At 66.8% G+C, this 40,691-nt stretch carries 41 protein-coding genes, 1 tRNA gene and 1 pseudogene (1 of these 43 only partly in view); 19 read left to right on the forward strand and 24 right to left on the reverse strand.

Translation table 11 applies throughout. The features are described from left to right. The 3 genes from WS89_RS31260 to WS89_RS33475 form a co-directional block, all read left to right on the forward strand. Positions 1–388, forward strand: the 3' portion of a protein-coding gene (locus tag WS89_RS31260) for a glycoside hydrolase family protein (protein WP_059795935.1). It extends 32 nt beyond the left edge of the window; 388 of the gene's 420 nt are visible here — the last part of the coding sequence; its start codon lies beyond the left edge, outside the window; its stop codon occupies positions 386–388. Positions 389–512: 124 nt separating this feature from the next. Further along, complete coding sequence (locus tag WS89_RS34110; RefSeq protein ID WP_156440638.1) at positions 513–833, forward strand: hypothetical protein; 321 nt, start codon at positions 513–515, stop codon at positions 831–833. A gap of 47 nt (positions 834–880) precedes the next feature. Further along, positions 881–1,324: a DUF2514 family protein gene (locus WS89_RS33475; RefSeq protein ID WP_373558405.1), complete on the forward strand. Its 444-nt coding sequence runs from the start codon at positions 881–883 to the stop codon at positions 1,322–1,324. On the opposite strand, the gene WS89_RS34380 is transcribed toward WS89_RS33475, so the two are convergent. The 4 genes from WS89_RS34380 to WS89_RS31285 form a co-directional block, all read right to left on the reverse strand. Then, the gene (locus WS89_RS34380) at positions 1,296–1,463 is read right to left on the reverse strand and encodes a hypothetical protein (RefSeq protein WP_179949900.1); all 168 of its coding nucleotides are present in this window, start codon (positions 1,461–1,463) and stop codon (positions 1,296–1,298) included. The genes WS89_RS33475 and WS89_RS34380 overlap by 29 nt on opposite strands. 12 nt (positions 1,464–1,475) lie before the next feature. Next, complete coding sequence (locus tag WS89_RS31275) at positions 1,476–2,672, reverse strand: tyrosine-type recombinase/integrase (protein ID WP_059795941.1); 1,197 nt, start codon at positions 2,670–2,672, stop codon at positions 1,476–1,478. Between the two features lie 169 nt (positions 2,673–2,841). Next, positions 2,842–2,916: transfer RNA gene (locus tag WS89_RS31280), tRNA-Arg, on the reverse strand. A 147-nt stretch (positions 2,917–3,063) separates the two neighbouring features. After that, a complete protein-coding gene (locus WS89_RS31285) occupies positions 3,064–3,246 on the reverse strand; it encodes a rubredoxin (RefSeq protein ID WP_034190709.1) in 183 nt (60 codons plus the stop codon). 198 nt (positions 3,247–3,444) lie between these two features. On the opposite strand from WS89_RS31285, the gene WS89_RS31290 reads away from it, so the two are divergent. The 5 genes from WS89_RS31290 (at position 3,445) to WS89_RS31310 (ending at position 11,374) form a co-directional block, all read left to right on the forward strand. Continuing rightward, positions 3,445–3,849, forward strand: coding sequence for a DUF4399 domain-containing protein (locus tag WS89_RS31290; protein ID WP_059499160.1), 405 nt, complete (start codon positions 3,445–3,447; stop codon positions 3,847–3,849). A 275-nt stretch (positions 3,850–4,124) separates the two neighbouring features. Then, positions 4,125–6,074, forward strand: coding sequence for an ATP-binding cassette domain-containing protein (locus tag WS89_RS31295; protein ID WP_059795943.1), 1,950 nt, complete (start codon positions 4,125–4,127; stop codon positions 6,072–6,074). Between the two features lie 220 nt (positions 6,075–6,294). Beyond that, positions 6,295–8,277 (forward strand): DNA topoisomerase IV subunit B, encoded by a 1,983-nt coding sequence (gene parE / locus WS89_RS31300; RefSeq protein WP_059499161.1) that lies wholly within the window; start codon positions 6,295–6,297, stop codon positions 8,275–8,277. Positions 8,278–8,346: 69 nt separating this feature from the next. Next, a complete protein-coding gene (parC, locus tag WS89_RS31305) occupies positions 8,347–10,668 on the forward strand; it encodes a DNA topoisomerase IV subunit A (RefSeq protein ID WP_059795945.1) in 2,322 nt (773 codons plus the stop codon). Between the two features lie 247 nt (positions 10,669–10,915). Then, positions 10,916–11,374, forward strand: a complete 459-nt coding sequence (locus WS89_RS31310) for a CopD family protein (RefSeq protein WP_059499163.1) — start codon at positions 10,916–10,918, stop codon at positions 11,372–11,374. 51 nt (positions 11,375–11,425) lie between these two features. Here the strand turns inward: WS89_RS31310 and WS89_RS31315 are convergent, their stop codons facing one another. Further along, the gene (locus WS89_RS31315; protein ID WP_059795947.1) at positions 11,426–12,310 is read right to left on the reverse strand and encodes a LysR family transcriptional regulator; all 885 of its coding nucleotides are present in this window, start codon (positions 12,308–12,310) and stop codon (positions 11,426–11,428) included. Positions 12,311–12,422: 112 nt separating this feature from the next. On the opposite strand from WS89_RS31315, the gene WS89_RS31320 reads away from it, so the two are divergent. After that, the gene (locus WS89_RS31320; RefSeq protein ID WP_059796000.1) at positions 12,423–12,869 is read left to right on the forward strand and encodes a multidrug/biocide efflux PACE transporter; all 447 of its coding nucleotides are present in this window, start codon (positions 12,423–12,425) and stop codon (positions 12,867–12,869) included. A gap of 46 nt (positions 12,870–12,915) precedes the next feature. Here WS89_RS31320 and WS89_RS31325 read toward each other — a convergent pair whose 3' ends face one another. From WS89_RS31325 to WS89_RS31355, 7 genes are all read right to left on the reverse strand, one after another. Beyond that, on the reverse strand, positions 12,916–14,124 hold the full coding sequence (locus WS89_RS31325) for a chromate transporter (protein WP_059499165.1): 1,209 nt from the start codon (positions 14,122–14,124) through the stop codon (positions 12,916–12,918). Positions 14,125–14,327: 203 nt separating this feature from the next. Beyond that, positions 14,328–16,667, reverse strand: a complete 2,340-nt coding sequence (locus WS89_RS31330) for a bifunctional diguanylate cyclase/phosphodiesterase (protein ID WP_059795949.1) — start codon at positions 16,665–16,667, stop codon at positions 14,328–14,330. Between the two features lie 216 nt (positions 16,668–16,883). Beyond that, entirely contained in the window at positions 16,884–17,768 is an 885-nt protein-coding gene (locus WS89_RS31335) for a PhzF family phenazine biosynthesis protein (RefSeq protein WP_059795951.1), read from the reverse strand. A 13-nt stretch (positions 17,769–17,781) separates the two neighbouring features. Further along, entirely contained in the window at positions 17,782–18,240 is a 459-nt protein-coding gene (locus WS89_RS31340) for a RidA family protein (protein WP_006478174.1), read from the reverse strand. A 43-nt stretch (positions 18,241–18,283) separates the two neighbouring features. After that, the gene (locus WS89_RS31345; protein WP_059795953.1) at positions 18,284–19,465 is read right to left on the reverse strand and encodes an aminotransferase-like domain-containing protein; all 1,182 of its coding nucleotides are present in this window, start codon (positions 19,463–19,465) and stop codon (positions 18,284–18,286) included. A 165-nt stretch (positions 19,466–19,630) separates the two neighbouring features. After that, complete coding sequence (locus tag WS89_RS31350; protein WP_059795954.1) at positions 19,631–20,539, reverse strand: DMT family transporter; 909 nt, start codon at positions 20,537–20,539, stop codon at positions 19,631–19,633. A 47-nt stretch (positions 20,540–20,586) separates the two neighbouring features. Continuing rightward, entirely contained in the window at positions 20,587–21,279 is a 693-nt protein-coding gene (locus tag WS89_RS31355; RefSeq protein ID WP_059795956.1) for a VOC family protein, read from the reverse strand. A 229-nt stretch (positions 21,280–21,508) separates the two neighbouring features. Here WS89_RS31355 and WS89_RS31360 point away from each other — a divergent pair, with 229 nt between their 5' ends. The 4 genes from WS89_RS31360 to WS89_RS31375 all read left to right on the forward strand — a co-directional run bounded on the left by WS89_RS31360 (position 21,509) and on the right by WS89_RS31375 (position 26,122). Next, positions 21,509–22,969 carry an aminotransferase-like domain-containing protein gene (locus WS89_RS31360; RefSeq protein WP_059795958.1) on the forward strand — a complete coding sequence of 487 codons (1,461 nt, stop codon included), beginning with the start codon at positions 21,509–21,511 and terminating at the stop codon, positions 22,967–22,969. A 158-nt stretch (positions 22,970–23,127) separates the two neighbouring features. Beyond that, entirely contained in the window at positions 23,128–25,026 is a 1,899-nt protein-coding gene (htpG, locus tag WS89_RS31365; RefSeq protein WP_059795959.1) for a molecular chaperone HtpG, read from the forward strand. 8 nt (positions 25,027–25,034) lie between these two features. After that, on the forward strand, positions 25,035–25,646 hold the full coding sequence (locus WS89_RS31370; RefSeq protein ID WP_059796002.1) for a chorismate--pyruvate lyase family protein: 612 nt from the start codon (positions 25,035–25,037) through the stop codon (positions 25,644–25,646). Then, positions 25,646–26,122, forward strand: coding sequence for a DNA-deoxyinosine glycosylase (locus tag WS89_RS31375; protein WP_059499173.1), 477 nt, complete (start codon positions 25,646–25,648; stop codon positions 26,120–26,122). The genes WS89_RS31370 and WS89_RS31375 overlap by 1 nt, the downstream gene beginning before the upstream one ends. A gap of 64 nt (positions 26,123–26,186) precedes the next feature. Here the strand turns inward: WS89_RS31375 and WS89_RS31380 are convergent, their stop codons facing one another. The 3 genes from WS89_RS31380 to WS89_RS31390 form a co-directional block, all read right to left on the reverse strand. Beyond that, positions 26,187–26,510 (reverse strand): helix-turn-helix domain-containing protein, encoded by a 324-nt coding sequence (locus WS89_RS31380; protein ID WP_059795961.1) that lies wholly within the window; start codon positions 26,508–26,510, stop codon positions 26,187–26,189. Then, complete coding sequence (locus WS89_RS31385) at positions 26,507–26,815, reverse strand: type II toxin-antitoxin system RelE/ParE family toxin (protein ID WP_441294216.1); 309 nt, start codon at positions 26,813–26,815, stop codon at positions 26,507–26,509. The genes WS89_RS31380 and WS89_RS31385 overlap by 4 nt, the downstream gene beginning before the upstream one ends. Before the next feature lie 341 nt (positions 26,816–27,156). Further along, entirely contained in the window at positions 27,157–27,411 is a 255-nt protein-coding gene (locus tag WS89_RS31390) for a hypothetical protein (RefSeq protein WP_034208041.1), read from the reverse strand. Between the two features lie 132 nt (positions 27,412–27,543). Here WS89_RS31390 and WS89_RS31395 point away from each other — a divergent pair, with 132 nt between their 5' ends. The 3 genes from WS89_RS31395 (at position 27,544) to mctP (ending at position 30,450) form a co-directional block, all read left to right on the forward strand. Then, positions 27,544–28,461, forward strand: coding sequence for a hypothetical protein (locus WS89_RS31395; RefSeq protein WP_059499176.1), 918 nt, complete (start codon positions 27,544–27,546; stop codon positions 28,459–28,461). A 199-nt stretch (positions 28,462–28,660) separates the two neighbouring features. Continuing rightward, positions 28,661–28,903, forward strand: coding sequence for a DUF3311 domain-containing protein (locus WS89_RS31400; protein ID WP_006754439.1), 243 nt, complete (start codon positions 28,661–28,663; stop codon positions 28,901–28,903). Beyond that, positions 28,900–30,450 carry a monocarboxylate uptake permease MctP gene (mctP, locus tag WS89_RS31405; RefSeq protein WP_059499177.1) on the forward strand — a complete coding sequence of 517 codons (1,551 nt, stop codon included), beginning with the start codon at positions 28,900–28,902 and terminating at the stop codon, positions 30,448–30,450. The genes WS89_RS31400 and mctP overlap by 4 nt, the downstream gene beginning before the upstream one ends. 92 nt (positions 30,451–30,542) lie before the next feature. Here the strand turns inward: mctP and WS89_RS31410 are convergent, their stop codons facing one another. From WS89_RS31410 to WS89_RS31430, 5 genes are all read right to left on the reverse strand, one after another. Continuing rightward, the gene (locus WS89_RS31410; RefSeq protein WP_059499178.1) at positions 30,543–30,998 is read right to left on the reverse strand and encodes a VOC family protein; all 456 of its coding nucleotides are present in this window, start codon (positions 30,996–30,998) and stop codon (positions 30,543–30,545) included. 241 nt (positions 30,999–31,239) lie between these two features. Beyond that, entirely contained in the window at positions 31,240–32,193 is a 954-nt protein-coding gene (tal, locus tag WS89_RS31415; protein ID WP_059499273.1) for a transaldolase, read from the reverse strand. 168 nt (positions 32,194–32,361) lie between these two features. Beyond that, positions 32,362–33,573, reverse strand: coding sequence for a benzoate/H(+) symporter BenE family transporter (locus WS89_RS31420; RefSeq protein WP_059795966.1), 1,212 nt, complete (start codon positions 33,571–33,573; stop codon positions 32,362–32,364). A gap of 55 nt (positions 33,574–33,628) precedes the next feature. Next, on the reverse strand, positions 33,629–34,804 hold the full coding sequence (locus WS89_RS31425) for a vWA domain-containing protein (RefSeq protein ID WP_059781264.1): 1,176 nt from the start codon (positions 34,802–34,804) through the stop codon (positions 33,629–33,631). 27 nt (positions 34,805–34,831) lie between these two features. Beyond that, positions 34,832–35,674 carry an AAA family ATPase gene (locus WS89_RS31430; protein WP_034208036.1) on the reverse strand — a complete coding sequence of 281 codons (843 nt, stop codon included), beginning with the start codon at positions 35,672–35,674 and terminating at the stop codon, positions 34,832–34,834. A gap of 244 nt (positions 35,675–35,918) precedes the next feature. Between WS89_RS31430 and WS89_RS31435 the strand changes: the two genes are divergently transcribed. Then, the gene (locus WS89_RS31435; protein WP_006478192.1) at positions 35,919–36,278 is read left to right on the forward strand and encodes a c-type cytochrome; all 360 of its coding nucleotides are present in this window, start codon (positions 35,919–35,921) and stop codon (positions 36,276–36,278) included. 40 nt (positions 36,279–36,318) lie between these two features. Next, positions 36,319–36,678 carry a c-type cytochrome gene (locus WS89_RS31440; RefSeq protein ID WP_006490657.1) on the forward strand — a complete coding sequence of 120 codons (360 nt, stop codon included), beginning with the start codon at positions 36,319–36,321 and terminating at the stop codon, positions 36,676–36,678. A gap of 101 nt (positions 36,679–36,779) precedes the next feature. On the opposite strand, the gene WS89_RS31445 is transcribed toward WS89_RS31440, so the two are convergent. From WS89_RS31445 to rsxB, 3 genes are all read right to left on the reverse strand, one after another. Further along, the gene (locus tag WS89_RS31445; protein ID WP_373557157.1) at positions 36,780–37,247 is read right to left on the reverse strand and encodes a DUF1841 family protein; all 468 of its coding nucleotides are present in this window, start codon (positions 37,245–37,247) and stop codon (positions 36,780–36,782) included. A gap of 453 nt (positions 37,248–37,700) precedes the next feature. Further along, positions 37,701–38,345 carry an endonuclease III gene (nth, locus tag WS89_RS31450; RefSeq protein ID WP_059795968.1) on the reverse strand — a complete coding sequence of 215 codons (645 nt, stop codon included), beginning with the start codon at positions 38,343–38,345 and terminating at the stop codon, positions 37,701–37,703. Next, positions 38,342–39,235 carry an electron transport complex subunit RsxB gene (gene rsxB / locus WS89_RS31455; protein WP_373558404.1) on the reverse strand — a complete coding sequence of 298 codons (894 nt, stop codon included), beginning with the start codon at positions 39,233–39,235 and terminating at the stop codon, positions 38,342–38,344. Before rsxB ends, nth begins: the two co-directional genes overlap by 4 nt. A 252-nt stretch (positions 39,236–39,487) precedes the next feature. Between rsxB and WS89_RS31460 the strand changes: the two genes are divergently transcribed. Next, positions 39,488–40,120: a TetR family transcriptional regulator gene (locus WS89_RS31460; protein WP_034208032.1), complete on the forward strand. Its 633-nt coding sequence runs from the start codon at positions 39,488–39,490 to the stop codon at positions 40,118–40,120. Between the two features lie 104 nt (positions 40,121–40,224). Here WS89_RS31460 and WS89_RS31465 read toward each other — a convergent pair. Next, positions 40,225–40,691: pseudogene (locus WS89_RS31465) on the reverse strand (polyhydroxyalkanoate depolymerase); the annotation flags it as partial.

A 40,691-nucleotide genomic window follows, 5' to 3' on the forward strand; every position in this document is an offset into this window, starting at 1 on the left:
CGAGCTCACGCGCGACGAAGGCCGTCGTCTGAAGCCTTACGTCGATACCGTCGGTAAGACAACGATCGGCGTCGGCCGCAATCTGACAGACGTCGGAATCAGCGATTCCGAGTGCGACGCGATGCTGTCGAATGACATCGACCGCACGGTCGCGTGGCTCGATCGCAATTTGACCTGGTGGCGCCAGCTCGACGCGGTGCGCCAGCGCGTCGTGATCAACATGGCATTCAACATGCTCGGTGGGCTGTTGACGTTCACTAACACGCTCGCGGCGATGAAGCGCGGCGATTACGCTGCGGCGGCCGACGGCATGCTCGCGTCAAAGTGGGCGGCGCAGGTCGGCGCACGCGCAACGCGGCTTGCAGCCATGATGCGGAGTGGAGCCTGACTATTTCCTGAGCAGCATCGCAAAGACGTACGACACCATGATCGATGTCCATAAAGCGATTCCGAATACCGCCTGCCTGGTGAGCGGATCACTGGACACAAGTTGCCCCTGAAGGATGTACAGGATGAACCCGACCACCACCGTATCGAAAAGGCTTTGTCGCGTGATCTTCCATATGATCGCGCTGGTCTTCATTGCAGTACCAATTGCTGCATTGGTAGAAGCTCTGGTTTTTGAGGCTGCCCATTTGAAAAGCCCAATGATCACGGCAACGATCAGTGCGGCAGTGACACTGGTAGCCAACTGTTTGATGTCGATCATGTTCCCTCGCTGGATGAGTTGGGACATACCACCCGAGAAGGGAAGCGGTGAGGAACAGGGTGGCGGCGCATCGGGAAGTTACCACACCACCCAACATGACCAGGAAAACGGGGAGGAATCGTGACCTTACTCGACCCGCGCCTCTGGCTGGCATTCGTCGTCGCACTCGCGATCACGGCCGGCGCCTGCTACTTCAAAGGTCACGCCGACGGCGTGCGCACGACGACCATCGCCGCGCAGAAGGCTCAAATCGCAGCCGTCACCGCAGCCCGCGCCGAAGAACAACGCCGCACCGCAGCACAATCGGAGATCGCCAACAATGCGAACCAACAACGTACCGCAGCTCTCGCGGATGCTTTTACTGCTCGTGCTGCCGCTGGCAGCTTGCAGCAGCGCGTCGACGAGCTCGTCGCAGCCGCCCGCCATCCCGCCGCTTCCGGCGGAAGCCCGACAGCCGGCGACGCCCTCGATCTGCTTGCCGACGTGCTCGGCAGCGCTGACCGGCGCGCGGGCGAACTGGCAGAGTACGCTGACCGGGCCCGCATCGCCGGCCAGCAGTGCGAGCGCGACTACGACGCGCTGATCGTTACCCGAGCTTCCGCTCAAATTCAATGATCGCTCGAAGCTCGTCGGACGTGAACCGTCCCTCGAGATAGATCTTGCTGAGATACCAAGCCGGGCAGTCGCGGGCGTTGCTCCAATCGATGTGCCCGTCGGTCTGGCGAAGAATCGTTCGTGCGGTCTGCTCGTCCATTTTCCTTCCCCGTCAATTGGCTGTTTGGGTGAGATAGTCAGCCCAGTGCTGCATCATCTTCCGGCGCTCGGGCAAGTATTCCGCGTGCACGTAGGCCGCGGTGACCTGATTACGCTCAGCGTGGGCGAGTTGGCGGTCAACGACGTCTCGGCTGTAACCGAGCTCGCGGAGCACTGTCGCCGCCAAGCCGCGGAATCCATGGCCGGTCATCCGCGATTTGTAGCCCATGCGGTAGAGCGCATAGAGCATCGTATTGTTCGAGATGTGGCTTCGGCCCTGGACGCTGTAGAAGACGTACCGCTGGTTGCCATTGAGCTCGCGCAGGGCAGCCAGCACCTCGAGCGCTTGCCGCGATAGCGGCACGATGTGCGGATCGCGCATCTTCATACGCTCAGGAGGGATGCGCCATTCGGCCGCACGCTCGTCAAACTCGTCCCATTCCGCGTTGATCATCTCGGTTGTTCGCGTGAAGGTCAGCGCCATGAACTGAAGTGCGAGTTGCGTGACCCGATCGCCGGAATAGGCGGCAATGTCGCGCATGAGCTGTGGGATTTCGACGGGCTTCACGCGCGCCATGTGCTTGACGCCCGGGCCCTTCTTCAGAACGGTTTCGGCATCAATATCGGCTGCAGGGTTGCGTGAGCATCGCCCGGTCATGATGCCGTACTGGAAGACCGCCCGTGATCGCTGCAGTACCCGCTTAGCTGTTTCCCGAACGCCTCGCGCCTCGATAGCTCGCACAATCTCGAGCATGTCAGGTGCCTCAATGTCGCGCAGCGACTTGGAGCCGATCCGCGGGAACGCGTCGACTTCGAGAGAGTTGATCACCTTGTCTGCGTAGACTTCCGTCCAGCCGTCCTTTTGCGACTCGAACCACTCCCGCGCGACAGCCTCGAAGGACGACGATGCCTCGATAGCCCGGGCCCGCTTGATCTCGCGCTTCTGTTCGGTCGGGTCGGTTCCGGCAGCCAATAGCTTCCGTGCAGCGAGACAGGCTTGTCGTGCCTCGGCCAACGACACTTCGGGGTAGACGCCGAACGACGCGAGCTTTTCTTTCCCATCGAACCGATACTTCATGCGCCAGTACTTAGAGCCGTTCGGCATGACCTGGAGATAGAGCCCCTTGCCGTCTGCAAGACGGTAAGGCTGCTCGGCAGGCTTCGCACGGCGCACCTTCAAGTCAGTGAGAGGATCGGTTTGCTTCGGCATTTTGCGTTGGGGTATCGACGCCGAGCACTTCGGGGTATATCCCCACTGATACCCCCAAGGTGCTTGGCTTGTACTGGGCAGTCGTGGGCAATGATGGCAGCAAAAAGCCCCGCAGAGCAAGGCTTTGCGGGGCTTTTTAGGAAATCTTGGGAGGCTCTGGGAACCTAGCTGGTCCCCCCGACAGGAATCGAACCTGTATCTAGCGCTTAGGAGGCGCTTGTTCTATCCATTGAACTACGGGGAGAGCCAAGTCCGGGCATTCGCGCAAAAGATGGCGAACCGGACGGCGGTGTGGACAGCGCGCAGAGTATAGCAAACGCGCGGCGCGTCGGCGGGGCGGAATGCACACCGACGCGCGTATCGCGTAATCAACCGCGATCGGAACGGAAAATCAGAAATCGACGACGACGAAATCTTCCTTGCCCACGTCGCACAGCGGGCAGCGCCAGTCGGCGGGAATGTCGGCGAAACGGGTGCCGGCCGCGATACCTTCATCGGGCAAGCCTTCCGCTTCGTTGTAGACCCACCCGCAAATCAGGCAGACCCAGCTCTGGTATTCGGTTACTTCGCTCATGTTGCGCTCGGGACAATGAAAATTCGGCGATGCCGTCCGCAGCCTCGCCGGCGGACGAAAGGCGCAATGGTACCGGAATTTCGCCGAACACCTGCGCAACGTCGTTTTAAACGTACGCATCGCGAACAACCGACGCCGACGCGTCGGCCGGGCACGCGGTGTATGCTTCGTGGGCCTGTCAATCAGAAGGAGGTAACGATGCTCAACAGAAAGTGGATCGCGGGTGCAGTCTGTGTCGCGGCGCTGGCCGTGTCGACGCTCGCGCGCGCCGAAGCGCGTGTGTTCTTCGTCGAGCCGCAGGACGGCGCGACAGTGTCGAGCCCCGTGCACGTGAAGTTCGGTCTCGAAGGCATGGCGCTCAAGCCGGCCGGCGACATGACGCCGGATACCGGTCACCATCACCTGTTGATCGACGGCAAGCCGGTGCCGAAGGGCGACGTGATCCCGGCGACCGACCATTCGCTGCATTTCGGCAAGGCCCAGACCGAAACCGACGTGAAGCTGCCGCCCGGCCAGCACACGTTGACGCTGCAGCTCGGCGACGGCGCGCACCGTTCGTACGGCCCCGAAATGAGCTCGACGATCACGGTCAACGTGAAATAACGGAATAACGGCGCATCCCGCGCAGGCGCCCGATGCGCCGCGCGCGGGATCTGCCGATCGGCCGGCCGCGCGGGCATCCGGCCGGCATTCGGTCGTTTTCGCGGGACGCAAACCGCGGCCGGCATCCGCAGCGGAATCCGGCCGCAACCCGCTCACGGCGGCGCGCCGGCGCGCTTCGAGCGCGACCCGTGGCCGTCGTCCGTCCGGCCGAGCCGATACCGGCCTCCGCGACCGGTACAATGGGCGCTTCCGATTTCTCTCATCGCCGTCCCCCCATGTCGCTCTATTCCATTACCGGCGCGCAGCTCGCGTTCGGTCACGTCGCGTTGCTCGATCACGCGGATTTCTCGCTGGAGGCCGGCGAGCGCGTCGGCCTGATCGGCCGCAACGGCGCGGGCAAGTCGTCGCTGCTGAAGATCGTCGCCGGTCTCGCGAAGGCCGACGACGGGCTGGTCACGCGCCAGCAGGAGCTCGTGACCGTCTACGTGCCGCAAGAGCCCGAATTCGAGCCGGGTGCGACGGTGTTCGACGCGGTCGCGTCGGGGCTGGCGCACACGCGCGAACTGCTCGAAGAATACGATTCGATCGCGCACCGCCTCGCGGAGATACCGGAAGGCGCCGAGCACGATGCGCTGCTCGCGCGGATGAACGCACTGCAGTCGGCGCTGGACGCGCACGACGCATGGAACTGGCGCACGCGCGTATCGATGACGCTCGCGCAGATCGGCCTGCAGGACGGCGACGCCCGCGTCGACGCGCTGTCGGGCGGGATGCAGAAGCGCGTCGCGCTGGCGCGCGCGCTGGTGCTGCAGCCCGACGTGCTGCTGCTCGACGAACCGACCAACCACCTCGATTTCGACGGTATCCGCTGGCTCGAAGAGCTGCTCGTCGCGCAGCGCGCGGGGCTGCTGTTCATCACCCACGATCGCGCGTTTCTCGACCGCGTCGCGACGCGCATCGTCGAGCTCGATCGCGGCCGGCTGCTGTCGTATCCGGGCAATTTCTCCGCGTACCAGACGCGCAAGGCACAGCAGCTCGAAGTCGAGCGCGTGGAGAACGAGAAATTCGACAAGCTGCTCGCGCAGGAAGAAGTGTGGATCCGCAAGGGCGTCGAAGCGCGCCGCACGCGCAGCGTCGGCCGCATCGCGCGGCTCGTGCAGATGCGCAACGAGCGCGCCGAGCGCCGTAATGCGCAGGGCAACGTGAAGCTCGACGTGGCGCAGGGCGAGAAGTCGGGCAAGATCGTCGCGGAGCTGACCGACGTGACGAAGCGTTACGGCGGCCGCACGGTGGTCGACCGTTTCTCGACGACGGTCATGCGCGGCGACAAGATCGGCTTCGTCGGCCCGAACGGCGCCGGCAAGACGACGTTGCTGAAGCTGATCCTCGGCGACCTGAAGCCGGACGAAGGCACGGTGCGCACCGGCACGAACCTGCAGGTCGCGTATTTCGACCAGATGCGCGCGCAGCTCGACCAGGAGAAGAGCCTCGCGGATACGATCAGCCCCGGCAGCGAATGGGTCGAGATCGGCGGCGTGCGCAAGCACGTGATGAGCTATCTCGGCGATTTCCTGTTCGCGCCGGAACGCGCGCGTTCGCCGGTGAAGTCGCTGTCGGGCGGCGAGCGCAACCGGCTGCTGCTCGCGCGCCTGTTCGCGCGCCCGGCCAACGTGCTGGTGCTCGACGAACCGACCAACGACCTCGACATCCCGACGCTCGAACTGCTCGAAGAGCTGCTGGCCGACTACGACGGCACGGTGCTGCTCGTCAGCCACGATCGCGCGTTCCTCGACAACGTCGTGACGTCGGTGATCGCGGCCGAGGGCGACGGCAAGTGGCGCGAATACGTCGGCGGCTTCACCGACTGGCAGATTCAGAGCGCACGTTCGGAGCAGCTCGCGCAGCAGGAGGCGGCGAAGCGCGCGGTCAAGGAAGCGGCACCCGCGAAGGACGAGCCGGCGAAGAGCGCGGCGGGCCGCAACGCGCAGCGTACGGTGAAGCTGTCGTTCAACGAGCAGCGCGAACTCGATTCGCTGCCGGAGAAGATCGCCGCGCTCGAAGCGGAGCAGAAGACGATCAATGCGCAGCTCGAGGACGGCTCGATTTTCGCGAAGGATCCGCAGGAGGGCACGCGCCTGACCGAGCGGTTCGCGGCGATCGACGACGAACTGCTCGCCGCGCTCGAACGGTGGGAAACGCTCGAGGCGAAGCGCAAGCCGGCGTGACGCGTGCGGCGCGCGTCGATCCCGCGATTGGCGCGCCACGCGGAACCAGTAAAATACCGCGCGTTCAGGAGCGCGCCGCGCACGCCGCGCGCCCGCTTTCGGAGCAGTCCAAGCACACCGTTGTTTCGATTCGCTTTTTTACGGAACTCAACGTTTTGTCCACGACGTTATCCACACGAGGTGTGGACAACGTCCCGATGAATGACGAAATTCAGCGCCTATGTCAACGAAGAAACCCAGCGCGGCCTATAGCGAAGCATCGATCAAGGTGCTCAAGGGTCTCGAGCCGGTCAAGCAGCGGCCCGGCATGTACACCCGTACCGAAAATCCGCTGCACATCATCCAGGAAGTCATCGACAACGCGTCCGACGAGGCACTCGGCGGCTACGGCAAGCAGATCACGGTCACGCTGCACACCGACCAGTCGGTGTCGGTCGAAGACGACGGCCGCGGCATCCCGTTCGGCATGCACCCGGAAGAAGGCGTGCCGGTGGTCGAGATCGTGTTCACGCGCCTGCATGCGGGCGGCAAGTTCGACAAGGCCGCCGGCGGCGCGTATACGTTCTCGGGCGGCCTGCACGGGGTGGGCGTGTCGGTGACGAACGCACTCGCGACGCGTCTCGACGTGACGGTCTGGCGCGACGGCAAGATCGCCGAGCTCGGCTTCGCCGACGGCGACGTCGTGAAGCCGCTCGCGACGCAAGCCGCGGGCCGCAGCGAGAAGAAATCCGGCACGCGCGTGCAGGTGTGGCCGAATCCGAAGTATTTCGATTCGCCGAACCTGCCGCTCGGCGAGCTGCAGCGCCTGCTGCGCTCGAAGGCCGTGCTGCTGCCGGGCGTCGAGGTCGTGCTCGTCAACGAAAAGACCGGCGAGCGCCAGACGTGGAAGTATGAAGACGGCCTGCGCGGCTACCTGCTCGACGAAATGAACGGCAGCGAGCTCTTGATCCCGCTGTTCGAAGGCGAGCGTTTCGCCGATTCGCGTTCGACCGACGAAACCTTCGCCGAGGGCGAAGGCGCGTCGTGGGTCGTCGCATGGAGCGAGGAAGGCTCGCTCGTGCGCGAGTCGTACGTGAACCTGATCCCGACGCCGGCAGGCGGCACGCACGAGTCGGGCCTGCGCGACGGTCTCTATCAGGCGGTGAAGAGCTTCGTCGAGCTGCACAACCTGCAGCCGAAGGGCGTGAAGCTGCTCGCGGAAGACGTGTTCGCGCGCGTGTCGTTCGTGCTGTCCGCGAAGGTGCTCGATCCGCAGTTCCAGGGGCAGATCAAGGAGCGGCTGAACAGCCGCGACGCGGTGAAGCTCGTGTCGTCGTTCTCGCGTCCGGCGCTCGAACTGTGGCTGAACCAGCACGTCGAGCACGGCAAGAAGCTCGCGGAGCTCGTGATCAAGCAGGCGCAGGCGCGCACGCGCGCGGGCCAGAAGGTCGAGAAGCGCAAGAGCTCGGGCGTCGCGGTGCTGCCGGGCAAGCTGACCGATTGCGAGACGGAAGATATCGCGCGCAACGAGCTGTTCCTCGTCGAAGGCGATTCGGCGGGCGGCTCTGCGAAGATGGGGCGCGACAAGGAATACCAGGCGATCCTGCCGCTGCGCGGCAAGGTGCTGAACACGTGGGAAACCGAGCGCGACCGCCTGTTCGCGAACAACGAGGTGCACGACATCTCGGTCGCGATCGGCGTCGATCCGCACAGCCCGGACGACTCCGTCGACCTGTCGAACCTGCGCTACGGCAAGATCTGCATCCTGTCGGACGCGGACGTCGACGGCTCGCACATCCAGGTGCTGCTGCTCACGCTGTTCTTCAAGCATTTCCCGCAATTGATCGAGCGCGGCCATGTCTATGTGGCGCGCCCGCCGCTGTTCCGCGTCGACGCGCCCGCGCGCGGCAAGAAGCCCGCGCAGAAGCTCTATGCGCTCGACGACGGCGAGCTCGAAGCGATCCTCGACAAGCTGCGCAAGGACGGCGTGCGCGACACGCAGTGGAGCATCAGCCGCTTCAAGGGTCTCGGCGAAATGAGCGCGGAGCAGCTGTGGGACACGACGATGAACCCCGATACGCGCCGCCTGATGCCCGTGAAGCTCGGCGAGCTCGACTACGAGGCGACCGTCGCGCGGATGACGATGCTGATGGGCAAGGGCGAGGCAGCCGCGCGGCGCGGCTGGCTCGAGGAAAAGGGCAACGACGTCGAAGCGGACATTTAAGCGGACCTGCCGCGCGGCCGGGCATGACGCCCGGCCCGGCCTCACGCCACTTACGAATACGGAATTCAGATGGACGACAATACTTCCGATCTCTTTGCCAGCCCCGACGCGCCGGAGAGCGACGCGCTGACGCTCGGCAACTACGCGGAGCAGGCGTATCTCAGCTACGCGGTCAGCGTCGTGAAGAGTCGCGCGCTGCCCGACGTGTGCGACGGCCAGAAGCCGGTGCAGCGCCGGATTCTCTACGCCATGAACGAAATGGGCCTTGGACCCGACGCGAAGCCGGTGAAGTCGGCGCGCGTGGTCGGCGACGTGCTCGGTAAATACCATCCGCACGGCGACCAGTCGGCGTACGACGCGCTCGTGCGTCTCGCGCAGGATTTCTCGCTGCGCTATCCGCTGATCGACGGGCAGGGCAACTTCGGCTCGCGCGACGGCGACGGCGCGGCGGCGATGCGTTACACGGAAGCGCGCCTCACGCCGATCGCGAAGCTGCTGCTCGACGAGATCGACCAGGGCACGGTCGACTTCATGCCGAACTACGACGGTTCGTTCGAGGAGCCGAAGACGCTGCCGAGCCGCATGCCGTTCGTGCTGCTGAACGGCGCGTCGGGCATCGCGGTCGGCCTCGCCACCGAAATCCCGTCGCACAACCTGCGCGAAGTGGCGGCCGCGGCGGTCGCGCTGATCCGCAATCCGAAGCTCACGCACGCGGAGCTGATGAACCTGATTCCCGGCCCGGACTTCCCCGGCGGCGGCCAGATCATCTCGAGCGACACCGAAATCTCGGCGGCGTACGAAACGGGCCGCGGCAGCCTGAAGGTGCGGGCGAAGTGGAAGATCGAGGATCTCGCGCGCGGCCAGTGGCAGCTCGTCGTGACCGAGCTGCCGCCGAACACGTCGGGCCAGAAGGTGCTCGAGGAAATCGAGGAGCTGACCAACCCGAAACTCAAGCTCGGCAAGAAGACGCTGACGCCCGAGCAGCTCAACACGAAGAAGGCGATGCTCGACCTGCTCGACGCGGTGCGCGACGAGTCGGGCAAGGAAGCGGCGGTGCGGCTCGTGTTCGAGCCGAAGTCGCGCACGATCGACCAGACGGAATTCGTGAACACGCTGCTCGCGTACACGAGCCTCGAATCGAACGCGACGCTGAACCTCGTGATGATCGGCGCCGATGGCCGGCCGGGCCAGAAGGGCCTGCTGACGATCCTCGACGAATGGGTGAAGTTCCGCCAGCTGACGATGACGCGTCGTTGCCGCCATCGTCTCGCGAAGGTCGACGACCGCATCCACATCCTCGAAGGGCGGATGATCGTCTTCCTGAACATCGACGAGGTGATCCGCATCATCCGCGAGTCGGACGAGCCGAAGGTCGCGTTGATGAGCGCGTTCGGGCTCAGCGAGCGGCAGGCCGAGGACATCCTCGAAATCCGCCTGCGCCAGCTCGCGCGGCTCGAGAAGATCAAGATCGAGAAGGAACTCGAAGCGCTGCGCGACGAGAAGGCGAAGCTCGAGGAACTGCTCGCGAACGAAAGCGCGATGAAGCGGCTGATGATCAAGGAGATCGAGGCCGATGCGAAGCAGTACGGCGACGATCGCCGCACGCTGATCCAGCAGGAAAAGCGCGCGACGTTCGAGGCGAAAGTGGTCGACGAGCCGGTGACGGTGGTCGTATCGCAGAAGGGCTGGGTGCGTGCGCTGAAGGGCCACGGGCTCGACCCGGCCGGCTTCACGTTCAAGGCGGGCGATCACCTGTACGCGGCCTTCCAGTGCCGCACGCCGGATCGCATGATCGCGTGGGGCAGCAGCGGCCGCGTGTATTCGGTCGACGTGTCGGTGTTGCCGGGCGGGCGCGGCGACGGCGTGCCGGTCACGTCGCTGATCGAGCTCGAGTCGGGCTCGCACCTGATGCATTACTACGCGGCGCCGGCCGACCAGCAACTGCTGCTCGCGTCGAGCAACGGTTTCGGCTTCCTCGCGAAGGTCGGCGACATGGTGAGCCGCGTGAAGGCCGGCAAGTCGTTCATGACCATCGATGCGGGCGCGGTGCCGCTCGCGCCGATGCCGGTGCTGCCGAACGCGACGCAGGTCGCGTGCCTGTCGAGCGGCGGGCGCCTGCTCGTGTTCGGGATGGACGAGATGAAGACGCTGTCCGGCGGTGGGCGTGGCGTGATCCTGATGGCGCTCGACGACAAGGAAACGCTCGTGCAGGCGCTGGCGATCGATCCGGCGGGCGTCGTGCTGATCGGCACCGGCCGCGGCGGCAAGGCGCAGGACGACACGCTGTCGTACGCCGGGCTCGCGCCGCACATCGGCAAGCGCGCACGCAAGGGCCGCGCGCCGGAGACGAAGCTCAAGATCGTCAACGAGCTGCGTCCGCTGCTCGGCTGACGCCGCGCGCGATCGCCCGGTTCAGCCGCGATCGAAGGCCGCACGTCCGCTTCGGCGGGCGTGCGGCCTTTTCTTTTCGGCGCGGGGATGCGGGTAAGCAAGCGTGGCGTTGTCACGCGGAACTTGCAAAATAATGTGAAATCGCGCCGAGGGCCTGAACCGCGACGCGGCTGGCGGGTCGAACGTCGCTTGATGCCGCGTGCGACGCGGCTGTTCGTTGCACCTCACTCATCACAGGATCGTCTCCATGTCCCACGCCGTTGCCGTCGCGCTGTTTCTTCACCTGCTGGCCGTCGCCGTGTGGGTGGGCGGGATGGTCTTCGCCAACTTCTGCCTGCGCCCGGCGCTGTCCGACCTGTCGCCGCAGCTTCGGTTGCCGCTGATCGAAGGCGTGTTCGGCCGCTTCTTCAACTGGGTGTCGGGGGCCGTGATCGTGATCCTGCTGTCCGGCGGGTTCCTGTTGACGAGCTTCGGCGGGGCGCACGCGACGTGGTCGCTGCATGCGATGGCCGGGCTCGGCGTCGTGATGATGCTGATCTTCGGGCACATCCGCTTCGCGCTGTTCCCGCGCATTCGCCGTGCGGTGCAGGCGCAGAACTGGCCGGACGGCGCGCGTGCGGTGAATGCGGTGCGCCTGCTCGTCGTCGTGAACCTCGTGCTCGGCGTCGTCACGATCGGCGCGGCCGTGCTGTCGCGCGGTTTCTGAGCGGCCGGCGCCCGCCGCGGCCGCAGGCCGCTGGCCTGGCTGCATGCGCCGCTACGCGGCCAGCATCGCGTCGAGCAGCCATGAGCCGGCCGGCCCGAGCGGCCGGTTGCGCGACCAGACCGCGTCCACCCGCACGCGGCGCGGCCAGCCGCGCGAGCGTAGCTCGCACAGGCGGTCGCGCGCGAAGTGCTCGACCATCCAGCGCGGCAGTTCCGCCCAACCGAACCCCAGTACGGCCATCTCCAGCAGCATCAGGTAGCTCGGCGCCAGCCAGTGCTGCGTGCCGACGACGATCCGGTCGTCGGTGCCGCGGCCTTCCGTTTTCACGTACGTATTGAGGCGCAGTTCGCGCACGTCGCGCAGCGCCGCGTGCGGCACTTCGGCGTCGCCGTATTCGGCGAGCGCGTGCTTGCGGCCCACGAACAGCCCGATCTCCGATTCCTCCGCAACCGTCGCCGCGCCGATATCGGCCGGGTAGGCGGCGCGCGCGGCCATCAGCCCGAGTTGCGCGCGGCCTTGCTGGATCAGGTCGAGCACGTCGTCGTGCTCGGCGATCTGGCATTCGAGCTCGAGCGCCGGAAAGCGCCGTTCGAGCGCCATCAACGTTTCTTCGTAGCGCTTCGACTGATACGTATCGGACACGACGAGCGTGAGCCGCGCTTCCTCGCCGTGCGCGAGCCGCGCGGCCGTGCGGTCGATCGCCGCGCTGGCTTCGAGCGCGCGCTGCACCTGCGGCAGCAGTGCGCGCCCGGCGTCGGTGAGCGTCGGCGTGCGCGTCGAGCGATCGAACAACTGCACGCCGAGATCGATTTCGAGGTTCGCGATCGCCTCCGACACGGTCGACTGACGCTTGCCGAGCTTGCGTGCGGCGGCCGTAAACGAGCCGAGCAGCGCCGCCTCGGCGAATGCGAGCAGGGCTTCCGGGGGGTGGTGCATGCAGTGCTCCTGGCGGCTTTATATCGGTGAAACCGATGATATCAAACTGGATTCATCCGGTTTCGCCGATCAAAATGGCCGCCATGAATCAGGTCATGCCTTGGAGGACATCATGAAACAGACGAATAAAACGGTGACGGAACGCCTGCTGCACGCGCTGACGTTCGAACTGGTGGCGATCGCCCTGTGCGCGCCGATCGGCGCGTGGCTGCTCGACATGCCTGTGTCGCACGTCGGTGTGCTGACGGTGATGGTGTCGCTGATCGCGATGGCGTGGAACATGACCTTCAACGCGCTGTTCGACCGCTTCGAGCGGCGAGCCGGGTTGTCGCGCACGCTCGGGATGCGGATCGTGCACGCGGTGACGTTCGAGCTCGGCCTCGTCGCGATGGTGGTGCCGGTTGCCGCGTGGTGGCTGAACGTGAGCCTCGTCGAGGCGCTGCTGCTCGACCTCGGCATCGTGCTGTTCTTCCTGCCTTACACGTTCTGCTTCAACCTCGCATACGACGCGCTGCGCGTGCGCTGGATGGCACGCCGGGTCGCGACGCAGGCCGGTTGACGGAGCCGGGCACGCAGGGCGTTGGCGGGTTGGAGGCGGCCGCCCGTCAGTGCGCGGCGGCCCACAGCCACACGCTGCACGCGACGGCGACCGCGCCGTACACGGCATAGACGGGCACCTTGAAGCGCGTGAAGCACAGCGTCGCGAAGGCGCCCGTCAGCCAGTAGACCGGGTCGGCGGGCTCGCGATGCAGGATCTTCACGACGGCGACCACGAGAAAGCCCGTCGTCGCCGCGCGCAGCAGGCGCATCCCGTGCTCGAAGCGCGAATGGCGCTTGAGCCGGAACAGGTGGTTGTGCGCGAACACGACGAGGCATCCCGACGGGATGAACAGCGCGGCGGTGGCGAGCAGCGCGCCGACCCAGCCGTCGGTCAGGTAGCCGAGAAACGGCACCACGTTCAGCAACGGCCCCGGCGCGACCGGCGACAGCGCGAATGCCAGCGTGAAGTCGTGATCGGAGATGCCTGTTGCCGGCGAGACGAACAGCGTCTTGAGCACCGGCAGCGCAGAGAAGCCGCCGCCGAACAGCGTCATGCCGGCGCCCGCGAGGCGCGGCCACAGCAGCTCCGCCTGGTAATTGCCGGGCAGCGGCACCGCGAACAGCAGGACGAGCACGCCGAGCAGCACGAGCAGGCCGCGGTCGCGCTTGGACAGCGTGAAATCGACCGCGTCGCGTTGCGACGGCCCCGTCAGCCAGCCCGCTGCAAACGCGGCGAACAGAATCCCGACGAAAGCGGCCGGACTATGCGCGAAAGCGAGCAGAATCGTCGATAGCGCGGCGATCGACTGTTCGAGCCGCGTGCGCGCGAGCGAGCGCAACTGCTTGACCCACGTTACGCCGATCAACGCCGCGAGCACCATTCCGAAGTGATTGATCAGCATCGGCGCCGCGAGCGAGCGCACGAGCGGCGTCCGATAGAAGATCGCGAACAGCGTCATCAGGATCGAGAACGGCAGCACGCTCGCAATACCGGCGACCCATGCGCCGGCACGGCCGTGCAGCGTTTGGCCGACCTGCACGGCGACGTTGCAGCCGACGGGGCCAGGGACGAGCCACGCGAGCGCGACGAGATCGCCGAAGACGTGCGGCTCGATCCGCTGCAGCCGCTCGACGTAATGGCGTTCGAGTTGCGCCATCATCGAAAGTCCGCCCCACGAGACGGCCGAAATGCTGGCGACGACCTTGAACAAGGCCCAGAGGGATGCCGGTGCCTCTTCGACACGAGCGGGCGCTTCGACTTCGACGGTTGTCATGATTGTGTAGTTGGCGCAGGGCCGGATCTCTCGCGTATGGCCATGCCGGTGGCCGACCGACACGTAGGCCCTCCCAATTGTCCGCCGCGCATCATGACACTGCCATGCGCGAAAACGCTAGTTAATGAACTCGACGATCGGATCGGAAAACGCAACAATTGCGACGGCGCGCCACGCGCGCCATGGCGGCAGCGGCGCGGCGCTCAGGCGCCCGTGCTGCCGGTCGCGCGATGCGCGACGACGTTCGGATGATCGCCACGCACGCCGAAGCGTGCGATCAGCGCGGGAATCGCATCGGCCGGCACCGGGCGCGAGAACAGGAAGCCCTGCGCCTCGATTTCGCCGAGCGTGGCCAGCCACGTGATCTGCTCCTCGGTCTCCGTGCCCTCGACGACGACGGTCAGCCCGAGCGAGCGCGCGAGATGTACGATCGACGACACCATCACGCACACGCTGCGATCGGTCGGAATCGCCTGCACGAACGAGCGGTCGACCTTCAGCGTGTCGACGGAGAAGCGGTGCAGGTACGACAGCGACGAATAGCCGGTGCCGAAATCGTCGAGCGCGATCCGGATGCCGAGCTTCTTCAGCGCGACGATCTTCTCGGATACGAGTTCCGGATATTCCATCATCGCGGTTTCGGTGATCTCGATCTCGAGCCGGTTCGCGTCGATGCCGGTGTCCTGCAGCGCCTGCGAGATCGTCTCGATCAGGTCGCCGCGCCAGAACTGCACCGGCGAGATGTTGACCGCGAGCGTCAGCGTGTCGTGACCCTCGTCGCGCCAGCGCGCGATCTGCTCGCACGCGGTGCGGATCACGAAATCGCCGATCGGCACGATCAGGCCGGTCGATTCGGCGATCGAGATGAACTCGTTCGCGGAGATGACGCCGTGTTCCGGATGATCCCAGCGCGCGAGCGCTTCGAAGCCGGTGATATAGCGGTGCGTGAGATCGATCTTCGGCTGGTACGCGAGGAACAATTGCCCTTCGGCGAGCGCGACGCGTAATTGCTGTTCCCAGCGCATCAGGTGGTCGGCGCGGTGCGACAGATGCGGCGCATAGAACTGGTAGCAGTTCTTGCCGGCGTCCTTCGCGCTGTACATCGCGAGGTCGGCCTTTTTCAGCAGGTCGATCTCGCTCTCGTTCGCGACGGTGTGCAGCGCGATGCCGATGCTCGCATGCAGCACGAACGAACTGCCGCGTACGTCGAACGGCTCGCTGAACATCCGGATGATCGCTTCTGCGAGCCGCACCGCACGCCGCTCGACGTCGTCGCCCTTCATCACGACGACGAACTCGTCGCCGCCGATGCGTGCGAGCGAGCCTTCGTCGCCGACCGCGTCGGCCAGGCGCGACGCGGTCATCTGCAGCACGATGTCGCCGGCGTTGTGGCCGAGCGTGTCGTTGACGGTCTTGAAGTTGTCGAGATCGATGAACAGCAGGCCGAGCCGCGACAGGCTCGCGGGCATCGACACGTCGTTGCGCAGCCCGCGCAGCGTCGCATAGCGGTTCGCGAGGCCGGTGAGCAGATCGTATTCGGCGAGCTGCGTCATTTCGCGCTCGCGGCCGAGCAGCTTGCCGATCAGGCCCGTCGCGACGCCGAAGAACGCGAGCATCGCGAGCGTGATGAAGCTCGTCATCAGCAGGTAGACGTTGCGCGTGTGGTAGTAGTCCGCGAACTCTTCCGTCTGCGACAGCCCGACCATTACCGCGAGCGGGTAGCCGTCGAGGTGGCGGTACGACACGATGCGCGTCACGCCGTCGATCGGATCGATGATCGTGCCCGTCACGCGCTCCGCGATCGGGTAGACGCCCGAGGCCGAAAACGCGCCCGGCGCGTTGCTCACCGAACCCGTGCGCCGTGCGAGCACCGCGCCCGTGTCGGATACGACCGCGATCACGCCTTCCTTGCCGATCGCCGCGTTGTTGTAGAAATCGTTCGTGAAGTAGCTCGGGTCTTCCGACACCACGACGATGCCCGCGAAGCTGCCGTCCGGGTTGTTCAGGCGCCGCGTCATCTGCAGCGTCCAGTGGCTCGACACGCGGCCGAGCACGGGCTTGCTGATGAAGAGGCGGTCGTCGTTGTGCGCGAGATGGACCTTGAAGTGCTCGCGATCGGACAGGTTGATCGGTTGCGGATGGAGTTCGGCGGTGTTCGCGAACAGGATGCCCTTCGCGTTGACGAGCGACACCTGGATCAGCGTGTCGCTCGGCACGACGCCTTTTTCGACGGCGCTCGCGAGATTGAAGCGCGCCGGCGATTTCTCGAATTCGAACTTGACGAAGCGGGTGATCTGGTCGACCTGGTGGATCGCCTTGACCGTATGCTGCTCGAGCGCGGACGACAGGATCGCCGCGGAGGCCGCCGCTTCCTTGTAGGCGCTGTCCTTTTCGACGGACAGACGCGCGATGATCACGGCCCACAGTAGCGCGAGCGCCAGCATCCCGAGCAGCGGGATGGCAAACAACGCACGCCGGCGCGATTTGCGCGGCGCGCGCAGCGGCCGGTTCGGCGGCGTGTGGTTGGACCGGGCGGAGCTCATCGAAGAGGGCGGCGTCCTGCTCGCGTGCGCCATCCGTCTGGATGGCCGGCTATGGTTCGGATTGTCCCGACGTCTGTTCGTTCGCGGGACGCGCAACCATGGACAGACCTCCGAAACAACGGATTAGGCCCGATATTACTGGCTGGAACGTTTTTGCGATAGTTGGGCAAAGCGTAGGGCGCCGGACGAGCCGGCGCCATCGCACATCGCGAAATGTCAGGCGGGCGACCGGAACGTGCCGTCGACGACCGTGACGACGTGGCCGCCGATCCAGGTCGTGCCGTCTTCGTCGTAGCTGACGAAGATGCGTCCGTCGCGACCGATCGCCGTGCCCTGGCGGGCCGTGTACGACTGGCCGGGGCGGCGTTCCTGCCGCGTCAGCAGCCCGGCCAGCGCGGCGTTCGCGCTGCCGGTGACGGGATCCTCGCCGGGGGTGCCGAACTGGCCGCCCGTCATCAGGCAGCGGATCTCGAACGTCGCGGGGCCGCCTTCCGCGTGCGGCGCGTAGGCCGCCACGCCGTGTACGCCGTAGCGGTGCGTAAGCGCCGCGAGCGCGGCCGGATCGGGCGACAGGCCGATGCACGCGTCGGCCGACTTCAGCCGCACGACCAGCCACGGCGCGCCGTTGTCCACCGCGCACGGCTCGGCGTCCAGGTCGAGCGCGTCGCTTTGCAGCGCGGCGGCCAGTGCCGGGTAGTCCGAACGGTCGAGCGGCGTGACGCGCGCCGGCGGCGCGGCGAATGCCCAGCCGCCGGCCTGCTCGCGCAGCGCGACCCGGCCGACCCCGCATTGCTGGATCAGCCGGCCCGGCGTGCGCGGCCGCGCACCGCTTTCCAGGAACGCATGCGCGGTGCCGAGCGTCGGGTGGCCGGCGAACGGCAGTTCGCCGCCCGTCGTGAAGATCCGCACGCGATAGTCGGCTTGCGGATCGGTCGGCGTGCAGAGGAACGTCGTTTCCGACAGGTTCGTCCAGCGGGCGATCTCGAGCATCGCGTCGTCGCCGAGCGCATCGGCGTCGAACACCACGGCAAGCGGATTGCCCTTGAACGGCACCGACGTGAACACGTCGACCTGCTTGAAGCGAACGAGACGGCCAGGCATCGCGGTGCGTCCGTTACGCGACTTCGGCGATCAGTTCGATCTCGACGCACGCGCCGAGCGGGATCTGCGCGACGCCGAACGCCGAGCGCGCATGCTTGCCCGCATCGCCGAACACTTCGGCGATCAGCTCCGATGCGCCATTCGTCACGACGTGCTGTTCGGTGAAGTCGAGCGTCGAGTTGACGAGGCTCATCAGCTTGACGATGCGCGTGACCTTGTTCAGGTCGCCGGTGTGCGCGTGCAGCGTCGCGAGCAGATCGATCGCGATCGAGCGGGCGGCCGCCTTGCCGTCTTCCGTTTGCAGATCCGCACCGAGCTTGCCGGCCCAGACCTTGCCGTCCTTCTTCGCGATATGGCCCGACAGGTAGACGGTGTTGCCGCTTTGCGCGCTCATCACGTAGGCGGCGGCCGGTGCGCCGGCGGTCGGGAGCTCGATGCCGAGCGACTTCAGTTTGTCGTAGACGTTAGCCATGCGTTCGATTCCTCGTAGAGAGTCGTGACAGGGGAAAAGGGGATCAGAGGCGCTCGCGCAGCAGCTTGCCGAGGCGTGCGACGCCTTCCTCGATCTTCTCGGGCGGCACCGTCACGAACGACAGACGCAGCGTGTTCTGCTGCGCGTTCTCCGCGAAGAACGGCGCGCCCGGCACGAAGGCGACGTGGTTGTCGACGGCCGCGGCGAGCAGCTTCATGCTGTCGATCTGCGCGGGCAGGTTCACCCAGATGAACATCCCGCCTTCCGGACGGTTCCACGTGACGCCTTCCGGCATGTGGCGCGCGAGCGCGCCGAGCATCGCGTCGCACTGCGAGCTGTACAGCTCGCGGATCGTCGGGATGTGCTCGTCGAGGAAGCCGTCCTTGATCACTTCGTGCGCGATGCGCTGCGTGAGCGTCGGCGTGTGCAGGTCGGTGGCCTGCTTGGCCTGCACGAGCTTGAAGTGGAGTTCTTCGGGCGCAATGATGTAGCCGATCCGCAGGCCCGGCGCGAGCACCTTCGAGAACGTGCCGAGGTGCACGACGTGATCGGGCGCCATCGACAGCATCGTCGGCAGCGGCTCGCCCCGGTAGTTCAGCGCGCCGTACGGATCGTCCTCCAGCACCGGGAACGGGCTCGACTGCGCGAACGCGGCGAGCGCGCGGCGGCGCTCGACGGGCAGGCGGCGGCCGGTCGGGTTCTGGAAGTTCGGCTGCGCGTACAGCAGGCGCGCGCCTTGCGTGAGTTCGGGCGTGAGGCCTTCCGGCAGCAGGCCCTGCTCGTCGGTGGGCACCTGCACGTAGCGCGGCTCGTACAGCGAGAACGACTGCAGCGCGCCGAGGTAGGTCGGCGTTTCGACGAGGATCGGGCTGCCCGGGTCGACCAGCGCCTTGCCGAGCAGGTCGAGCGCCTGCTGCGAGCCGGTCGTGATCAGCACCTGCGACACGCGCACGCTGTAGCGTTCGGCGATCCACTCGCGCAGCGGCAGGTAGCCTTCGGTCGCGCTGTACTGGAGCGCGGCGGCCGGCGCGTCGCGCAGCACGCGATCGGCGGCGGCGCGCATGCGTTCCGCCGGGAACGTCGCGGGGGCGGGCAGGCCGCCGGCGAACGAGATGACCTCGGGGCGCTCCGTGACCTTCAGGATCTCGCGGATCGCAGAGCTCGTCAGCTTGCGGGCGCGTTCGGAAAGCTGCCAGTGCGGCGGATGCAGGTCGCTCGGATTCATAGTCTCCTCGTTCGGGTATCGTGGTCAGTCAAGAAAGGTCGCTCGGGCGGATCGTTTCGACGCTGCCGGGTGGGCGAACGCGAGCGCGATCGAGCCTTCGCGGCTGGGTGGGCACGGCCAGTCTGGCAAACCGATTAGGCAAAGCAGCCATTATGGCGTACCTGTTCAGCCGGCGCGAGCGGGATGCGGCGCCGTGGCGACCGCCGAGCGGCGCCCGAGCACCACGGTCGCGATCACGGCGGCGGCGAACAGCCACGTCGACGACGTGACCGTTTCGCCGAACAGCAGTGCGGAAAACGCGATCGTGAAGAAAATCTGCAGCAGTTGCACCTGGCCCACGCGCGCGGTGCCGCCCATCGCGAGCCCCGCGTACCACGCGAAAAAGCCGATGAACTGCGAAAAAAGGGTCACGTAGCCGAACGCGAGCCACGTGCGCAGCGCGAGCGGGCCCGGATGCGCAGCGTGCTGCATCCACGCGAGCCAGCCGACCGGCAGCACGAGGAACGGCGCCGATACGACGAGCGCCCAGCAGATCACCTGCCAGCCGCCGATCTGGCGCGCGAGCCGCGCGCCTTCCGCATAGCCGAGCGCGCCGATGCCGACCGCGACGAGCATCAGCGCGTCGCCGGCCTGCACGGCGCCGCCGCCGTCGCGCAGCGCGAATGCGATCACGAGCGCGCTGCCGGCCACCGCGCTGGCCCAGAACGCCTTCGACGGCCGTTCGTGCGACAGCCATGCCGCGTACAGCGCGACGAACAACGGCTGCAACCCGTTGACCACCGCGCCGTGCGATGCCGGCACCGATTTCATCGCCCAGGCCGAGAACACCGGATACGCGATGATCACGCCGGCCGACGTGATCGCGAGGCTTTTCAGTTGCGCGCGCGTCGGCAGCGGCTCGCGGCGCCACCACAGCAGCAGGCCGGCCGGCACGGCGGCGGCGAGCGCGCGGCCGAGCCCGTTGAGCAGCGGGTTGAGTTCGGATACGACGATCCGCGTCATCGGCAGCGTCAGGCTGAAAATCATCACGCCGATGAGGCCGAGCAGCATGCCCCGGGTTTCGCGCGAATTCATGTCGAGGGTGTCTCCGTCTTGCAGGGTGGTTACGATCGGGCGGGCGTTCAGCGCAGCGTGCGCGGGCCCTGCGGCGTGTCGAATTCGGCGACGAGCGCCGGCGGACCGTCGGTCGATTCGACGTCGATCAGGTGAGCGGCGCCGAGCCAGTCGAGCTGTTCGCGGATCGCATCCGCGCGCGGGTGGGCGCCCTTGAGTGCCTTCAGCGCGATGCCGTCGCCGGGCAGCGATTCGGACGGGTGGCGCGGGCTGTCCCACTGGATCAGCGACGGCACGAGGCCGTCGCCTGCGCCTTGCCAGGCGGGGAAGCTGCCGTCGTCGGGCACCGTGAGGCCCCAGCTCAGGTCGCCGCGTCGCATCGCGACGACGGGCGCGATACGGGCCGGATACTGGCGCTGCCACAGCGCAAGCTGGCGCGGGCGGTCGACGCGCGCGACCCAGTGCGCGAGAAACGGGCCCTGCGCGAGCCGCACGTGGAGCACCGGATCGTCGAGGCCGAACAGCCGCGCGCGCGGCGGCTTTGCGTCGTCGTCCGGCGCGGGCGCGTCGGGATCGATCGCGATCACTTCGAGGTAAAGCCCGCCCCACGCGCCGAACAATGCATTGTGGGTCCGCATCAGCGGGTGGCGGCCGCCGCCGGCCGGTTCGATGCCGAGTGCGTCGGCGACATGGCGCACGCCTTCGTCGAGGGTGCGCGCGGCAATCACGAGGTGGTCGAGTGTCAGGGAGCGAGCTGGCATGAGCGTCGGGCGGGAAGCGTAAGTGTCATGGTAAGCGGGCGAGGCGCCGGGCGGGGGCCGGACCGGCCGGCGCCCGGCCGCGATGCGGGCCGGCAGGCGCGGCGCCACGTGCGGCGGGGCCGAACCGGCGGCCGCACGATCGCCATTCCGGTCAACTGTAATCGTCGCTACCGGCACAGTAACGGTACAATCGGCGCGATAGCCTTCGGTACAGTTGGAGCCGCCGCCCATGTCCACCGTCCCACTCGCCCAGATTCCCGCGCCGCACGACACGGCCACGCTCACGCTCGTCGACCAGTTGGTCCAGTGGGCGCGGCGGCGTATCGACGAACGCGTGTTCCGTCCCGGCATGCGCATGCCGTCGATCCGCAAGCTCGCGCTCGACAAGAGCGTGTCGCGCTTCACCGTCGTCGAGGCCTACGAGCGCCTCGTCGCGCAGGGCTACCTCGACTCGCGGCGCGGCTCCGGCTTCTACGTGCGCGAGCGCACGGGCACCGGCCCGCAGCCGGCCGACGGCGCCGCGCGCGTAGCCGAGGCCGCGCCCGTGCACAACACGATCGACGTCGTCTGGCTGCTGCGCAACATGCTGCACACCGTCAGCCCGGAGAAGGGCCCGGGCCTCGGCTACCTGCCGGGCCGCTGGCTCGACGGCGAGCTGATCACCGGCGCGCTGCGCGCGCTCGGGCGCCAGTCGGGCGCACAGATGCTCGGCTTCGGCACCGCGCAGGGCTTCCTGCCGCTGCGCCAGCAACTGCAGACGCGCCTCGCCGAAGTCGAGATCGGCGCGAAGCCCGAACAGATCGTGCTGGTTTCCGGTATCACGCAGGCAATCGACCTGATCTCGCGGATCTACATGCGGCCGGGCGATGCGGTGATCGTCGGCGATCCCGCTTGGTTCCAGATGTTCGGCCGTTTCGCGGCGCAGGGCGCGCAACTCGTCGGGATGCCGTATACGCCCGACGGCCCCGACCTCGATGCGCTCGAAACCCTGGTGCAGATGTGGAGGCCGAAGATGCTCGTGATCAATTCGGTGCTGCAGAACCCGACCGGCACGTCGCTGTCGGCCGCGCAGGCGTTCCGGATCCTGAAGCTCGCGGAGGCCTACGATTTCCTCGTCGTCGAGGACGACGTGTACGGCGACCTGTGCCCGCCGAGCTATCCGGCCACGCGCCTCGCGAGCCTCGACCAGTTGAAGCGGGTGATCTACCTCGGCAGCTACTCGAAGACGCTCGCGGCGAACTTGCGGGTCGGGTACGTGGCCTGCGCGCCGGAGATCGCGAAGGCGGTCACCGACCAGAAGATGCTGGTCGGGATGACGACGCCCGAGCTCAACGAGCGCGTGCTGTACAAGATCCTGACCGAAGGGCATTACCGGCGCCATGTCGAGCGGCTGCGCGCGCGGCTCGACGGCGTGCGCGACAAGACCGCCCGGATGCTCGAGCGCACGGGGCTCGGGCTCTTCACGATGCCGGCGGCCGGGATGTTCCTGTGGGCCGACACGGGCGTCGATTCGGACGCGCTCGCGGCGGTCGCGCACGAGGCCGGCTTCCTGCTGACGCCGGGCAGCCTGTTTTCGCCGCAGCAGTCGCCGTCCACGTGGATGCGCTTCAACGTCGCGAACTGCGGCGATCCGGCGCTGCCGGGGCTGCTGGCGCGCTATATCGATTCGGCGGTGCGGCGCGCGTCGTGACGCGGCGCCGCGGGCCGGCTCTTGAAATGCCGCGCACCGTCCCCAGATACGCGCGCAAACCGCCGGCGCCCGGCGGTCGTCCTTCGTGGGGCCGCCGGCATCGCGCGCCGGGCGCCGGCGTCACCCCTTTTCAGTTCAAGTAAGAGGAAACAGTATCCATGGCACACGAAACGATGAGCTTTCAGGCAGAGGTCAAGCAACTCCTCCACCTGATGATCCATTCGCTCTACAGCAACAAGGAAATCTTCCTGCGCGAACTGGTGTCGAATGCGTCCGACGCAGCCGACAAGCTGCGTTTCGAAGGGCTCGCGGACAACGCGCTGTACGAGAACGATCCGAACCTGCGCATCCGCATCGGCTACGACAAGGCCGCGCGCACGATCACGATCGACGACAACGGCATCGGCATGAGCCGCGACGAGGCGATCGCGAACCTCGGCACGATCGCGCGTTCGGGCACCAAGGAGTTCTTCACGAAGCTGTCCGGCGACCAGCAGAAGGACGCGGCGCTGATCGGCCAGTTCGGCGTGGGCTTCTACTCGGGCTTCATCGTCGCCGACAAGATCACCGTCGAAACGCGCCGCGCGGGCCTGCCGGCGAATGAAGCCGTGCGCTGGGAAAGCGCCGGCGAGGGCGATTTCACGATCGACGCGATCGACCGCGCGCAGCGCGGCACGACGATCACGCTGCACCTGCGCGAAGGCGAGGACGACCTGCTGTCGTCGCATCGCCTGAAATCGATCATCCAGAAGTACTCCGACCACATCGCGCTGCCGATCCTGATGCGCAAGGAAGAGTGGGATCAGGAGAAGGGCGAGATGGTCCTGAAGGACGAGGACGAGACCGTCAACCAGGCGAGCGCGCTGTGGACGCGTTCGAAGGGCGAAATCACCGACGAGCAGTACACGCAGTTCTACCAGCACATCGCGCACGATCACCAGGATCCGCTCACGTGGACGCACAACCGCGTCGAGGGCCGCAGCGAATACATGCAACTGCTGTTCGTGCCGGCGCGCGCGCCGTTCGACCTGTGGAATCGCGACTACCGCGGCGGGCTGAAGCTGTACGTGAAGCGCGTGTTCATCATGGACGACGCCGAGCAGCTGCTGCCGCAGTATCTGCGTTTCGTGAAGGGCGTCGTCGATTCGGCCGACCTGCCGCTGAACGTCTCGCGTGAAATCCTGCAGGAAAGCCGCGACGTGAAGGCGATCCGCGAAGGCGTGACCAAGCGCGCGCTGTCGATGCTCGAAGAGCTCGCGAACGCGGAAGACGACGCCGGCAAGGAGAAGTACAAGACGTTCTGGAGCGCGTTCGGCCAGGTGCTGAAGGAAGGCGTCGGCGAGGATCATGCGAACCGCGAGCGCATCGCGAAGCTGCTGCGCTTCGCGTCGACGCACGGCGACACCGACGCGCAGGACGTGTCGCTCGCCGACTACGTGTCGCGCATGAAGCCGGAGCAGAGCAAGATCTACTACGTGACCGCCGACACGTGGCAGGCCGCGAAGAACAGCCCGCATCTGGAAGTGTTCCGCAAGAAGGGCGTCGAGGTGCTGCTGCTGACCGACCGCGTCGACGAATGGATGCTGTCGTTCCTGCACGAATTCGACGGCAAGCCGCTCGCGAGCGTGGCCCGCGGCGATCTCGACCTCGGCGAGCTGAACGACGAGGAGAAGAAGGCGCAGGAGCAGGCGGGCGAGGCGATCAAGCCGGTCGTCGAGAAGATGAAGGAAGCGCTCGGCGACAAGGTGAAGGAAGTGCGCGTCACGTTCCGCCTGACCGATTCGCCGTCGTGCCTCGTCGCGGACGACAACGACATGAGCGGCTACCTGCAGCGGATGCTGAAGGCCGCCGGCCAGAATGCGCCGGCGATGCAGCCGATCCTCGAGATCAATCCCGAGCACGCGCTCGTGAAGCAGCTGAAGGCCGACAGCGCCGATTTCGGCGACTGGTGCCATCTGCTGTTCGATCAGGCGCTGTTGGCCGAAGGCGGCATGCTCGACGATCCGGCGAGCTTCGTGAAGCGGACCAACGCGCTGCTGCTGTCGCGCGCCGCGTGAACGTGCGCATGCGATTCGACGGCGCCCGGGCCGGCTGGCGCGAGACGCCGCGTCCTGGCTGCACGCTCGACCAGCGCGACTGGCTGACGCGCGGCGGATCGCTGACCGCGCACCTCGCGCGGCTCGGCCGCGTGAACGTGCGCGTGACGCGCGAGGCCGTCGACTCGCCATGGTTCGACGAGCCGGACGCGCTCGCCAGTTCGCCGCGCGCGCCGATGTGGGTGCGCGAGGTGATTTTGTCGGTCGACGGCACGCCGTACGTCGCCGCGCACAGCATTGCGCCGCTCGCCGCCAGCAAGGGCGTGTGGCAGGCGATGCGGCGGCTGCGCACGCGGCCGCTTGCGGAGCTGCTGTACAGCGATCCGCAGGTCGAGCGCTCGGCGCTCGTGAGCCGGCGCGTGATCGCCGGTCATCCGTTGTATGCGCTCGCGAGCCATGCATTGCAGGGCGCGCGCGCGCCGCATGCGTTTGCCGCGCGGCGCTCGGTGTTCCAGCGTCACGGCAAGCCGTTGATGGTCACCGAGTGCATGCTGCCGGCGCTGTGGCGCCATCTCGATGCGTACGGCGACGGGCCGCAATCGGGCGGGCCGCGATCGGCCGGGCCGCACGGAGGCGCGTGATGTTGCAGGGCTTTCCGCCGGTCGTCGCGGCGAATACGCACACGATGATTCTCGGCAGCTTTCCGGGCGAGGCGTCGCTCGACGCCGCGCAGTACTACGCGCATCCGCGCAACCAGTTCTGGCGGCTGCTCGGCGCGGTGCTCGGCGAGCCGATGCTGCACGAATTGCCGTACGACGCGCGGCTCGAGCGCGTGCTGTCGCACGGCATCGGCATCTGGGATGTGCTGGATGCGTGCCATCGCCAGGGCAGTCTCGATTCCGCGATCAGGAATGCGAAGCCGAACGACTTCGATTCGCTGCGCGCGCATGCGCCGTTGCTCAAGCGCGTGTGCTTCAACGGCAAGACGGCCGGGCGATTCGCCGACGTGATCGGCCAGGCCGGGTACGAGACGCTCGTGCTGCCTTCGTCGAGCCCGGCGAATGCAATGCTGTCGTTCGAGCAGAAGCTCGAGCACTGGCGTCGAATCGTGCTTTGATCGACCGGGCGCTGCCGGCGGCACGTGCGGCCAGCGCATCGGTGCGATCGAAACGACGCCGCCGTCAGGCGGCGAAAACGACTTCGATGTGTCCTGCGGCTTCCGACCGCCGGTCTGGCCCGACGACAATCTGCACGTCGCGTCCGAGCTTGGCGAGACATTCGAGCATCTTCGTCTCGCTCACGCCGCGAAACTGACCGCGCAACATGTTCGACAGCTTCGGCTGAGGGATGCCGAGCAATCGTGCCGCGTGCTGCTGCGTCCATTTGCGCGCCTTGATGATTTCCGCGATTTTCGCCGCGAGCTGGGCCTTCACCCGCATTTCGTCGGCATTGCGCATGCCCGGATCAGCGTAGACGTTCCCGCTGCCCTGTTCGATTTCGATCATCGCCTTTCTCCTGTTGCGTGTGCTTCGGCCGCTTTCAGACGTTCGCGGACGAGGTCGCTGTCCGGCCTGGGTGTCGCGACGCCGCTCGACGATTTCTTCTGGAAACAGTGCAGCACGTAGACGCTGCTGCCCAGCTTCACCGTGTAGACCGCGCGGTACGTGCCGTTGTCTTCCGATTCCACGGTCTCCAGCACGCCTGCCGATCCGAATCCCCTCAAGGGTTTGGCCCGATCGTGCTTGCGTCCCGTCTGCGCCAGATACAGCGCATACCCGAACGTGTCCTGCACGGCTTCGGGCATCGCCATCAAATCCTTGCGCGCCGAGCCAGTACAGCGGATCAATTTATCCCTATTTGGGTATAGATGGAAGGGCCGCCGAGGCATTCGGCGTGGCCGTTCAAATGCGGTGCCAGGAGCGGGGCAGACATGCGGCGGCCACCGAGGGGGCAGGGCCGGTTGTCGAGTGCCGCCGACGGGAAACGCGATGTGAACTTCCGGCCAGGAGGCCGCTGCTTCACAGTGTTGCGTCGCGTGGAGAGTCGAGACAATTCAGCCGTTTGACAGAGTGCTGTCGCGACGTATCGATGACGAAAGGAGGGCGTTGCTGACGAACCGCGATCACATGGGCTGGCGTGTCGCGTCGAAGCTCAATCGTCGTTGCCCCATCGCCAGCGGGGCTTCTCGCCCTTGATCCAGCACACGGCCGTCAGCAGCGCGACCAGCACCACGATGCACGCGCCGTACGCCACCGGCGATCGTTGCGGCGGCACCAGCCACGCGCTCGCGACGATCCCGATCGCGAACAGTAGCAGCACGACCCAGCCCTGCCACGCTACCGGTAATCCCCATCCCCAGCCGTAGCGCTTCGCCGGGAACCAGATCTTCTTGTCGTTCGAAGTCATACGCGCTCCTGTGGATCCACGAACGCAGCGTAGCGCCGACGGGGTCCGGCGTCACGCGTCGCGGCCTCCGTCTTCCGCCAATGCTATCCTCTCGTCCGCTCATCCAGCGTCACCCAGCGAGATTCAACCATCATGACCCGACTGATCAAGCGCGCGTCCGCCGAGGCACGCGCGTTCAAGCAACGCAAGCCGTCCGCCTACAACGGCTCCGAAAAGCTCCAGCCGCCGCGCGTGAAGCGCCGCCCGGACATCGACGAACACGACGACGTGCCGGTGCTCGAAGCGCCGCGCAAGCCGCGCTTCGCGCCCGTTACGTTCTCCGAAGAAGGCGGCGTGCGCTTCCTGCACTTCGGTACCGAGTGGGTGCAGGGCGCGATGCGGATTTCGAAGCCGCTGCATATCGAGCTCGAATACGCGCAGCAGATGATGGCGTGGCTGCTGTTCCTCGAAACGCCCGAGCGGATCGTCCAGCTCGGGCTCGGCACCGGCGCGCTGACCAAGTTCGCGCATCGTTTCCTGCCGCACGCGAAGGTCGAGGCCGTCGAGCTGAACCCGGCCGTGATCGTCGCCGCGCGCACGATGTTCGCGCTGCCGCCCGACGACGCGCGCCTCGTCGTGCACGAAGCCGACGCCTGGGACTTCGTCAACGATCCGGCCAACCGCGGCACGACCGGCGCGATTCAGATCGACCTGTACGACGCGACCGCGCGCGGCCCCGTGCTCGACAGCGTCGCGTTCTACCGCGCGGTGCGCGGCTGCCTCGCCGACGCCGGCATCGCGACGATCAACCTGTTCGGCGATCATCCGAGCTTCGTGCGCAACATGAAACACCTGAACGCGGCGTTCGATCACCGCGTGATCGCGCTGCCCGAGGTGCACGACGGCAACCGGATCGCGATTGCGTTCTCGGGCCCCGCGTTGGAGGTGTCGTTCGCTCAGCTCGACGCCCGCGCGAAGCTGATCGAGGACACGCTGAAGCTGCCCGCGCGCAAGTGGGTGAAAGCTTTGAAAGAAACGACGGGCGCACGCGACGCCGCGTTCGCGATCTGACGCCGGATGCATCGGCGGCAGGCCGGTGCAACCGCGCGACAAGGGGCGGATCACCTCGGGTTCGCCCCTGCTTGACCGCGTGCTCGCGGCTCCTATACTGGCGCGAAGCCAGGGGAGCCGCAGTCTACCCGTTTTGCCGCTCCTCTCGGTGCCGTACCCGCTCAACAAGATCGATAACCGGGATAGAAGAGGAGACGTCATGGCTCACGATGCCGACGCCAACCGGGCCGCCAAGCGCTGGCTCTGGCTGCTGGTACTGCCGCTGATCGCGATGGTCTGGGTGCCGTCGTACAGCAAGATCGAACCGCAATGGTTCGGTTTTCCGTTTTTCTACTGGTACCAGTTGCTGTGGGTCTTCATCAGCGCGGTGATCACCGCGTTCGTGTATTTCAAGACCAAGAACGCATGGAAGGCGAGCGGCCCGCAAGGAGGTGCGCAATGAATCTCGGCGCGACCTTCGTCTTCGTCCTGTTGTTCATCGGCGTCACGATCATCGGCTTCCTGGCCGCGAACTGGCGGCGCGGCGATCTTGCCCATCTCGACGAATGGGGCCTCGGCGGCCGCCGCTTCGGCACGATCGTCACGTGGTTCCTGCTCGGCGGCGATCTCTACACGGCCTACACGTTCGTCGCGGTGCCCGCGCTCGTGTTCGGCGCCGGCGCGATGGGCTTCTTCGCGCTGCCGTACACGATCCTGATCTATCCGTTCGCGTTCGTCGTGTTCCCGAAGCTGTGGAGCATCGCGAAGCGGCACGGCTACGTGACGGCTGCCGATTTCGTCAACGCACGCTACGGCAGCCGCATGCTTGCGCTGGCGATCGCGGTGACGGGCATCGTCGCGACGATGCCGTACATCGCGCTGCAGCTCGTCGGCATCGAGGTGGTGATCGGCGCGCTCGGCTTCGACACGACCGGCTTCGTCGGCGATCTGCCGCTGATCATCGCGTTCGCGATCCTGGCCGCGTACACGTACACGTCGGGGCTGCGCGCGCCGGCGATGATCGCGATCGTGAAGGACGTGCTGATCTACGTCACGATCGCCGCCGCGATCATCGTGATCCCCGCGAAGCTCGGCGGCTTCGGGCACATCTTCTCCGCGGTGCCGCCCGCGAAGCTGCTGCTGAAGGCACCCGACGCGACGAGCCTGAACGGCTACAGCGCGTATGCGACGCTCGCGATCGGCTCGGCGCTCGCGCTGTTCCTGTATCCGCACTCGGTCACGGCGATCCTGTCGTCGTCGTCGGGCAATTCGATCCGCCGCAACATGGCGATGCTGCCCGCGTACTCGTTCGTGCTCGGCCTGCTGGCGCTGCTCGGCTACATGGCGCTCGCCTCCGGCGTGAAGGACATGCCGCAGTACGCGCCGTACTTCAAGGCGTTCGGCCCGAACTTCGCGGTGCCCGCGCTGTTCCTCGAGTATTTCCCGTCGTGGTTCGTCGGCGTCGCGTTCGCGGCGATCGGCATCGGCGCGCTGGTGCCGGCGGCGATCATGTCGATCGCGGCCGCGAACCTGTACACGCGCAACATCCATCGCGAGTTCGTCAACCGCAACATGTCGCATGACCAGGAGACGCACGTCGCGAAGCTCGTCTCGCTGATCGTGAAGGTCGGCGCGGTGGCGTTCATCCTCGGGTTGCCGCTGACCTACGCGATCCAGTTGCAGCTGCTCGGCGGGATCTGGATCATCCAGACGCTGCCGGCGATCGTGCTCGGCCTGTACACGCGCGTGCTCGACCATCGCGGCTTGCTGGCCGGCTGGGCGGCCGGCATCGTCTGCGGCACGTGGATGGCGATCTCGCTGAAGCTGGCCAGTTCGATCTTCACGATCCACCTGTTCGGCCTCGCGATCCCCGGCTATGCGGCCGTGTGGTCGCTGGTCGTGAACCTAGTGGTGTCGGTGGCGGTGAGCGTGCTGGTGCGCGCGATGGGCATGGCTCATGCGGAGGATCGCACGCGGCCGGAGGATTATCTCGACGTCGTCGAGGGTTGAGACGGCGTCGTGCGCGGCCGTGTGCCGCGCACGACGCTTTGCTCAGGAGCGAAAACGCCCGCCACCGCGAGGTGGCGGGCGTTTCCTTGGCGTCAGCCCTGCGCGCGTTTCGCGAGATCCTCGCGCTGCGACGGATCCTCGACGTTGACCATCCAGTGCACGCCGAAACGATCCTTCGCCATCCCGAAGCCGAGCGCCCAGAACGTCTTGCCGAACGGCATCGTCACTTCGCCGCCGTCGGCGAGCGCATTGAACAGCTTCTGGCCTTCGTCGACCGTCGTCGGGTTCAGCGACAGCGAATAGCCGGCGTGCGCGGCGCCGGTCGGCTGGCTGCAATCGCCGTCCGAGCACATGATCATCGAGTCGCCGATCGTGAAGCTCGCATGCATCACCTTGTCGCTCATTTCCGGCGGCATCGGGTAATCGGAATTCGGCGGTGCGTCCTTGAAGTGCATCTTGAACACGGTCTTTGCGCCGAGTGCTTTTTCGTAGAACTGAAGGGCTTCGTCGGCACGGCCGTAGAACGTCAGGTACGGTTGAACTTGCATCGTTGTCTCCTGGGATGAGCCGTGCCGGCGCGTCGGCGCTGGCTTGGCGTCGTGCAAGATTGACTGGGGAAAGGGCGCATCGGGAGGCGGCCGTCGCACCCGTGACGTGGATTGTAGTGCGCGCGCTTGACGATGGAATGAAAAATAAAAACGGCCGCGAACATCGCGTTCGCGGCCGTTGCAGCGCACGTACTGACGGCTGTTGTCAGTCTTGCTGACAGCCGCTGACGCGCAGCGCGGCTCAGCGCAGCGCGTCGATCAGCTTCTCGAGCTTCACCGCGTCGGCGGCGAACACGCGGATGCCTTCGGCGAGCTTTTCGGTCGCCATCGCTTCGTCGTTCAGCTGGAAGCGGAACGATGCCTCGTCGATCGCGACGCGCTCGGCCGGCTTGTCCTGCAGCGTTTCCGGGGACAGCTTGCGTGCGACCGTCTCGTTGCTCTCGTGCAGCTTCTGCAGCAAGTCGGGACTGATCGTCAGCAGGTCGCAGCCGGCGAGCTCGATGATCTGGCTCGTCGTGCGGAAGCTCGCGCCCATCACTTCGGTCTTGTAGCCGAACGTCTTGTAGTACGTGTAGATGCGGCGCACCGATTGCACGCCCGGATCGTTCGCGCCGCCGTCGCGCGCTTCGTTCCATTCCGCGCCGGCCTGCTTCTTGTACCAGTCGTAGATGCGGCCGACGAACGGCGAGATCAGTTGCGCGCCGGCTTCCGCGCACGCGGCGGCCTGCACGAGCGAGAAAAGCAGGGTCATGTTGCACTTGATCCCTTCCTTCTGCAGCACCTCGGCCGCGCGGATGCCTTCCCACGTCGACGCGAGCTTGATCAGGATGCGCTCGCGGCCGACGCCGGCGGCTTCGTACAGCTTGACGAGCTCGCGGCCCTTGTCGATCGAGCGCTGCGTGTCGAACGACAGGCGCGCGTCGACCTCGGTCGACACGCGGCCGGGGATCAGCTTCAGGATTTCGGTGCCGAATGCGATCAGCAGGCGGTCGATGATGAAATCGGTGCTTTCGTTGCGATGATCGCGGACGGTTTTCTCGAGGATCGGCTTGTACGCATCCTTCTGGACGGCCTTCAGGATCAGCGACGGGTTCGTGGTCGCGTCCTGCGGCTTGTATTGCGCAAGCTGCTGGAAGTCGCCCGTGTCGGCGACGACGGTCGTGTACTGCTTCAGCTGGTCGAGTGCGGTAGTCATGGCGATTCGGAAGAAGAGCGCGGGGCGCCGGGTTCTCACGGGCCGCGCGAGCGCGGCGGCGAAGCGAAGCGGCGCCGGGCGCCGCTTCCGATCCATCATTTTAGGCCCGATTCGTGTCGGGCACGTTTTGGCGTGCCGGGCGCGCGCCGCGGCGGGCGGCGAGCCGCGTCACGCGGGGCGCCGCGCGTTCAGGATCACCTGCGTGACGACGCCCGCGACGAGCCCCCAGAACGCCGAGCCGATCGACAGCAGCGTGAGGCCCGACGCGGTCACCATGAACGTGACGAGCGCCGCTTCGCGCTGCTTCACGTCCTGCATCGCGTTCGCGAGCCCGCTCATGATCGAGCCGAACAGCGCGAGCGCCGCGACCGACACGACGAGCGCCTTCGGCAGCGCCGCGAACAGCGCGGCGATCGTCGCGCCCAAGATGCCGGCGACCAGGTAGAACGTGCCGCACCACACGGCGGCCGTGTAGCGCTTCGCATGATCCTCGTGCGCTTCGGGGCCGGTACAGATCGCGGCCGTGATCGCCGCGAGATTCACGCCGTGCGAGCCGAACGGCGCGAGCAGCAGCGACGCGAGGCCGGTCGTCGCGATCAGCGGCGACGACGGCGTCGGATAGCCGTCCGCGCGCAACACCGCGATGCCCGGCACGTTCTGCGACGCCATCGCGACGACGAACAGCGGAATGCCGATGCTGACGATCGACGCGATCGAGAACGCGGGCATCGTGAACACGGGCTGCGCGAGCGCGATGTGGAAGCGGCTGAAATCGAGCAGCCCGAGGCCGCCGGCCACCGCGGTGCCGACGATCAGCGTCGTGACGATCGCATAGCGCGGCGCGAGCCGCTTGACGATCAGGTAGGTGAAGAACATCGCGAGCACGAGCGCGGTCTGGAACTGCGCGGCGCGGAAGATCTCGATGCCGATCTCGAACAGGATGCCCGCGAGCAGCGCGGCCGCGATGCCGGCCGGGATGCGCTTCATCAGCGTGTCGAACAGCCCGCTCACGCCGACGGCCGTCAGCAGCAGCGCGCATACGACGAACGCGCCGATCGCCTCGGGGTACGGCACGCCGGGCAGCGACGCGATCAGCAGCGCGGCGCCGGGCGTCGACCATGCGACGACGACGGGCGCGCGAAAGCGCAGCGACAGGCCGATCGTCGTCACCGCCATGCCGATCGACAGCGCCCAGATCCACGACGAGATCTGCGCATCGGTGAGGTGGGCGGCGCGGCCGGCCTGGAACATCAGTACGAGCGAGCTCGTGTAGCCGGTCATCATCGCGACGAAGCCGGCGACGAGCGCGGACACGGACGTATCGGCGAAAAAGCGGCGGCCGCCGGCGCGGCCGGCGCTCGCGGTGGACGAAGGGTTCATGCTTTCTCCGGGGCGGCCGCTCGGACGCGGCCTGTGTATCTGCGGGTGGGTGTCGTTACTTGCTGAGTGCGCGCATCGCGGTTTCGAGGCCCGCGAGCGTGAGCGGATACATGCGCTGGCCGAGCACGTCGCGAATGATCGCGATCGACTGCCGGTACTCCCATAGCCGCTCCGGCTCGGGGTTCAGCCATGCGTGATGCGGAAATTGGTCGGCGAGGCGGCGCAGCCACACGGCGCCGGCTTCCGGGTTGTTGTATTCGACCGAGCCGCCGGGCTGCAGCACTTCGTACGGGCTCATCGTCGCGTCGCCGACGAAGATCAGCTTGTAGTCGGGCGTGAACTTGTGCAGCACGTCCCACGTCGCGGTGCGTTCCGAGTGGCGGCGGCGGTTGTTCTTCCACAGGTGGTCGTACACGCAGTTGTGGAAGTAGAAGAATTCGAGGTGCTTGAATTCGGCCTTCGCGGCCGAGAACAGCTCTTCGGTGCGCTTGATGTGGTCGTCCATCGAGCCGCCGACGTCGAGCAGCATCAGCACCTTCACGTTGTTGTGGCGCTCGGGCACCATCCGCAGGTCGAGCCAGCCCGCGTTCGCGGCCGTGCTGCGGATCGTGCCGGGCAGGTCGAGTTCCTCGGCCGCGCCTTCGCGCGCAAAGCGGCGCAGCCGCCGCAGCGCGACCTTGATGTTGCGCGTGCCGATCTCGACCGAATCGTCGTAGTCGCGATAGGCGCGCGCTTCCCACACTTTCACCGCGGTGCGGTTGCCGTTCGACGGGCCGCCGATGCGCACGCCTTCAGGGTTGTAGCCGCCGTGCCCGAACGGCGACGTGCCGCCGGTGCCGATCCATTTGTTGCCGCCTTCGTGGCGCTCCTTCTGCTCGTCGAGCAGCGCCTTCAAGCGCTCCATCAGCTTGTCGAGCCCGCCCAGCGCTTCGATCTGGGCCTTTTCCTCCGGCGACAGCTCGCGCTCGAGGCGCTTCTCGAGCCAGTCGAGCGGGATGTCGAACGCCTCGGACGGCAGTGCGGACACGCCGTGGAAATACGCGCCGAACGCCTGGTCGAACTTGTCGAAGTACTGCTCGTCCTTGACGAGCGTCATCCGCGCGAGGAAGTAGAACGCGTCGATCGACGGCGAGATCAGCCCGGCCTTCAGCGATTCGAGCAGCGTCAGGTATTCCTTCACCGAGACGGGCAGCTTGGCTGCGCGCAGCGCGTAGAAGAAATTGAGCAGCATGGCCGGGCCTTCGCGGGTGAGGGAGGATTACCGGTTGTGCCGGTTCATGTAGACGAGCCGTTCGAGCAGGCTCAAATCCTGCTCGTTCTTCAGCAGCGCACCCGCGAGCGGCGGCACGATCTGTTTCGCGTCCGCGCCGCGCAGCGCGTCGGCCGGGATGTTCTCGGCGAGCAGCAGCTTCAGCCAGTCGAGCAGTTCGGACGTCGACGGCTTCTTCTTCAGGCCCGACACGCCGCGCAATTCGAAGAAACTCTCGAGCGCCGCGCGCAGCAGCTCCTCGCGGATGTCGGGGAAGTGCACCGCGACGATCTTCTGCATCGTCGCCGGGTCCGGAAACTGGATGTAGTGGAAGAAGCAGCGGCGCAGGAACGCGTCGGGCAGCTCCTTCTCGTTGTTCGACGTGATGATGACGAGCGGGCGGTGCTTCGCGCGGACCGTCTCGCGCGTCTCGTACACGTGGAACTCCATCCGGTCGAGCTCGCGCAGCAGGTCGTTCGGGAATTCGATGTCGGCCTTGTCGATCTCGTCGATCAGCAGCACGCTCGGGCGCTCGGCGTCGAACGCCTGCCACAGCACGCCCTTGACGATGTAGTTCGCGATGTCCTTCACGCGCTCGTCGCCGAGCTGCGAGTCGCGCAGCCGCGACACCGCGTCGTATTCGTACAGGCCCTGCTGCGCCTTGGTGGTCGACTTGATGTGCCACTGCAGCAGCGGCATGTCGAGCGCGGCGGCCACTTCCTCGGCGAGCATGGTCTTGCCGGTGCCGGGCTCGCCCTTGATCAGCAGCGGGCGTTGCAGCGTCAGCGCGGCATTGACCGCGAGCTTCAGATCGTCGGTGGCGACGTAGTGCGAGGACCCTTCGAAACGCATGGCGGCGCTCTTCTTTCTCGGGAAAAAACCCAGTATAAGTCAGAAGGGCTGTGCGGTTGAGCCGCGCCCGCGTATCGTAGCGGGGCTGTGGCGGGGCGGACCGGGGCGCCTTATGGACGCGTTCCCCGCCGACGCGGTACAATCTGGCCGTTTTTTTTGGCCTGCGTGGCGATCCGATAAGCAAAACGGCGCGGGCCGTTGCCGCTTAGGCGCCAGTTTCCCCTCAAGCTAGGTTACAAGAGCTATGAACAAATTCGTCGGCAAACACGTCGTTGTCGCAGCGCTCGTGGCGCTCGCGGGCAGCGCGCAGGCGGCCGGTGTGGTCGGCAACCCGAAGGACGGGGCGAGCAAGGCCGCCATGTGCATCGGTTGCCACGGCATCCAGGACTACCGCGCGGCGTATCCGGAGGTCTACCGGGTGCCTGTCCTCGGCGGCCAGAACCAGCAATACCTCGAGAACGCGCTGAAGGCCTACCGCAAGAAGGATCGTCACTTCCCGTCGATGAATGCGATCGCCGGTTCGCTGACCGACCAGGACATCGCGGATCTGTCGGCGTACTACGCCGCCCAGAAGGCCGACACGAAGGACAACCCCTACAAGTAAAGCGCGCGCCGCCGATCTCCCCGGCGGGACAGGAGCATTCATGAACAACGCATTCAAGACGGCGGCGGTGGCACTGGCGGCCGGCCTCGCGATCGGTACCGCGCACGCCGCGGACATCTCGAAGGGCAAGGAACTGGTCGAATCGCACAACTGCGCGGCCTGCCACGGCGCGCAACTGAACAAGCCGATCAACGCGGAGTACCCGCGCCTCGCCGGCCAGCACGCCGACTACCTCGTGTGGGCGATGCGCCAGTACCAGATGGGGCTGACGAACCCGCTGCTCGGCCGCAACAACGCGATCATGCAGGCGCAGGTGCAGAACCTGTCGGTCAGCGACATGAAGGACATCGCGTCCTACATCGAGTCGCTGAAGGAAACCGACCTCGTGTTCAAGAAGTAAGCGCGACGGGCCTCACGGGCTCGTGCAGCAAGAATGCCCCGCCTCGGCGGGGTATTTTTTTGTCCGCGGCCCGGCGCAGGTCGACGTGCCGGGCCGCGCGCTCAGTCGCGCGACGCGCGGCGCAGGATGCGCTGCAGGTACGCGTCGGTATCGGGCGGCGTGTTCGTGCGCTGCGCTTCCCAGATCGTCTCGCCGAGGCATTCCATGATCGCGTGCTGCGCGTCGTGGGTCGAGTCGAGCTTCGCGGCCAGCTTGTCGTGCGCGGCGCGGATGCCGGGCGGCTGGTCGATCGACAACTGCTCGCTGATCGCGAGGTGCATCGACAGGTGCAGGAACGGGTTCGTGCGGCCTTCCTCGGGTGTGTAGTCGCGCGCGGCCGCGCCGTCGGCGTCGGCCAGCTCGTCGTGGTATTCGGGATGCTCGACGATCCAGTCGGCTGCGATCGCTTCCAGCGGCGTCAGGATTTCGCCCGCGCGCTGCTTGCGCCAGGTCTCGGTGAAAAAGCGACGCACGTCGTCGCGGCTTGGATTGAACATGGTGGGGAAACGTCGTGATTCGGGCGGCGTCATGCCGCGTCGCGCATTGTACGCCGGAGCGGCGGACGGCGCTGGCGGCCGCCGCGGGGCGGCTGGACGCAGGCGACGCGGGGCGTTGCGGCCGCCCGCTGCGCAACGGGCAAGCGCGGGCCAGGCTCGCCGCCGCCGCGCCGCTACACGCCGACGGTTCCGTCACGGCGCCTGGTTAGCCCGTTTCATCATGACCGACGTCGTTCGCCGTTCGCCGTTCGCCGTTCGCCTTTCGCCCTCCGTCCTCCGTCCTCCGTCCTCCGTCCTCCGTCCGCCGCCCTGCAGGGCGCGCTCAACGTCGCATTGTCTGCCGCCGCGTTCGGTGCGATGGCGATCGTCGGCCGTTACGCGTATGCGGCCGGCGTCGACGCGACGGCGACGTCCAACGCGTAGCCGGGAAGGGGAGGAGCGGGCGTCGCGACGGCGCGTGCGGCGCTCGCCCATGCGGCGCGACGCTTATTCGTCGGGCGGCGGCGTCTTCGGCCGGAACTCGCACAGCGGTTCGATCGCGCAGTGCCAGCATTCGGGCCGCCGCGCCTTGCACACGTAGCGCCCGTGCAGGATCAGCCAGTGATGCGCGTCCTGCAGGAATTCCTTCGGCGTGAACTTTTCGAGCGCGGCCTCGACGGCCCGCACGTCCTTGCCCGGCGCGAGCCCGGTGCGATTCGCGACGCGGAAGATATGCGTGTCGACCGCGATCGTCGGCTGGCCGAACGCGGTGTTCAGCACGACGTTCGCGGTCTTGCGGCCGACGCCCGGCAGGCCTTCGAGCGCTTCGCGATCGGCCGGCACCTCGCCGCCGTAGCGCTCGAGCAGGATCCGGCACGTCGCGACCACGTTCTTCGCCTTGGTGCGATAGAGGCCGATCGTCTTGATGTACTCGGTGACGCCTTCCTCGCCAAGCGCGACGATTTGTCGCGGGGTATTCGCGACCGGAAACATTTTCCGCATCGCCTTGTTGACCGACACGTCGGTCGCCTGCGCGGACAGCATCACGGCGATCAGCAGTTCGAACGGCGTCGAGTATTCGAGTTCGGTGGTCGGATGCGGATTGAGGCTCTGCAGCGTTTCGTAGATCGCGCGTCGTTTGCTGGCGTTCATGGAGCGTTCTGGTCGGGCGGCGCGGACGGGCCGTCCGGATCGTCGCCATCTGTGTCGTTGTCGTGGTCGTGGCCGCCCGATGCCGCTTCGGCGTCGCGCTGCGCCTGCTGCTCGGCGAGTCGCTTGCGGCGGGCCTCGGCCGCGTCGATCTGCGCCTGGACGGCCGCGCTCACGCCTTCGGTGTTCTTCGGCCCGGCGCCTTGTCCGGACAGTTCTTCCTTCTTCTTGCGTGCGCGTTCGAGCGCGGCGGCGATGATCGCGCGTTTCTTCGCTTCGGCGTCGTCGGCGGCCGGCGCATCCGGCTGCGCCGCGGCGGGGCCTGCGGCCGGCTTTGCCGCACTGGCCGCGCGGCGGGCGGCGGCGCGCGCTTCGGCAGCCTCGCGCTCGCGGCGCTGGCGCGCGAGCCGCAGGTCGTGGCGTTCGCGCGCGGCGTCGGCCTGTTCCTGCGACCACGCATCCCAGCCGGTGCGATCGCCGGTCACCGGCAGCATCGCGATGCAGTCGACCGGGCACGGCGGCACGCACAGGTCGCAGCCCGTGCACAGCGACGCGACGATCGTGTGCATCTGCTTCGGTGCGCCGACGATCGCATCGACCGGACACGCCTGCATGCACAGCGTGCAGCCGATGCACAGGTTTTCGTCGATGAACGCGATCGCGCGCGGATGTTCGCTGCCGTTGACGGGGTTCAGCGGAATCACCGGCTTGCCGAGCAGGTTCGCGAGACGCGCGATGCCTTCGGCGCCGCCGGGTGGGCACTGGTTGTAGTTCGCGTCGCCGGCGGCGATCGCCTCGGCGTACGGACGGCAGCCGTTATAGCCGCACTTCGTGCATTGCGTCTGGGGAAGCAGATCTTCGATGCGATCCGCGAGTGTTTTGGAGTCGGTCACGGTGACAACGGGCGCAACGGCGCCGAATGGCTCTCGGCCGCGTCGGGCGCGGCCGGAAAGGTTTGCCAAAGCTCGATTATCGCCGATTTCCCGCATTGCGCTGGACGCCGTCTATGCGCATAATCGAACCGCTTTTTTGCAGGGGCTCAGCAGGAGGGCGGCCGCCCGCGGCGCGCCCGTTCCAGGGCGGCCGGCGCCGAGGCGGTGGGGGTGCCGGTCCGGATCAAGCGGCTCACGTAGCAAAACGCCACCATGAATCAGCCAAAAATCAAAAGAGATCCTGAAGGTACGCGCCGCCGCATCCTGATGGCGGCAGCCGAAGAGTTCGCGAATGGAGGGCTGTTCGGCGCGCGCGTCGATCAGATCGCGCGCCGGGCCGAAACGAACGAGCGCATGCTCTATTACTACTTCGGCAGCAAGGAACAGCTCTTCACGGCGGTGCTCGAACACGCGTTCTCCGCGCTGACGGAGGCCGAGCGCGTGCTGGATCTCGACGGCGTCGCGCCGGTCGAGGCCGTCACGCGGCTCGCGCATTTCGTTTGGGACTACTACCGCGACCATCCGGAGCTGCTCAGGCTCATCAACAACGAGAACCTGCACGAAGCGCGCTATCTGCACAAGTCGACGCGGATCCGCGAGATGATGTCGCCGATCGTCGCGAAGCTCGGCAACGTGCTGATGCGCGGCCAGAAGGCCGGGCTGTTCCGCGGCGACGTCGATCCGCTGCGCTTCTACGTGACGCTGTCGGGGCTCGGCTATTACATCGTCTCGAACCGCTTCACGCTCGCGGCGACGCTCGGCCGCGACTTCACCGACACCGACGAGCGCGCGGAGATGGTCCGGATGAGCACCGAGGTGCTGCTCGCGTATCTGCTGCGGCGCTGACGCGACGAACGGACGAGCCGATGAGCCGCCCGCTCGCGGCCGCCGCATAAAAAAACGCCGCCGTACGCAAGAACGGCGGCGTTTTTGCGTCGGAACGCGGCGCGTCAGGCGGCCTTGCGGGCCCGCACGGTTTTTGCGCGCGAGCCGCCTGCCGCGCGTTTCGCAGCGGGCGCGGCTTTCGCAGCGGGCGTTTTGGCGGGCGCGACCGTCACGGCCGGCGTTTTCGCGCGCGCGCGTTTCGCGGCAGTGACGCGCGCTGTCGTTTCCGGCTGCGGCTTGGCGGCCGGCACGGCGCCGATCGTGGTCGCATCCTGGGCGTCGGCGGGCAGCTTCGTCGCGCCGTGCTTCGGTTCCGGCGCATGCTCGCGGATGAAGTCGCGCAGTTGCGGGTAGATGATCGTGCGCCAGCGGCGGCCCGAGAAGATCCCGTAGTGGCCGCACTTCTCGGCGGTCAGGCTGCGGCGATCGTCTTGCGGGATGCCGGTGCACAGCTCGTGCGCGACGTGCGTCTGGCCGCTGCCCGAGATGTCGTCGAGTTCGCCCTCGATCGTCATCAGCGCGGTGTGCTTGA

Source organism: Burkholderia sp. MSMB1072, assembly GCF_001524725.1.
In the GTDB taxonomy this organism is placed as follows: Bacteria; Pseudomonadota; Gammaproteobacteria; order Burkholderiales; family Burkholderiaceae; genus Burkholderia.

Coding starts and splice junctions, on each gene's coding strand:
- WS89_RS31310 (WP_059499163.1), top strand. CDS start 10,916: ATGTCCCACGCCGTTGCCGTCGCGCTGTTTCTTCACCTGCTGGCCGTC.
- WS89_RS31285 (WP_034190709.1), bottom strand. CDS start 3,246: ATGAGCGAAGTAACCGAATACCAGAGCTGGGTCTGCCTGATTTGCGGG.
- WS89_RS31345 (WP_059795953.1), bottom strand. CDS start 19,465: ATGAATCCGAGCGACCTGCATCCGCCGCACTGGCAGCTTTCCGAACGC.
- parE (WP_059499161.1), top strand. CDS start 6,295: ATGTCAACGAAGAAACCCAGCGCGGCCTATAGCGAAGCATCGATCAAG.
- WS89_RS31315 (WP_059795947.1), bottom strand. CDS start 12,310: ATGCACCACCCCCCGGAAGCCCTGCTCGCATTCGCCGAGGCGGCGCTG.
- WS89_RS31380 (WP_059795961.1), bottom strand. CDS start 26,510: ATGATCGAAATCGAACAGGGCAGCGGGAACGTCTACGCTGATCCGGGC.
- parC (WP_059795945.1), top strand. CDS start 8,347: ATGGACGACAATACTTCCGATCTCTTTGCCAGCCCCGACGCGCCGGAG.
- WS89_RS31400 (WP_006754439.1), top strand. CDS start 28,661: ATGGCTCACGATGCCGACGCCAACCGGGCCGCCAAGCGCTGGCTCTGG.
- WS89_RS31355 (WP_059795956.1), bottom strand. CDS start 21,279: ATGCCAGCTCGCTCCCTGACACTCGACCACCTCGTGATTGCCGCGCGC.
- WS89_RS31295 (WP_059795943.1), top strand. CDS start 4,125: ATGTCGCTCTATTCCATTACCGGCGCGCAGCTCGCGTTCGGTCACGTC.
- WS89_RS31395 (WP_059499176.1), top strand. CDS start 27,544: ATGACCCGACTGATCAAGCGCGCGTCCGCCGAGGCACGCGCGTTCAAG.
- WS89_RS31335 (WP_059795951.1), bottom strand. CDS start 17,768: ATGCCTGGCCGTCTCGTTCGCTTCAAGCAGGTCGACGTGTTCACGTCG.
- WS89_RS31425 (WP_059781264.1), bottom strand. CDS start 34,804: ATGCTGCTCAATTTCTTCTACGCGCTGCGCGCAGCCAAGCTGCCCGTC.
- WS89_RS31460 (WP_034208032.1), top strand. CDS start 39,488: ATGAATCAGCCAAAAATCAAAAGAGATCCTGAAGGTACGCGCCGCCGC.
- WS89_RS31275 (WP_059795941.1), bottom strand. CDS start 2,672: ATGCCGAAGCAAACCGATCCTCTCACTGACTTGAAGGTGCGCCGTGCG.
- WS89_RS31410 (WP_059499178.1), bottom strand. CDS start 30,998: ATGCAAGTTCAACCGTACCTGACGTTCTACGGCCGTGCCGACGAAGCC.
- nth (WP_059795968.1), bottom strand. CDS start 38,345: ATGAACGCCAGCAAACGACGCGCGATCTACGAAACGCTGCAGAGCCTC.
- tal (WP_059499273.1), bottom strand. CDS start 32,193: ATGACTACCGCACTCGACCAGCTGAAGCAGTACACGACCGTCGTCGCC.
- WS89_RS31350 (WP_059795954.1), bottom strand. CDS start 20,539: ATGAATTCGCGCGAAACCCGGGGCATGCTGCTCGGCCTCATCGGCGTG.
- WS89_RS31320 (WP_059796000.1), top strand. CDS start 12,423: ATGAAACAGACGAATAAAACGGTGACGGAACGCCTGCTGCACGCGCTG.
- WS89_RS31375 (WP_059499173.1), top strand. CDS start 25,646: ATGTTGCAGGGCTTTCCGCCGGTCGTCGCGGCGAATACGCACACGATG.
- WS89_RS31325 (WP_059499165.1), bottom strand. CDS start 14,124: ATGACAACCGTCGAAGTCGAAGCGCCCGCTCGTGTCGAAGAGGCACCG.
- WS89_RS31435 (WP_006478192.1), top strand. CDS start 35,919: ATGAACAAATTCGTCGGCAAACACGTCGTTGTCGCAGCGCTCGTGGCG.
- WS89_RS34110 (WP_156440638.1), top strand. CDS start 513: ATGAACCCGACCACCACCGTATCGAAAAGGCTTTGTCGCGTGATCTTC.
- WS89_RS31385 (WP_441294216.1), bottom strand. CDS start 26,815: ATGGCGATGCCCGAAGCCGTGCAGGACACGTTCGGGTATGCGCTGTAT.
- WS89_RS31290 (WP_059499160.1), top strand. CDS start 3,445: ATGCTCAACAGAAAGTGGATCGCGGGTGCAGTCTGTGTCGCGGCGCTG.
- WS89_RS31330 (WP_059795949.1), bottom strand. CDS start 16,667: ATGAGCTCCGCCCGGTCCAACCACACGCCGCCGAACCGGCCGCTGCGC.
- WS89_RS34380 (WP_179949900.1), bottom strand. CDS start 1,463: ATGGACGAGCAGACCGCACGAACGATTCTTCGCCAGACCGACGGGCAC.
- mctP (WP_059499177.1), top strand. CDS start 28,900: ATGAATCTCGGCGCGACCTTCGTCTTCGTCCTGTTGTTCATCGGCGTC.
- WS89_RS31360 (WP_059795958.1), top strand. CDS start 21,509: ATGTCCACCGTCCCACTCGCCCAGATTCCCGCGCCGCACGACACGGCC.
- WS89_RS31370 (WP_059796002.1), top strand. CDS start 25,035: ATGCGATTCGACGGCGCCCGGGCCGGCTGGCGCGAGACGCCGCGTCCT.
- WS89_RS31445 (WP_373557157.1), bottom strand. CDS start 37,247: ATGACGCCGCCCGAATCACGACGTTTCCCCACCATGTTCAATCCAAGC.
- WS89_RS31340 (WP_006478174.1), bottom strand. CDS start 18,240: ATGGCTAACGTCTACGACAAACTGAAGTCGCTCGGCATCGAGCTCCCG.
- htpG (WP_059795959.1), top strand. CDS start 23,128: ATGGCACACGAAACGATGAGCTTTCAGGCAGAGGTCAAGCAACTCCTC.
- WS89_RS31390 (WP_034208041.1), bottom strand. CDS start 27,411: ATGACTTCGAACGACAAGAAGATCTGGTTCCCGGCGAAGCGCTACGGC.
- WS89_RS31440 (WP_006490657.1), top strand. CDS start 36,319: ATGAACAACGCATTCAAGACGGCGGCGGTGGCACTGGCGGCCGGCCTC.
- WS89_RS31420 (WP_059795966.1), bottom strand. CDS start 33,573: ATGAACCCTTCGTCCACCGCGAGCGCCGGCCGCGCCGGCGGCCGCCGC.
- WS89_RS31430 (WP_034208036.1), bottom strand. CDS start 35,674: ATGCGTTTCGAAGGGTCCTCGCACTACGTCGCCACCGACGATCTGAAG.